At 66.3% G+C, this 57,413-nt stretch carries 49 protein-coding genes, 3 tRNA genes and 2 pseudogenes (1 of these 54 running past the window's edge); 26 read left to right on the top strand and 28 right to left on the bottom strand.

The window, feature by feature from the left end; translation table 11 throughout:
- Positions 1–81: the final stretch of a hypothetical protein gene (locus ACZ9YD_RS04375; RefSeq protein ID WP_465073927.1), read on the top strand. The gene continues 459 nt to the left of window position 1, outside the view; 81 of the gene's 540 nt are visible here — the last part of the coding sequence; the start codon falls outside the window, past its left edge; its stop codon occupies positions 79–81.
- A 92-nt stretch (positions 82–173) separates the two neighbouring features.
- On the opposite strand, the gene ACZ9YD_RS04370 is transcribed toward ACZ9YD_RS04375, so the two are convergent.
- Positions 174–638, bottom strand: coding sequence for a hypothetical protein (locus ACZ9YD_RS04370; protein WP_465073926.1), 465 nt, complete (start codon positions 636–638; stop codon positions 174–176).
- A 118-nt stretch (positions 639–756) separates the two neighbouring features.
- Between ACZ9YD_RS04370 and ACZ9YD_RS04365 the strand changes: the two genes are divergently transcribed.
- Positions 757–1,080: a helix-turn-helix domain-containing protein gene (locus ACZ9YD_RS04365; protein WP_465073925.1), complete on the top strand. Its 324-nt coding sequence runs from the start codon at positions 757–759 to the stop codon at positions 1,078–1,080.
- Positions 1,081–1,214: 134 nt separating this feature from the next.
- Here ACZ9YD_RS04365 and ACZ9YD_RS04360 read toward each other — a convergent pair whose 3' ends face one another.
- The 8 genes from ACZ9YD_RS04360 to murJ form a co-directional block, all read right to left on the bottom strand.
- Positions 1,215–2,396: a tyrosine-type recombinase/integrase gene (locus tag ACZ9YD_RS04360; RefSeq protein WP_465073924.1), complete on the bottom strand. Its 1,182-nt coding sequence runs from the start codon at positions 2,394–2,396 to the stop codon at positions 1,215–1,217.
- A gap of 140 nt (positions 2,397–2,536) precedes the next feature.
- Entirely contained in the window at positions 2,537–3,760 is a 1,224-nt protein-coding gene (locus tag ACZ9YD_RS04355) for a hypothetical protein (protein ID WP_465073923.1), read from the bottom strand.
- 191 nt (positions 3,761–3,951) lie between these two features.
- Positions 3,952–4,013 (bottom strand) — tRNA-Thr (locus tag ACZ9YD_RS04350).
- Positions 4,014–4,049: 36 nt separating this feature from the next.
- Positions 4,050–5,000 carry a 4-hydroxy-3-methylbut-2-enyl diphosphate reductase gene (gene ispH, locus ACZ9YD_RS04345; RefSeq protein WP_465073922.1) on the bottom strand — a complete coding sequence of 317 codons (951 nt, stop codon included), beginning with the start codon at positions 4,998–5,000 and terminating at the stop codon, positions 4,050–4,052.
- Positions 5,001–5,286: 286 nt separating this feature from the next.
- Positions 5,287–5,778 (bottom strand): signal peptidase II, encoded by a 492-nt coding sequence (lspA, locus tag ACZ9YD_RS04340; protein WP_465073921.1) that lies wholly within the window; start codon positions 5,776–5,778, stop codon positions 5,287–5,289.
- Positions 5,778–8,594 (bottom strand): isoleucine--tRNA ligase, encoded by a 2,817-nt coding sequence (ileS, locus tag ACZ9YD_RS04335; RefSeq protein ID WP_465074676.1) that lies wholly within the window; start codon positions 8,592–8,594, stop codon positions 5,778–5,780. Before ileS ends, lspA begins: the two co-directional genes overlap by 1 nt.
- A 65-nt stretch (positions 8,595–8,659) precedes the next feature.
- Positions 8,660–9,631: a bifunctional riboflavin kinase/FAD synthetase gene (locus ACZ9YD_RS04330; protein WP_465073920.1), complete on the bottom strand. Its 972-nt coding sequence runs from the start codon at positions 9,629–9,631 to the stop codon at positions 8,660–8,662.
- A 112-nt stretch (positions 9,632–9,743) separates the two neighbouring features.
- Positions 9,744–11,288, bottom strand: a complete 1,545-nt coding sequence (murJ, locus tag ACZ9YD_RS04325) for a murein biosynthesis integral membrane protein MurJ (RefSeq protein WP_465074674.1) — start codon at positions 11,286–11,288, stop codon at positions 9,744–9,746.
- Between the two features lie 179 nt (positions 11,289–11,467).
- On the opposite strand from murJ, the gene rpsT reads away from it, so the two are divergent.
- Positions 11,468–11,740 (top strand): 30S ribosomal protein S20, encoded by a 273-nt coding sequence (gene rpsT, locus ACZ9YD_RS04320; protein ID WP_232136107.1) that lies wholly within the window; start codon positions 11,468–11,470, stop codon positions 11,738–11,740.
- A 544-nt stretch (positions 11,741–12,284) separates the two neighbouring features.
- Here rpsT and cgtA read toward each other — a convergent pair.
- The 3 genes from cgtA to rplU all read right to left on the bottom strand — a co-directional run bounded on the left by cgtA (position 12,285) and on the right by rplU (position 14,134).
- The gene (gene cgtA, locus ACZ9YD_RS04315; RefSeq protein WP_465073919.1) at positions 12,285–13,325 is read right to left on the bottom strand and encodes an Obg family GTPase CgtA; all 1,041 of its coding nucleotides are present in this window, start codon (positions 13,323–13,325) and stop codon (positions 12,285–12,287) included.
- A gap of 215 nt (positions 13,326–13,540) precedes the next feature.
- Positions 13,541–13,801, bottom strand: a complete 261-nt coding sequence (gene rpmA / locus ACZ9YD_RS04310) for a 50S ribosomal protein L27 (protein ID WP_159679374.1) — start codon at positions 13,799–13,801, stop codon at positions 13,541–13,543.
- Positions 13,802–13,813: 12 nt separating this feature from the next.
- Positions 13,814–14,134, bottom strand: a complete 321-nt coding sequence (gene rplU, locus ACZ9YD_RS04305) for a 50S ribosomal protein L21 (RefSeq protein ID WP_232136109.1) — start codon at positions 14,132–14,134, stop codon at positions 13,814–13,816.
- A gap of 349 nt (positions 14,135–14,483) precedes the next feature.
- Here rplU and uvrA point away from each other — a divergent pair.
- The 3 genes and pseudogenes from uvrA to ACZ9YD_RS04290 all read left to right on the top strand — a co-directional run.
- Positions 14,484–17,343 (top strand): annotated as a pseudogene (gene uvrA, locus ACZ9YD_RS04300) (excinuclease ABC subunit UvrA); the annotation flags it as partial.
- 217 nt (positions 17,344–17,560) lie between these two features.
- A complete protein-coding gene (locus tag ACZ9YD_RS04295) occupies positions 17,561–17,971 on the top strand; it encodes an acyl-CoA thioesterase (RefSeq protein WP_465073918.1) in 411 nt (136 codons plus the stop codon).
- Between the two features lie 109 nt (positions 17,972–18,080).
- A complete protein-coding gene (locus ACZ9YD_RS04290; RefSeq protein WP_465073917.1) occupies positions 18,081–18,839 on the top strand; it encodes an enoyl-CoA hydratase/isomerase family protein in 759 nt (252 codons plus the stop codon).
- Between the two features lie 285 nt (positions 18,840–19,124).
- Here ACZ9YD_RS04290 and ACZ9YD_RS04285 read toward each other — a convergent pair whose 3' ends face one another.
- The 3 genes and pseudogenes from ACZ9YD_RS04285 to ACZ9YD_RS04275 all read right to left on the bottom strand — a co-directional run bounded on the left by ACZ9YD_RS04285 (position 19,125) and on the right by ACZ9YD_RS04275 (position 21,632).
- Positions 19,125–19,991, bottom strand: coding sequence for a sulfurtransferase (locus tag ACZ9YD_RS04285; RefSeq protein WP_465073916.1), 867 nt, complete (start codon positions 19,989–19,991; stop codon positions 19,125–19,127).
- Positions 19,988–20,808, bottom strand: a pseudogene (locus tag ACZ9YD_RS04280) (NUDIX hydrolase). The gene ACZ9YD_RS04285 and the pseudogene ACZ9YD_RS04280 overlap by 4 nt, the downstream one beginning before the upstream one ends.
- 131 nt (positions 20,809–20,939) lie before the next feature.
- Positions 20,940–21,632: an FKBP-type peptidyl-prolyl cis-trans isomerase N-terminal domain-containing protein gene (locus ACZ9YD_RS04275; protein WP_465073915.1), complete on the bottom strand. Its 693-nt coding sequence runs from the start codon at positions 21,630–21,632 to the stop codon at positions 20,940–20,942.
- Between the two features lie 181 nt (positions 21,633–21,813).
- Here ACZ9YD_RS04275 and ACZ9YD_RS04270 point away from each other — a divergent pair, with 181 nt between their 5' ends.
- From ACZ9YD_RS04270 to nth, 3 genes are read left to right on the top strand one after another with little or no spacing between them, the layout of a single operon-like run.
- On the top strand, positions 21,814–22,596 hold the full coding sequence (locus ACZ9YD_RS04270; protein ID WP_465073914.1) for an enoyl-CoA hydratase-related protein: 783 nt from the start codon (positions 21,814–21,816) through the stop codon (positions 22,594–22,596).
- 14 nt (positions 22,597–22,610) lie between these two features.
- The gene (locus tag ACZ9YD_RS04265) at positions 22,611–23,003 is read left to right on the top strand and encodes a hypothetical protein (RefSeq protein ID WP_465073913.1); all 393 of its coding nucleotides are present in this window, start codon (positions 22,611–22,613) and stop codon (positions 23,001–23,003) included.
- A 44-nt stretch (positions 23,004–23,047) separates the two neighbouring features.
- On the top strand, positions 23,048–23,689 hold the full coding sequence (nth, locus tag ACZ9YD_RS04260) for an endonuclease III (protein ID WP_465073912.1): 642 nt from the start codon (positions 23,048–23,050) through the stop codon (positions 23,687–23,689).
- A 167-nt stretch (positions 23,690–23,856) separates the two neighbouring features.
- Here nth and ACZ9YD_RS04255 read toward each other — a convergent pair whose 3' ends face one another.
- Entirely contained in the window at positions 23,857–25,425 is a 1,569-nt protein-coding gene (locus ACZ9YD_RS04255; protein WP_465074673.1) for a M28 family metallopeptidase, read from the bottom strand.
- Positions 25,426–25,715: 290 nt separating this feature from the next.
- Between ACZ9YD_RS04255 and ACZ9YD_RS04250 the strand changes: the two genes are divergently transcribed.
- Positions 25,716–26,948 carry a dipeptidase gene (locus tag ACZ9YD_RS04250; RefSeq protein ID WP_465073911.1) on the top strand — a complete coding sequence of 411 codons (1,233 nt, stop codon included), beginning with the start codon at positions 25,716–25,718 and terminating at the stop codon, positions 26,946–26,948.
- Between the two features lie 291 nt (positions 26,949–27,239).
- Here the strand turns inward: ACZ9YD_RS04250 and ACZ9YD_RS04245 are convergent, their stop codons facing one another.
- Positions 27,240–28,544 carry a porin gene (locus ACZ9YD_RS04245; RefSeq protein ID WP_465073910.1) on the bottom strand — a complete coding sequence of 435 codons (1,305 nt, stop codon included), beginning with the start codon at positions 28,542–28,544 and terminating at the stop codon, positions 27,240–27,242.
- Positions 28,545–28,832: 288 nt separating this feature from the next.
- Here ACZ9YD_RS04245 and pstS (ACZ9YD_RS04240) point away from each other — a divergent pair, with 288 nt between their 5' ends.
- The 7 genes from pstS (ACZ9YD_RS04240) (at position 28,833) to rnt (ending at position 36,659) form a co-directional block, all read left to right on the top strand.
- Positions 28,833–29,867, top strand: a complete 1,035-nt coding sequence (gene pstS, locus ACZ9YD_RS04240) for a phosphate ABC transporter substrate-binding protein PstS (protein WP_465073909.1) — start codon at positions 28,833–28,835, stop codon at positions 29,865–29,867.
- A gap of 740 nt (positions 29,868–30,607) precedes the next feature.
- Positions 30,608–31,702, top strand: a complete 1,095-nt coding sequence (gene pstS / locus ACZ9YD_RS04235) for a phosphate ABC transporter substrate-binding protein PstS (protein ID WP_465073908.1) — start codon at positions 30,608–30,610, stop codon at positions 31,700–31,702.
- Between the two features lie 236 nt (positions 31,703–31,938).
- Positions 31,939–32,913: a phosphate ABC transporter permease subunit PstC gene (pstC, locus tag ACZ9YD_RS04230; RefSeq protein WP_232136122.1), complete on the top strand. Its 975-nt coding sequence runs from the start codon at positions 31,939–31,941 to the stop codon at positions 32,911–32,913.
- Positions 32,913–33,803, top strand: coding sequence for a phosphate ABC transporter permease PstA (pstA, locus tag ACZ9YD_RS04225; RefSeq protein ID WP_465073907.1), 891 nt, complete (start codon positions 32,913–32,915; stop codon positions 33,801–33,803). The genes pstC and pstA overlap by 1 nt, the downstream gene beginning before the upstream one ends.
- Positions 33,796–34,650, top strand: a complete 855-nt coding sequence (gene pstB / locus ACZ9YD_RS04220; protein ID WP_232136124.1) for a phosphate ABC transporter ATP-binding protein PstB — start codon at positions 33,796–33,798, stop codon at positions 34,648–34,650. The genes pstA and pstB overlap by 8 nt, the downstream gene beginning before the upstream one ends.
- 143 nt (positions 34,651–34,793) lie before the next feature.
- Entirely contained in the window at positions 34,794–35,498 is a 705-nt protein-coding gene (phoU, locus tag ACZ9YD_RS04215) for a phosphate signaling complex protein PhoU (RefSeq protein ID WP_465073906.1), read from the top strand.
- A gap of 549 nt (positions 35,499–36,047) precedes the next feature.
- A complete protein-coding gene (rnt, locus tag ACZ9YD_RS04210) occupies positions 36,048–36,659 on the top strand; it encodes a ribonuclease T (protein ID WP_465073905.1) in 612 nt (203 codons plus the stop codon).
- Positions 36,660–36,672: 13 nt separating this feature from the next.
- On the opposite strand, the gene ACZ9YD_RS04205 is transcribed toward rnt, so the two are convergent.
- The gene (locus ACZ9YD_RS04205; RefSeq protein ID WP_465073904.1) at positions 36,673–37,803 is read right to left on the bottom strand and encodes a metallophosphoesterase; all 1,131 of its coding nucleotides are present in this window, start codon (positions 37,801–37,803) and stop codon (positions 36,673–36,675) included.
- A 217-nt stretch (positions 37,804–38,020) separates the two neighbouring features.
- On the bottom strand, positions 38,021–38,335 hold the full coding sequence (gene sugE / locus ACZ9YD_RS04200; protein WP_465073903.1) for a quaternary ammonium compound efflux SMR transporter SugE: 315 nt from the start codon (positions 38,333–38,335) through the stop codon (positions 38,021–38,023).
- Between the two features lie 203 nt (positions 38,336–38,538).
- Between sugE and ACZ9YD_RS04195 the strand changes: the two genes are divergently transcribed.
- Complete coding sequence (locus tag ACZ9YD_RS04195) at positions 38,539–39,219, top strand: hypothetical protein (RefSeq protein WP_465073902.1); 681 nt, start codon at positions 38,539–38,541, stop codon at positions 39,217–39,219.
- A gap of 281 nt (positions 39,220–39,500) precedes the next feature.
- Here the strand turns inward: ACZ9YD_RS04195 and ACZ9YD_RS04190 are convergent, their stop codons facing one another.
- The 3 genes from ACZ9YD_RS04190 to rnr form a co-directional block, all read right to left on the bottom strand.
- Positions 39,501–39,776, bottom strand: coding sequence for a CBU_0592 family membrane protein (locus ACZ9YD_RS04190; RefSeq protein WP_465073901.1), 276 nt, complete (start codon positions 39,774–39,776; stop codon positions 39,501–39,503).
- A gap of 67 nt (positions 39,777–39,843) precedes the next feature.
- Positions 39,844–40,608 (bottom strand): 23S rRNA (guanosine(2251)-2'-O)-methyltransferase RlmB, encoded by a 765-nt coding sequence (rlmB, locus tag ACZ9YD_RS04185; RefSeq protein ID WP_465073900.1) that lies wholly within the window; start codon positions 40,606–40,608, stop codon positions 39,844–39,846.
- A gap of 107 nt (positions 40,609–40,715) precedes the next feature.
- Positions 40,716–43,181, bottom strand: a complete 2,466-nt coding sequence (gene rnr / locus ACZ9YD_RS04180; RefSeq protein WP_465073899.1) for a ribonuclease R — start codon at positions 43,179–43,181, stop codon at positions 40,716–40,718.
- Between the two features lie 112 nt (positions 43,182–43,293).
- Here rnr and ACZ9YD_RS04175 point away from each other — a divergent pair.
- The 3 genes from ACZ9YD_RS04175 to ACZ9YD_RS04165 all read left to right on the top strand — a co-directional run bounded on the left by ACZ9YD_RS04175 (position 43,294) and on the right by ACZ9YD_RS04165 (position 44,151).
- Positions 43,294–43,380, top strand: a tRNA-Leu gene (locus ACZ9YD_RS04175).
- A gap of 178 nt (positions 43,381–43,558) precedes the next feature.
- Entirely contained in the window at positions 43,559–43,981 is a 423-nt protein-coding gene (locus tag ACZ9YD_RS04170; protein ID WP_465073898.1) for a CopD family protein, read from the top strand.
- A gap of 83 nt (positions 43,982–44,064) precedes the next feature.
- Positions 44,065–44,151: transfer RNA gene (locus ACZ9YD_RS04165), tRNA-Leu, on the top strand.
- Positions 44,152–44,324: 173 nt separating this feature from the next.
- On the opposite strand, the gene ACZ9YD_RS04160 is transcribed toward ACZ9YD_RS04165, so the two are convergent.
- The 5 genes from ACZ9YD_RS04160 to ACZ9YD_RS04140 all read right to left on the bottom strand — a co-directional run bounded on the left by ACZ9YD_RS04160 (position 44,325) and on the right by ACZ9YD_RS04140 (position 48,653).
- Positions 44,325–44,537 (bottom strand): hypothetical protein, encoded by a 213-nt coding sequence (locus ACZ9YD_RS04160; RefSeq protein WP_465073897.1) that lies wholly within the window; start codon positions 44,535–44,537, stop codon positions 44,325–44,327.
- Between the two features lie 102 nt (positions 44,538–44,639).
- Complete coding sequence (gene cydX, locus ACZ9YD_RS04155) at positions 44,640–44,753, bottom strand: cytochrome bd-I oxidase subunit CydX (RefSeq protein ID WP_465073896.1); 114 nt, start codon at positions 44,751–44,753, stop codon at positions 44,640–44,642.
- Positions 44,754–44,776: 23 nt separating this feature from the next.
- Positions 44,777–45,925, bottom strand: coding sequence for a cytochrome d ubiquinol oxidase subunit II (gene cydB / locus ACZ9YD_RS04150; protein ID WP_465073895.1), 1,149 nt, complete (start codon positions 45,923–45,925; stop codon positions 44,777–44,779).
- Positions 45,926–45,952: 27 nt separating this feature from the next.
- Positions 45,953–47,578, bottom strand: a complete 1,626-nt coding sequence (locus ACZ9YD_RS04145; RefSeq protein WP_465073894.1) for a cytochrome ubiquinol oxidase subunit I — start codon at positions 47,576–47,578, stop codon at positions 45,953–45,955.
- Positions 47,579–47,882: 304 nt separating this feature from the next.
- On the bottom strand, positions 47,883–48,653 hold the full coding sequence (locus ACZ9YD_RS04140) for a Crp/Fnr family transcriptional regulator (RefSeq protein WP_465073893.1): 771 nt from the start codon (positions 48,651–48,653) through the stop codon (positions 47,883–47,885).
- Positions 48,654–48,814: 161 nt separating this feature from the next.
- On the opposite strand from ACZ9YD_RS04140, the gene parC reads away from it, so the two are divergent.
- On the top strand, positions 48,815–51,058 hold the full coding sequence (gene parC, locus ACZ9YD_RS04135) for a DNA topoisomerase IV subunit A (protein WP_465073892.1): 2,244 nt from the start codon (positions 48,815–48,817) through the stop codon (positions 51,056–51,058).
- Positions 51,059–51,143: 85 nt separating this feature from the next.
- Positions 51,144–51,803 (top strand): thiopurine S-methyltransferase, encoded by a 660-nt coding sequence (locus ACZ9YD_RS04130; RefSeq protein ID WP_465073891.1) that lies wholly within the window; start codon positions 51,144–51,146, stop codon positions 51,801–51,803.
- Positions 51,804–52,067: 264 nt separating this feature from the next.
- Here ACZ9YD_RS04130 and bfr read toward each other — a convergent pair whose 3' ends face one another.
- Positions 52,068–52,565: a bacterioferritin gene (gene bfr, locus ACZ9YD_RS04125; RefSeq protein WP_465073890.1), complete on the bottom strand. Its 498-nt coding sequence runs from the start codon at positions 52,563–52,565 to the stop codon at positions 52,068–52,070.
- Positions 52,566–52,753: 188 nt separating this feature from the next.
- On the opposite strand from bfr, the gene ACZ9YD_RS04120 reads away from it, so the two are divergent.
- The 3 genes from ACZ9YD_RS04120 to ACZ9YD_RS04110 all read left to right on the top strand — a co-directional run bounded on the left by ACZ9YD_RS04120 (position 52,754) and on the right by ACZ9YD_RS04110 (position 57,107).
- On the top strand, positions 52,754–54,112 hold the full coding sequence (locus ACZ9YD_RS04120) for an Hsp70 family protein (RefSeq protein WP_465073889.1): 1,359 nt from the start codon (positions 52,754–52,756) through the stop codon (positions 54,110–54,112).
- 86 nt (positions 54,113–54,198) lie between these two features.
- Positions 54,199–56,733 carry a penicillin acylase family protein gene (locus tag ACZ9YD_RS04115; protein ID WP_465073888.1) on the top strand — a complete coding sequence of 845 codons (2,535 nt, stop codon included), beginning with the start codon at positions 54,199–54,201 and terminating at the stop codon, positions 56,731–56,733.
- Positions 56,734–56,780: 47 nt separating this feature from the next.
- On the top strand, positions 56,781–57,107 hold the full coding sequence (locus tag ACZ9YD_RS04110; protein ID WP_465073887.1) for a DUF6966 domain-containing protein: 327 nt from the start codon (positions 56,781–56,783) through the stop codon (positions 57,105–57,107).
- The last annotated feature ends 306 nt before the right edge of the window (positions 57,108–57,413 follow it).

The following is a 57,413-nucleotide window of genomic DNA, read 5'->3' as shown; positions in this document are numbered from 1 at the left end:
CGTCAGGCATTAGAGGTCCGAAGGATCGACCACAGCGCCAGTGGGCTCTTCTACCGGCTATTTGTTCCCCGACCGAGCTGATCCAGCGACCCTACCGTCTTGTGCCTCTCGGAAGTGCCTCAGCTGCAACCGAGTAACGCTCAAGTTGTGAAGTAGAACGAGCGCGCGTGCTGTCACGCCCGCTCCGCTTGCTGCTGGGAGCGCTCGCCTTCTTCGGCAGCTTCGCGGAGCTCCTTGTAAGTGTAAGAGCGACCCGCCTCCTCATCACTGACCGCATCTTCGATGATCACGTCATCGAGAATCGTGTCGTCCGCCTCCTCGTCGGCTGCGAGGGAAGGAACGTCTCTACCGCAGTGCTTACAAAGCGTGGCCTCCCACCGAATCGCTTCTGCACAGTACGGACACATGCGATCGTCGGTTTCCTCATCGTGGCGCTCGCGCACTGCGCCGAAGCCGAAGAGAAGCACGCCTACTAGAACCGCACCACCCGTCAGCATCAGGTAGGTGTTGCGCTGTTCCATCAGAGAAAAGTTCTGAACCCTGCCGCCGCCGGGCACAGCAACACTGGTATCGACGTTGAGGGCAAACACGAGCAGGACCAACCCTGCCCAAATCAAAACTTGGCCAAACCCTTTCATATCGCCCCCTTGAGGATGGTCCGCAACCGTGCGAGCCTACTATCTACACCTAATGTAGAGCTGCCATGAACAGGTGCCAAGGGCCACCATTGGGGTCGAGCTCCTATGCCTGTCTACCTTGCCCAAGCCCCCTGCCAGCGCCATGTTTGTGGCGCGACTCAAGACCATCCGTGAGTTACGCGGAACGTCTCAGCGCGCGCTGGGGGCGCTCATAGGCTTGAGCAAGACAACGGGCTCCACGCGCATCAATCGCTACGAGCAGCTCGCGTCACGCCCCGATATCGACACTGCCGCCGCGATTGCCGAAGCGCTCGATGTACCGCTCGCGTACCTCGTGGCAGACAGCGATGATTTGGCTCGACTGATCTTGGCTTACAGCCAACTGGACGAAGAGCAGCGAGTTCAGCTGCTGAAGGCCGCAGAAGAGCGAGTCGCGACCTAGCTTCCATGGTTGGCTTAGTGAGCGGCGACATGTTGGCTACGTCGTCGCCTGTATGGAGTTGCTCCTGATGTGCATCCACACCCTATCCATGGGAATCGAGTTCCGGCGCTGGCTCTAGGACTTCGCACTCATACCTATGCAGGCATGTCGTTCTTGTTTGCGTCCAGCGTCGCGACTGCAGAAGCGAGACGCGTGGGACAAAGATGCGCGTAGCGGAGAGTCATCTTCAAGTCCGAGTGACCAAGCAGCTCCCGCACCACGTTCAGATCTACACCCGAACTGACAAGGCGGCTCGCGAAGTGATGTCGCAAATCATGAAAGCGGAAGTTCGTGATGGCTGCGGTGGTCAGCAGCGCGCCCCACCCCTTCTTAATATCCGACGGAGCGAACACATCCTCATCGTTCGGTGAGTCCGATTTCCAAGCTCTCAGCACGTCGATTGCCTCGTTGTTCAAAGGAATGTGGCGCTGCTTCCCGCTCTTCGCGTTACGCGCTTGCACCCGAATAGTGCGGGTCTCGAAGTCAACATCCGTCCAATCAAGCGAAAGGATTTCCCCGCGTCGCATTCCAGTGTTCATCGCGAGCATGACGATCGGGGTCAAGTGATCTTTGAAAGAACGCTGCGCGGTCGACTGGCTAGCTCCAGCATCCCTTGATGCCATCGCGACTCGTAGGCGAGACTCCTCCGCGTTCGATAGGAATCTGACGATCTCTCGCCCTTGAACGGATTTCTGGCGAAGACCGAGCAATGGGTTAGCTTCCAGAAGCTTCCAATCGACCGCCTTTGAGAGTGCGGCTCTGAGCGCAGCGAAGTCTCTGTGGGCTGTGACTCGCTCCACAGGCTTCTGACCACTCCCACTAGCAAGTCTGGCCATCCACCAGCTATTGAGCAGCTTGGCGTCCAGGTGCGAAATCGGCGTTTCCAGCATTCCCGCAAAACGCCCTTTGATGCGAAGCACGTAGCGATCGCCTCGACGTAGCTCCGTGGAGGCCCAGGGGGCGTAGTAGTCATCTAAGAACTCGCGAAGCGAGCAAGCCGGTGCCTTCTTCGCAGCAAGAGCCGGTAAGCGATTTTGAGTCGCCTCTGAAAGAGCCTGACGCGCGTGAGCTCTGGCGTCGTCCAGGCTCAGATTCTCGACTGACCCCAGCGTCTTTCGCTTGCCGTGAGCCCAGGTGACGATCCACGCTTTGTGACCACTGGGCTGTATGCGAAGGATCAACCCGCGCGTAGAGGCATCGCGGATCTCGTAGGGCTTACCCTTGGGACAAGCTTGAGTAACGAGCTTCTTCGTGAGGCTTACACGCACAGCAGACACCGCAGTAGGGAACGATGCCCACAATGTAGGACGTGCCGACTTACGGTGTTTGGATGCGGACCATCCGCAGTGCAAGTGAGCGCCGGCAGATTTAGGCTGCCGCGCTTGGACCTACGATGCAGAGGCGGGGAAGCGCCGTCCTAGAGGTCGGGAGCGTAGGCGGGGCTCAGTGCTACGCACACTGCATGCTGCTCCAAGCTCATCGATTCGATTCTGTTCGCGTTGTAGTCGACGTGTATGACCTGCGTCTCCTTCAACGTCGCTGGGACGCCACCGGGGAAATTCGCCAGCTTAAAGACCTCAGCGCCGCCCGCGTAAAGGGTCGCTGCCATCATGAGGGACTCCCTACCAGACTCATCCTGGGCGCTGAACAGCATGAAGACATGGCGCCCCGGAACCGAAGGGCCGAATTGGTTGGGCTGCGCGATATACCCTTTAACTTCACCCGTGCCATTTACCACGTAGGCTACGGCCTCGTCGAACTCCTCCGATCGAAGTGCATTCGCACCGTGTATGTGCGCGATCAGATTCAGTCCGATTTTTACAACGGCACGCCTCGTCTTCACGAGGTCGGTCTGAATGCTCAGGTGCAATGTCGGGCGGTGATCTTGCTGCGGCTTCGCATTGCTTGACTCGGAAATCAGAGAGTCACGTGCCTCAGCAAACAAGCCTAGTAGCTCGACAGCATCGCCGATACTCGCAGCTCGGCATATCAGCTCTCCTTTCGCTCGCCGGTGCAATGAAGGCGGGGGCAGGTCTTCTACTGAGGGTGCCTGTAACTGTGAAATTGCCTCGAACCAGACACCAGCCTTGGGAGGCTTACGTTCGACGCGCCACTCGCCCAATTCGGCCGCTTGCCCAGTAAGCGTGACGACCGCGACGTAGAACGTTTTCGGTCCCCTCTTCTGGATCAACTCGACAGACGTATCGGCGACTGGCAGGCGCTTTAGAAAGTCGTCTAGCTGTGCACCCGGAGTCCCAGTGACCGCTACTCCGCCAGCACTGGCATCGAACACCACCTGTGGTAGGACAATGGGCTCCCCACCGGCTCTCAGCTCAGATACGAGAAGAAAGCCCGAGATCGGATCACGGTAGTAGGACGACCTTGCCTGAAAGCTTGGTGCCTGGCCCTTGTCGCGTGTCGAATTCTGAAGGAAAAGGCGAGCCAGTGAAGCTGGCGATTGCTTCAGCAGGTGCGCCTCCAGCGGCGAAAAGCGCGTCGTATTGCACTCGCCGCATACGCAATCCCGCAACATCCATTTCTTGTCGTCACCACCTAGCCCAGCAGACACAATGTGCTCGTCGCTGAATGGCCCCGCGCTGCCGCAATAAACGCAGCCGCCTTCACGCCGTGCGTTTTTCACGCCCAACCCCCTTTTGTAAAAGTCACGCCGAGGCGAGCAGGACGCCACGGGCACGGTACGTAAGTTCTGAATAAGTCACCCTCTCGAACGTCCCCACGATCGAAAGGCCACTCCGAGCGCTAAGCCGACGTATTTCTTGTGACCAAGTCCACAAAAAAAGCCCCGCCTAAGCGGGGCCTTATCGAACCGGGTGCTGGAAATAGGATCGAACCGCATTACGAATGCGCCGCTCTACCAACTGAGCTATTCCGGCTTGGGACGCGAATTCTAGGGAGCGCCGCGCCTGCGGTCAATCGACCAGTTGCAGGCGCAGTTCCTTGGGCAGGGCGAAGACCATGTTCTCCGGCTCACCCGACAGCTCGCGCAGGCCGTCTGCGCCGAGTTCGCGCAGGCGGTCGAGCACGCCCTGGACGAGTATGTCCGGGGCCGATGCACCGGCGGTCACACCGATATGGCGGCGGCCTTCCACCCAGCGCGGGTCGATCTCCTCGGCGCCGTCGATCAGATAGGCCTCGACCCCGTCGCGCTCGGCGAGTTCACGCAGGCGATTGGAGTTGGAACTGTTCGGCGAGCCGACGACGAGCACCAAATCGCATTCGCGCGCGAGATCGCGCACGGCGTCCTGGCGGTTCTGCGTGGCGTAACAGATGTCGTCCTTCTTCGGCCCCTCGAGCACCGGGAACTTGGCGCGCAACGCGGCGATGACGCCGCGGGTGTCGTCGACCGACAGCGTGGTCTGCGTGGTGTAAGCGAGATTCTCGGGCTGGCTGACGACCAGCGCGGCCACATCGGCCTCATCTTCAACGAGATAGATCGAACCTGCGCCCGCTTCCGCGCGCCACTGGCCCATCGTGCCTTCGACTTCCGGGTGCCCTTCGTGCCCGATCAGCACGACATCGCGGCCGGCGCGGCAGTGGCGGGCGACCTCGAAGTGGACCTTGGTCACCAGCGGGCACGTGGCGTCGAAGATTTTCAGTCCCCGACGCGTGGCTTCCTCGCGGACCGACTGCGGGACGCCGTGCGCACTGAAGATCACGGTCACGCCGTCGGGCACCTCGTCGAGTTCCTCGACGAAGATCGCGCCGCGACGCTTGAGGTCTTCGACGACGAAGCGGTTGTGCACGACTTCATGGCGCACGTAGATCGGCGCGCCGAGCGTCTCGATCGCACGCTTGACGATCTCGATCGCGCGGTCGACGCCGGCGCAGAAGCCGCGGGGATTGGCGAGGACGATGTCCATAGAACCGTAGTTTACCGGAGCCTGTGGCGCCGAAACGAAACGGAAGCACGACGGAGCGTCTCCCGCACGGCAATACGCCCCTCTCCCCTTAGAGGGAACGGGGTGAGGGCGACGCTGCAGAAATGCCGCTCTTTCCCGAAACAGCCGTCATGCTCGGGATATCACCCTCTGAAAGCCCTGCCCTCACCCAACGCGCTCTGCGCGTCGATTCCGGATCGAGTCCGAGGCAGGCTTTCTCCCGGAGGGAGAGGTGCCGGATCGCTCAGATTCACGCCGAAGCGACGATCTAAACCTTCTTCTTCGCCGGGAAAAACCCGAACAACGCGATCCCGATCGCGCCACCGACGATCGCGGCATCGGCCAGGTTGAACGCCGGCCAGTAATGCTCCTGCCAGTGCCACTGGATGAAATCGACGACGTGGCCGTGGATCTGGCGGTCGATGACATTGCCCAGCGCGCCGCCGATCACCAGCGCGAACGGCAATGCGGTACGCCAGTCGCGGCGCGGGGTCTTGGCCAGCCACCAGCCGAGCGTGCCGCAGATCACGACCGCGAGGATCGTGAAGAACCACTTCTGCCAGCCGCCCGCGTTCGCCAGGAAACTGAACGCCGCGCCGGTGTTGTAGGTGCGGTACCAGTTCCAGAAGCCGTCGATCACCGGGATCGCGGTGTACTCGGGCAGCGAGGTCAGCACCCAGTACTTGGTCAACTGGTCGAGCACGATCACCACGGCCGAGAGCACGAGCCACGGCAGTGCATTGGGCGTCGCCTTGGCCATCAGAACCACCTCCGCAGTTCGCCCTGTCCGTCGCGACCATCGGTCGCAATGTTCTCCACGCAGCGGCCGCACAGCTCGGCATGTTCGCCGTGCGCGCCGACATCGGCGCGACGCTGCCAGCAACGCACACACTTGGGCTTGGTCGTTGCACGCGCGGTGACGCCGATCGCGGTCGCGCTGGCGTCATCGACGATCGTCACGTCGCCGCTGATCAGCAGGAAGCGCAGTTCGTCGACCACCGGCGACAGCCAGTCCGTGACCACCACATTGCAGCGCAGTTCGATCTCGGCGTCGAGCGCCGCGCCGATCTCGCCGCTGGCGCGCATCGGTTCGAGCACCTTGGAGACACGCTCGCGCAGTTCAAGCACGCGGTCGAAATCCTGTGCCGACCAGTCGGCATCGCTGCCGAGTCCGGTCAGGCCGGTGTACCAGGTCGCGAACTGCACGTTGGCTTCGCGGGTGCCTTCCGCCGGTGCCGGCAGATGACTCCACAACTCTTCCGCGGTGAAGCTCAGCACCGGCGCGATCCAGCGCGTGAACGCTTCGGCGATGTGGTACATCGCGGTCTGCGCGCTGCGACGGCCGACCGAATGCTCGGGCATCGTGTACAGCCGGTCCTTGGTGACGTCGAGGTACAGCGAACCCAGATCGACGCTGCAGAAGTTCGACAGCGCCTGCACGATTTCGGCGAAGTCGTAGCGCGCGTAGGCATCTTCGATGCGCGTCTGCAGCTGGGCCGCGCGGTGCACGATCCAGCGATCCAGCGCGACCATGTCCTGCGGCGCGACGAGATCGCGTGCCGGCTCGAAACCCGCGAGATTGCCGAGCAGGAAACGCGCGGTGTTGCGGATGCGGCGATAGGCATCGGCGGTGCGCTTGAGGATCTCCTGCGACAGCGACATCTCGTTGCTGTAGTCGGCCGAGGCGATCCACAGGCGCAGGATGTCGGCGCCCAGCGTCTTCATGATGTCCTGCGGCTCGATGCCGTTGCCGAGCGACTTCGACATCTTGCGGCCGTGCTCGTCGACGGTGAAGCCATGCGTCAGGCACTGCCGGTACGGTGCGGCCTTGTCGATCGCGACGCCGGTCAGCAGCGAGGACTGGAACCAGCCGCGATGCTGGTCGGAGCCTTCGAGATACAGGTCGGCCGGCTTCTCATAACCACGCGCCAGCAGCACGCCTTCGTGGGTCACGCCGGAGTCGAACCAGACATCGAGGATGTCGGTGATGCGGTCGTAATCCGCGGCCTCGTCGCCGAGCAATTCGCTGGCGTCGAGCGTGTACCAGATGTCGACACCGTGTTCTTCGACGCGATCGGCGACCAGACGCATCAGCTCGGTGCTGCGCGGATGCGGCTCGCCGGTTTCGCGATGCACGAACAGCGCGATCGGCACGCCCCAGGTGCGCTGGCGCGAGATCGTCCAGTCCGGGCGTCCTTCGACCATGCCGGCGATGCGCGCCTGGCCCCACTCGGGATACCAGGTCACGTCCTTGATCGCGGCCAAAGCGTCGTTGCGCAGATTGGCCTGCGACATCGAGATGAACCACTGCGGCGTCGCGCGGAACGCGATCGGCGTCTTGTGGCGCCAGCAATGCGGATAGCTGTGCTCGATCTTCGCGAACGCGAGCAGGCTGCGCTGCGCACGCAACGCATCGACGATGACGTCGTTGGCCTTCCAGATGTGCAGGCCAGCGAGCACGGTGTCGCCGATCGGCGGCGTCGACGGCAGATAGACGCCGCGGCCATCGACCGGATTGAGCTGGGCCGCGGTGTAGAGGTCGAGCAGGCCGTAGGCCTTGCCGGCGACGTAGTCCTCCTGGCCGTGACCGGGCGCGGTATGCACGGCGCCGGTGCCGTCTTCAGCCGACACGTGGTCGCCGAGGATCACCGGGATGTCGCGCTCTGCATAAAACGGATGCGCGAGCACCAGGTGCTCGAGCGCGCTGCCGGCAACGCGGCCGTGCACGACGACATCGCCTTCGACGCCGTAGCGACGCAGCGCGCGTTCGCTCAGTGCATCGGCCAACACCAGCCAGCGACGACGGCCGTCCTGCGCAAGCGGGCCTTCGACCAGCGCGTATTCGAGATCGGCGCCCAGCGAAACGGCGAGCGATGCCGGCAACGTCCACGGCGTGGTGGTCCAGATCGGCAGCGCCACATCGACGTCAGCCGGCAGCGTCGCGCCGAACGCATGCGCGAACGCGGCGGAATCGCGCGCGACGTAGGCAACGTCGACCGCGGGCGAGACCTTGTCGGCATATTCGATCTCGGCTTCGGCCAGGGCCGAACCGCAGTCGAAGCACCAGTGCACCGGCTTCACGCCGCGGGTCAGATGGCCGTTGTCGACGACCTTGGCCAGCGCGCGCATCTCGTCGGCTTCGAAGCGGAAATCGAGCGTGCGATACGGGTTGTCCCAGTCACCGAGCACGCCGAGGCGCTTGAAGTCGCGGCGCTGGATGTCGATCTGCTCATTGGCGTATTCGCGGCACTTCTGCCGGAACTCCACCGCATCGAGCTTGACGCCGACCTTGCCCCACTTCTTCTCGATCGCGATCTCGATCGGCAGGCCGTGGCAATCCCAGCCCGGGATGTAGGGCGCATCGAAACCCGCCATGCCCTTCGACTTGACGATGATGTCCTTGAGGATCTTGTTGACCGCATGGCCGAGATGGATCGAGCCGTTCGCATACGGCGGGCCGTCGTGCAGCACGAACTGCGGGCGTCCCTGCGCGTGCGCGCGCAGCTGCGCGTACAGGCCCTCTTCTTCCCAGCGCGCCAGCATCGCCGGCTCGCGCTTGGGCAGATCGCCACGCATCGGAAAGTCGGTCGCCGGCAGGTGGATCGTCGACTTGTAGGGATTGGAGTTGCTGGCGTCTGCGCTCACGCGAAGTCCTGTCGTTGCGTTTCGTATCGTGGGGAATGCGGCGCGGCGAGGACGGCGCGCGCCTGTGCGGCGTCGAGATCCATCTGCGCGACCAGACTCGGCAGGTCGTCGAACTTTTCCTCGTCGCGCAGACGCGCGACGAATTCGACTTCGATGCGGCGGCCATAAAGATCACCGTCGAAATCGAACAGATGCGCTTCGAGCAGCGGTTCGACACCGCCGACCGTCGGCCGCGTGCCGAAGCTCGACACCGACGGCCAGGGTGCGTCGCCGATGCCGTGCACGCGCGTGGCGTAGATGCCGCGCAGCGCCGGCACCTTGCCGCCGAAGCGCAGGTTCGCGGTCGGATAACCCAGCGTGCGACCGAGCTGCTTGCCGCGCACCACGCGCCCGGACACCGCATACGGCCGTCCGAGCAGGCGCGCGGCGTGTTCGAAATCACCGGCCACCAGCGCGTTGCGGATGTGGGTGCTGGACACACGCTCGCCATCGACGACCAACGGCTCGATCGCGCCGGCGATGAAACCCGCATCGCGGCCCAGGGCCTGCAGTGTCGCCAGATCACCGGCACGCTTGTGGCCGAAGCGAAAGCCAGGGCCGACCCAGACTTCGCGCGCGCGCAGGCGCTGCACCAGCACCGCGTCGACGAAGGCTTCGGGCGACATCGCCGCCATGCGCGCATCGAAACGCAGCAGGCCGACGACGTCCGCGCCGAGACCGCGCAGGCCTTCGAACTTCGCGCGCACTGGCCCGAGACGCGGCGGCGGCGATGCAGCGGCGAAGAACTCGCGCGGCAGCGGCTCGAAACTCAGTGCAGCGGCGTCGACGCCCAGCACATGCGCGCGCGCGACGGCGTGTCGCACCAGCGCCTGGTGCCCGAGATGCAGCCCGTCGAACGCGCCGATGCAGACCACGCTGCCGTCGGCACAGAGGGGCCCGCCGGCGATGTCGCGGAACAGCCTGCTCATGTGGGTCCGTTGCGGCGGGCGCACCAGTGCACGCCCGCGGGGAAAAGTGACCGGCAAGTATAGCCGCCACCCGGCCTGCCCCGGGTTCAGCTGCCTCGCGCACGAGCGCGGGTCAGTGGCGCAGGTGTCGCGGCCGCAACCCCAGCGCGACCATCGCCACCGCATAGGTCGCCCCACCCGCGCCAATGACCAGCACCAGCCAGCCGATACGGTGGAGCGCACCGTGGATGTCGGTCCACGCACCGATCCAGAACCGCAGACCCAACACCACCACCGCCATCGCCACGCAGGCGCAGGTCAGGCGCAGCGCGTACGTCGCCCAGCCGGGCTCGGGGGTGAAAATGCCGCGCTGGCGGAGATACCGCCACAGCAGCGCCGCATTGACCACGCCCGCCAGCGCCGTGGCCAGCGCGATACCGCCATGCGCACCCGGAACGTCGTAGAGCCACAGCGGCGTGGTCAGCGCGATCGTCAGCAGCACGTTCGCTGCGACCGTCCAGATCGCCGCGCGCATGGGCGTTTTCGTGTCCTGCCGCGCGTAGAACGCGGGGGCCAGCACCTTGCTGAGCATGAAGGCCGGCACGCCGAGGCTCATCGCGGTGAGACTGATCGCCGCCATACGCGTGTCGGCGGCGCCGAATGCGCCGTAGTTGTAGACCGTTGCGGTGATCGGCTCGGCCAGCAGCAGCAGACCCAGACCCGCCGGCACACCCGCCAGCAGCGCCATACGCAGGCCCCAGTCCAGCGACTGGTTGTAGCCCGTCGCATCCTCGGCCGCATGCCGGCGCGACAGATGCGGCAGGATCACCGTGCCCAGCGCCACACCGAACAGGCCCAGCGGAAACTCGATCAGGCGATCGGAGTAATACAGCCAGTCCACGCTGCCGGCCGCCAGCAGCGATGCGAACGCGGTGCCGACGAGCAGATTGACCTGGGCCACCGATGAGGAGAACAGCGTCGGCAGCATCAGCCTGCCGACCTTGCGGACCTCCGGATGGCGAAAGCCTGGACGGAAATGCGGGCGCAATCCCAGGCGCCCAAGCGCCGGCCACAGCAGCGCGAGCTGCAGGAAACCCGCGATCAGCACGCCCCACGCCAGACCCTCCGGCGGCAGCGCGAACCGCGGCGCCAGCCACAGCATCGCGGCGATCATCGTCAGGTTGTGCAGCACGGGCGTAAACGCGGGCAGCGCGAACTTGCCGTGGCTGTTGAGGATCGAAGCCGACAGCGACATCAAGGAGATGAAGAGCAGATACGGAAACGTGATGCGCAGCATCTGCGCGGTCTGGCCCAGCAGCTCCGGCTGGTCCGTCCAGCCGGGTGCGAACAGCCGCGCGATGAACGGTGCCAGCAACATGCCCACTGCACAGACCACCAGCACGACCGCACACAGCGCGCCGGCCATGTGATCGATGAACGATTTCAGCGCGGCGCGGTCCCCACGCTCCTTGATCTCGTTGAGCACCGGCACGAAGGCCATCGCCATCGAGCCCTCGGCGAACACGCGGCGCAGGAAATTCGGGATGCGATAGGCGACAATGAACGCACTCATCGCGCCACCGGTGCCGAACAGCGTGGCCTGCAGCATGTCGCGGGCGAAGCCGGCGATCCGCGAGATCAGGGTCATCGCGCTGAACACCGCGCTCGAACGCAGCAGTCCGCCGCGCTTCTTCGGGGCCGGGCTGGCGGCCGCCGGATCGGGGGCCGTCACCAGATCGCGCCGTTCAGGCCGGGCCGGTTGACGCAAGTATCTGAAAGACCCATAATTTCCTGCTCAAATTTCCAGTTCGTCCGGCCAAGCCGGATTTTCACACGTCCAGCTTCCAGGAATCCATCGTGGCAAACATCAAGTCCGCCAAGAAGCGCGCCAAGCAGACCGTTGTGCGCAATGCGCGCAACTCCGCCCAGCGCTCGCAGCTCCGCACCGCCGTCAAGAAAGTGCTCAAGGCGCTCGAGTCCAACGACGCCACCGGCGCACAGGAGGCGTTCAACGTCGCCCAGCCGATCCTCGATCGTTTCAGCTCGCGCGGCCTGATCCACAAGAACAAGGCAGCTCGTCACAAGAGCCGTCTGACCGCACGCATCAAGGCGATCAAGGCCGCTGCCTGATCCCTGCCCGACCGCTTCGGCGGTCGATGCGAGAAAAGCCCGGCCGTCGGCCGGGTTTTTTGTTGGGTCCGATCGTGTGATCCGGCATTGCGTGGAACGCGAAAGCAGTCTCGCGTGATGTCGGGCGGGTATGCATTGCCGAGACGTGGCGAGAATCGCCGCCGCGCTCACGTGCGCCAGTGCGGCCGGATTCGGTGCGCGTGCGATCTGCCTCACTGCAGCGTCTACCCGAGTTCTGCGCAGATACGCGCGAACCCATGGCGCGCGCGCCTCCCTGACGCGTCAGCGCACGCGTGTGTCGGCCAGCAAAAAACGTCCTCAGCGACGACGTCGCGAAGTATTTAATCCAGACACCGAAGCGCAATCGCGCCCGCACGGCCGAACACGCCCTTTGCGGCGAGCGGATTGATCAGGAAATCCAAGGCGATCGAAGGCGCAGCGCGCTGACACTGTCTGCGCGCGCAGTGCGCCGCGCTCAGATGCGCGATGCAATCAGAATCGATGTCGTGAGACCGGGCAGCGCATTCTCGCTGCCCCACTCGCCTCAGACAGCGTCCGCCGCCTCGCGTTCTTCGCGATCCATGTCGTCGAGCGTGGCCTGCACTTTCAGCATGACCTCGCGGGTGCCGTCATGGGCGAGGCCAGAGATCAGGAACCAAGGCGCGGTCCAGCCGAGGGCTCCGATGATGCGCGCGGCTTCGGCCTCAGCCTCTTCCGGCAGCAGCGTGTCGGCCTTGTTGATCAGCAGCCAGCGCGGCTTGTCGAGCAGCGCGGCGTCGAACTTCTCGAGCTCGCGCTCGATCGCGCGCACCTGGTCCACGGCATCGGTGCCGTCGAGCGGCGCGATCTCCACCAGATGCAGCAGCACGCGCGTGCGCTGGATGTGGCGCAGGAACAGCGCGCCAAGGCCGGCGCCGTCGGCCGCGCCTTCGATCAGGCCGGGAATGTCGGCGATGACAAAGCTGCGCGCCGGCTCGACGCTGACCACGCCGAGATTCGGATACAGCGTGGTGAACGGATAGTCCGCCACCTTCGGCGTCGCCGCCGACACCGCGCGGATCAGCGTGCTCTTGCCGGCGTTCGGGAAGCCCAGCAGGCCGATGTCGGCCAGCAGCTTGAGCTCCAGGCGCAGCGTGCGTTCTTCGCCCGGCTCACCCGTCGTCGACTGCCGCGGCGAGCGGTTGGTCGAGCTCTTGAAATGCATGTTGCCCAGACCGCCCTGCCCGCCGCGTGCGACCAGCAGACTCTTGCCGTGTTCGGTCAGATCGCCGATCACTTCGTCGGTCATGACGTTGTGCACCACGGTGCCGACCGGCACGACGATGACCTTGTCGTCGCCACCCTTGCCGTACATCTGCCGGCCCATGCCGTTCTCGCCACGGCCGGCGCGGAACATCGTCTGGTGACGGAAGTCGACCAGCGTGTTGAGGTTCTCGTCGGTGACGATCAGCACGCTGCCGCCATTGCCGCCGTCGCCGCCGTCCGGGCCACCGAGCGGAATGAACTTCTCGCGCCGGAATCCGACGCAGCCATTGCCGCCATTGCCGGCGGTGACAGTGATTTCGACTTCGTCGACGAGCTTCATGACAGGCAACCGGAAAAGCGGAACGGAAAAAGGAATGCGGGCTCGGGACACGCGGCAGATACCACGCGCATCGCCGGCCAGCTTACCCGAGGCGCCGGATCGCGATGCATCGCATCACGGGCGCACGAGTGGAAAACAGATGGTCACCGCGTGGCGGCCATCAACGAAAAACCCCGCCGAAGCGGGGCTTTCCGGTGTCACGCGTCGCGGGAGGCTCAGGCCTCGGCGAGCACGCTGACGGTGCGGCGGTTCTTCGGACCCTTGGTCGCGAAGTTGACCTTGCCGTCGACCAGCGCGAACAGCGTGTGGTCACGACCGAGGCCGACGCCTGCGCCCGGATGGAACTGGGTGCCGCGCTGACGCACGATGATGTTGCCGGCTTCGATGGCCTGGCCACCGTAGATCTTGACGCCGAGATACTTCGGGTTGGAGTCGCGGCCGTTGCGCGAAGAACCTACGCCCTTTTTATGTGCCATGCCTGCTGCTCCTTACTTGCTACCACCGGCAATGCCGGTGATCTCGATTTCGGTGTAGTACTGACGGTGTCCCTGCTGCTTCATGGAGTGCTTGCGGCGACGGAACTTGATGATGCGGATCTTGTCGGCGCGGCCGTGCGACTTGATCGTCGCGGCAACCGTTGCGCCCTTCAGCGCGTCGCCCAGCTTCACGCCATCACCGTCGCCCAGCAGCAGGATGTTGTCGAACTTGATCTCGCTACCAACGTCGCCTTCGAGCTTCTCGACGCGAAGGGTTTCACCTGCCATCACGCGGTACTGCTTACCGCCCGTGACGAGGACTGCATAACTCATGACCAGACTTCCTCTGTAGTTATTGTGGTCTCACTGCCGCCATCGAGGGCGGACAGGGGCGGGATTTTAATGGGATCAGTGACTTGCGGTCAAGTCGACCCCGGCGTTGCCACGCAACCCACCCGCTGGCGCCCGGATGCGCCACTTCGCGCCCCCGATGCCGCCTGCCCCGATGAACAGACGCCATTCGCAGATCCTGCGACTGCCTGACTGCAGACTGGTCCATCCGGAGTTTGCCCCCATCTGTCGGGCTCGCTAGTCTGATCGATTGCCCCGCGCCGCGCGCCACAGGTGCCGCAGTGCGGGTCCGGACCGCCCTCCCCCGTTCCACAACCGGATTCCCAAGCCGATGGCGATGGATACCATCCGCATTCGCGGTGCACGTACCCACAACCTCAAGAACATCGACCTCGACCTGCCGCGCGACCAGCTGATCGTCATCACCGGTCTGTCGGGCTCTGGCAAGTCGTCGCTCGCGTTCGACACGATCTATGCCGAAGGCCAGCGCCGCTACGTCGAGTCGCTGTCGTCGTATGCACGCCAGTTCCTCAGCGTGATGGAAAAGCCCGACATCGACCACATCGAAGGTCTGTCGCCGGCGATTTCGATCGAGCAGAAGTCGACGTCGCACAACCCGCGTTCGACGGTCGGCACGATCACCGAGATCTACGACTACCTGCGCCTGCTCTACGCACGCGTCGGCAGTCCGCGCTGTCCGGACCATGGCTATCCGCTGGAAGCGCAGACGGTCAGCCAGATGGTCGACCACGTGCTGACCCTCGATCCCGAGCAGCGCTGGATGCTGCTCGCGCCGGTCGTGCGTGAACGCAAGGGCGAACATGCGCAGGTGTTCGAGCAGCTCCGCGCGCAGGGCTACGTGCGCGTGCGCGTCGACGGCGCGCTCTACGAGATCGACGGCCTGCCGACGCTCGCCCTGCGGCAGAAGCACACGATCGAGGCCGTGATCGACCGCTTCAAGGTGCGCGACGACATGAAGCAGCGCCTGGCCGAATCCTTCGAGACCGCGCTCAAGCTCGGCGAAGGCATGGTGTCGGTGCAGGCGATCGACGATGCCTCGATCGCACCGCATCTGTTCTCGTCCAAGTACAGCTGCCCGGTCTGCGATTACGCGCTGCCCGAACTCGAGCCGCGCCTGTTCTCGTTCAATTCGCCGATCGGCGCCTGCCAGACCTGCGACGGCCTGGGCGTCAGCGAATTCTTCGATCCCGACCGCGTGGTCGTGCATCCGGAGCTGTCGCTGGCCGCGGGCGCCGTGCGCGGCTGGGACCGTCGCAACGCGTACTACTTCCAGCTGCTGCAGTCGCTGGCAAAGCACTACGGCTTCGACGTCGACACGCCGTGGCAGGAACTGCCGCAGGCTTCGCGCGATGCGGTGCTGTTCGGCAGCGGCACCGAGACGATCAACTTCACCTACATCACCGATTCGGGCGCGCGCACGCAGCGCAAGCACCGCTTCGAAGGCATCGTGCCGAACCTCGAACGTCGCTATCGCGAAACCGAGTCCTCGGCGGTGCGCGAGGAACTGGGCAAGTACATCAGCGAGCGGCCGTGTCCCGATTGCGGCGGCGCGCGCCTCAACCGTTCGGCGCGCAACGTGTTCGTCGCCGACCGGCCGATGCAGTCGCTGGTCGTGCTGCCGATCGACGAAGCACTGACGTTCTTCAACACCATGGAACTGCCGGGCTGGCGCGGCGAGATCGCGGCCAAGATCGTCAAGGAAATCGGCGAACGCCTGAGCTTCCTCGTCGACGTGGGTCTCGATTACCTCACGCTGGAGCGCAAGGCCGACACGCTGTCGGGCGGCGAAGCGCAGCGCATCCGTCTGGCGTCGCAGATAGGCGCCGGCCTGGTCGGCGTGATGTACGTGCTCGATGAACCGTCGATCGGCCTGCACCAGCGCGACAACGAACGCCTGCTCGGCACGCTGACGCGGCTGCGCGACCTCGGCAATACGGTCATCGTCGTCGAGCACGACGAGGATGCGATCCGTCTCGCCGATCACATCGTCGACATCGGTCCCGGCGCCGGCGTGCATGGCGGCGAAGTCGTCGCGCAGGGCACATACGAAGACGTGCTCAAGGCACCGCGTTCGTTGACCGGCCAGTACCTCAGCGGCCGCAAGCGCATCGAGATTCCCGCAAAGCGCCACAAGCCGAATCCGAAGATGCAGCTCAGGCTGCTCGGCGCGTCCGGCCACAACCTCAAGAACGTCGACCTGACGATCCACTCGGGCCTGTTCACCGCCATCACCGGCGTATCCGGCTCGGGCAAGTCGACGCTGATCAACGACACCCTGCATTCGCTGGCGGCGAACGAGATCAACGGCGCCTCGCACAAGGCGGCGCAGTATCGCGAGATCGAAGGGCTGGACCTGTTCGACAAGGTGGTCGACATCGACCAGTCGCCGATCGGCCGCACGCCGCGTTCGAACCCGGCGACCTACACCGGTCTGTTCACGCCGTTGCGCGAATTGTTCGCACAGGTGCCGGAAGCGCGGTCGCGCGGTTACGCGGCCGGACGTTTCAGCTTCAATGTGCGCGGCGGCCGTTGCGAGGCCTGCCAGGGCGACGGCCTGCTGAAGGTGGAGATGCACTTCCTGCCCGACGTCTACGTGCCCTGCGACGTCTGCCACGGCAAGCGCTACAACCGCGAAACGCTGGAGATCCTCTACAAGGGCCACAGCATTCACGACGTGCTGGACATGACGGTCGAGGACGCGCTGGGCCTGTTCGAGAACCTCCCTCCGATCGCGCGCAAGCTTGAAACGCTGGTCGATGTGGGTCTGTCCTACGTCAAGCTCGGCCAGAGCGCGACCACACTGTCGGGTGGCGAGGCGCAGCGCGTCAAACTGTCGAAGGAACTCTCGCGTCGCGATACCGGGCGCACGCTCTACATCCTCGACGAACCGACGACCGGCCTGCATTTCCACGACATCGAGCATCTGCTCGCCGTGCTGCACAAGCTGCGCGACGACGGCAATACGGTGGTCGTGATCGAGCACAACCTCGACGTGATCAAGACCGCGGACTGGGTCATCGATCTCGGTCCGGAAGGCGGTCATCGCGGTGGCCAGATCATCGCCGAAGGCACGCCCGAACAGGTCGCGGCGATGCCGCAGTCGCACACCGGCCACTTCCTCGCGCGTCTGCTCGAGACGAAGCTGCCTGAGCCTGCGGCGCCGAAGCCGGAACGCAAGATGGCGCGTAAGTCGACGACGCACCTGCCCAAGCCGTTGCCGCGCAAGGGCGCGTCCACGAAGGCCGCCGAAGCCGATGCGAAAGTGCGCGCGGAACTGATGAAGGCGGGCTCGAAGCAGGCGGATCCTGAAGCGGTCGAGGCGACGCCGTCGAGTACGAAGAAGGCCGCCGCGACGCAGGCGCCGAAGAAGAAGAAGGGGGCTAAGGCATGAGAGAATCGAACGTGTTGATCCGGATGCCGATCGAGCTGCGCTGGCGCGATCTCGATGCGTTCAACCACGTCAACAATTCCAACTTCATGACCTATCTCGAAGAGGCGCGGATCCGCTGGTTCGATACGGTGGGCGAGCCCTGGGTCACCGACGAGACCGCGCCGCTGCTCGCCGCGGTGCAGATGAACTACAAGGTGCCGATTCCGTATCCGTCGAAGATCGTCGTCGAGCTGCTGGCCGATCGCCTCGGCAACTCCAGCGTGACCATCGGCCATCGCATCGTGTCCGACGACGGCACCACGCTGCACGCCGACGGCCACGTGGTGATGGTGTGGATCGACCGCGCGACCGGGCGTCCGGTCGCATTGCCGGAATCGGTGCGCGCGAAGGCGCTCGCGGCCGGCTGATTCAACGCGGCGCCTGTTACCTGCAGGCGCCACGTTTCCAGCGCCTGGCCACGGCCCGGACATCGCGCTGCCGCTACCATGCGGATTCTTCTCGCATGGACCCGACGCGATGACTGCATTGATCGAGACCCAGGACCACGGCCCGATCCGCGAGCTCAGGCTGGCACGCCCGCCCGCGAACGCGCTCGATCCGGCGCTGTGCCTCGCGCTCCGCGATGCGATCGGGACCGCGGCCGCGGATGGCGTCGGCGGCGTCGTGCTCGCCGGTGGCCCGAAGGTGTTTTCCGGCGGCCTCGACGTGCCGCATCTGCTGTCGCTGCCCGATACCGCATCGCTGCGCGACGCTTGGGATGCATTCTTCGCTGGCGCGCGTGCACTTGCCGGTGCGCCGATGCCGGTCGTCGCCGCGATCGCAGGCCACGCGCCCGCCGGTGGCTGCGTGCTCGCGTTGTGCTGCGACTACCGTGTCATGGCCTCGGGCGCCTACCGCATCGGCCTCAACGAGACGCAGGTGGGCCTGGTCGCACCGGACGGCATCCAGCGTCTGATGCGCCGAACGATCGGCGCACGCCAGGCCGAACGGTTGCTGGTCGGTGGTCTGCTCGTCGATGCGGACGAGGCGCTGCGTCTCGGTCTGGTGGACGAGCTCGCCGGCATCGATGAGGTGCCACTGCGCGCACGCCTCTGGCTCGAATCCCTGCTCGCCCTGCCCCGCGCCCCGATGCTCGAAACCCGCGCGATCGCGCGGGCGGACCTGGTGGAGGCGCTGTCGGCGCAGAACATCGAACTGGATCGCTTCGTCGATGCCTGGAATGCGCCGGATACGCAGGCGGGGTTGCGGGCGCTGGTGGCGCGGCTGGGACGTTGAGGGCCGGTCGGCCGGTTTGCCAAGAGCAGAATCAAGATGGGCCCCAGCGTGACCAGACATTCGTCTGTTGAAAGCCGCTGGGGCGACGGCTTCGAGTGTCGCGCGCGCAAGTAGGCGACTCGTGGCCCAACAACGCCAATCCATTGCGTCAGTGATCCGCCCGGGATCGTCATCCCAGCGCACGCTGGGATCCATTTGATCTGTTGGCGATATCGAGCTGGTCGTTCCGAACAGGCTGAACAACGCCCTCGGTCAAAGCGGCTCGTCGCCTACATCAGCGACGGCTCACTCCCCGGCCGCAATCTCACGCGCAGGATCATCCACCCACCCGCTCCACGACGGTGCATACAACTTTGCGCCATCGCGTCCCGCATGCGCCATCGCCAGCAGGTGATGGCACGCGGTGACGCCCGAGCCGCACATCACCGCCACATCGGTCGGCGCATGTCCGCCGAGCACGGCATCGAATTCCGCCGCGAGCACGCCGGCCAGCTTGAACCGCCCCGCTTCGAGATTGCCGGCATAAGGCCGGTTGCGCGCGCCCGGCACGTGACCGGCGCGTGGATCGAGCGGTTCGATTTCGCCGCGGAAGCGCGGCCCCGCACGGGCGTCGAGCAACAGGCCACCAACATCGAGATGACGCTGCACGGCATCGGCATCACGCAGCAGCCGCGTTTCGTCGAAGTCGCCGTCAATCAGTGGCGCCGCGTCGACCTGCGGCACCGCCGTTTCGACCGGCAGTTCGAGCGCACGCCACGCCGCCCAGCCGCCGTCGAGTACGGCGACGTGCGGGTGACCGAAGCTGCGCAACAGCCACCACAGGCGCGCGGCGAATGCGCCGTCGCTGTCGTCGTATGCGACGACCTGCATGCCCGGTGCGATGCCCAGACGCGACAGCGTCACAGCGAACGCATCGGCAGTCGGCCAGGGATGACGGCCGAGGCCTGGGCCTTTCTCACCCGACAGGTCGCGCTCGAGATGCGCGTACACCGCGCCCGGGATATGGCCCTCGCGCCACGCCGATTCGCCAACGCCATCCGAGGCGCCCGCGACTGCCAGCGTGAAGCGGCAATCGACGATGCGCAGCTCCGGATCGCCCAGCGATGCCGCCAGCGTCGGCGCGTCGACCAGCGTGGTCCAACGCGTGCTCATGCGCGCGCCAGCCGGTCGCGCAGGTTGAGCAGGATCGACGCGGTCGCGCCCCAGATGCGATGCGCGGGCGCGGCGGCGAGGGTTTCGTACTCGAGGACGTGCCGCACGCGGCCGCGGAATTCGATGTCGACGTGACGCAGACTGCCGGGCGCCATCAGGAACGCCAGCGGCGCCTCGAATACCTCGGCCACCTCGCCGGGTTCGGGCACGGGCTCGAAACCGGGATCGAGCAGCGCGACGACCGGCGTGACGCGGAAACCGGTGATCGTCGCCAGCGGATCGAGATAGCCGAGCGGCTGCGCCTGCGACGCAGTGAGACCGATCTCTTCGCAGGCTTCGCGCAACGCCGCCTGCAGCGGCCCGCCATCACCGGGCTCTTCACGACCGCCCGGAAAACTGACCTGTCCAGCGTGGTGACGCAATGTGTCGGTGCGCCGGGTCAGCATCGCGTGCAGCCCATCGGCGCGGCGCACCAGCCCCACCAGTACCGCGGCTTCGCGCAGCGCGATGTTGCCATCGAGCAAACCATCGAGTTCGTCGACGTTCCAGCCACGCGCGGGCGGCGGCATATCCAGCGGGTGCAGCGCGCGGGACAAGCTGTCGGTGTCGAAACCGGTATCGAAGAGGACGCTCATCCGCGCGCGGCCTCGCGCGCCGGCAGTTCGACATCCATCAACCACTGACGCTGGGCATCGCTCATCTGCAGCCAACCGCCGATCTCCGCCAGGCTGCGCAGGCAACCGTGACAGGTGCCGTGTTCGTCGAGGGTGCAGACACCGGTGCAGGGCGTGAGCACGGCGCGTGGGCGTTCGTCCATACGTCGATTCTACCGGCGCATCGGCGCAGGCGCCGCGTCTGTCGCACAGCATCGCCCGCATTCCATTCCACATACGACGACGCCGGCGTGCATGGCACGTCGGCGTCGGGTATCGCGTGTCGCAGTGCGGATCAGCGCGTGCTGAGCAGCTTCACCATCACGCCGACCGGCTGGCGTGCGATTTCCTGCGTGCCTTCACCGCTGACGAACTTGCCCGGCGGGAACACGACTTCGTACACCGCGTTGAGCGGCATCAGCGGCAGCACTTCGCGCAGACCGGCAATCGGGGCTTCCGACACGCGGAACGGCGGGGTCTTGTCTTCCTGGCTCAGACCGATGCCGGCCGGCACGATCAGCGCCTGGTAGGCAACTTCAACGGTGCTGCTGGTCGTCGGCTTGGCACCGGCGCCGGCTTCGACGACGCGATACATCACGCCGCTCGGCAGCGAGACCACGCCTTCGCGCGCTTTGTACTCATTGATGAACGTGGTGGCCTGACCCTCGTTCTGGGTCAGCGCCGCGCGACGCTCGGCGACGATCTTCGCCTGCATGCGCTGCTGGAACGCGTTGTAGGCGGTGCCCATCTGCTCAGGCGTATAGGTCGGGTCCTTGCGACCGTGACCGTCCTGCAGGCCCTTGATGATCGTGTTGACGTCCACCGACTCACCGGTCTCCGCCAGACGATTGCCAAGATCGAAACCCAACGCGTAGCTCAGCGTGGTCCTGTCGTTCGCGTTAGCCGCTGGGGCTGCCGCCTGCTGCGCGAACGCCGCGCCGCTGAACGTGATGGCCGCGACGGCGGCCGCAATAAAACGCAACTTCATTCCGTGGATCTCCGCTAGGTCAGATTTTGATATCGCCTGTCGCGCGAAGGGGCGGTCGAACCGCCCCCTATGGACGCGCTAGGATAACGGCCAAAGGGCTTAACCGCCACTGACGACCCCCAACTAGACCGCGGCCGCCCCGACAAGTGCCACGGGCGGCGCTTTTGCGCCTGGAGTCTCCATGTCCGAATCCCCGCTGCTGATCCAAGACGAAGGCGCCGTGCGCGTCATCACGGTAAACCGCCCCGACAAGCTGAACGCCTTGAATTCGGCCACGCTCGATGCGCTGCATCACGCGTTCGACGACGCCGCAGCGGACGATGCGGTGCGCGTCGTCGTGTTGACCGGCGCCGGCCCCAAAGCGTTCGTCGCCGGTGCGGACATCGCCGAGATGGCCGATCTACGCCCCGTCGAAGGCCGCGATTTCGCGTTGCGCGGCCAGGCGATGATGCGCCGGGTCGAAACCCTGCCCAAGCCGGTGATCGCGATGGTCAACGGCTTCGCGCTGGGCGGTGGGCTGGAACTGGCGATGTGCTGCCATCTGCGTATCGCCGCCGACACCGCCAAGGTCGGGCAGCCGGAGGTGAATCTCGGCCTGATTCCGGGCTTCGGCGGCACCCAGCGCCTGCTGCGTCTGGCCGGCCGCGCGGCCACGCTGGAACTGTGCCTGACCGGCGCGCCGGTCAACGCCGAGCGTGCGCTCGCGCTCGGGATCGTCAACCGCATCGCGCCTGCCGCCGAGCTGCAGGCGCAGACGATGGCGCTTGCAGAACAGCTGGCGAACGCCGCCCCGCTCGCATTGCGCGGCGTGCTCGACTGCATCAATACCGGTGGCGAAAGTGCGATCGGCGAAGGGCTCGCGTTCGAAGCGGCTCAGTTCGGCCTGATGTTCGCGACCGAGGACATGCGCGAAGGCACGCGCGCCTTCCTCGAACGCCGCAAGCCCGAGTTCAAGAACCGCTGAGTCGCCCGCACGCCATGCCGCACCGCCAGCCCGACGCCAGCACCCCATCCCCCGACACGCTCGAACGTCTTGTCGCGCTGCTGCGCGACGACGATGTCGATGCCGCAATCGATGTCGGCCTGATGGGGGCGTGGCCGGACGCCTGCGCCGACGTGCTCGATTCGCAAGCGCGCGCGTTGCTGCTTTCGACGCGTGCACGGCTGCGTGCCGCGTGGGACGCACGCGCGCGCTTCGACGCACGCAACGCGCGACTCGCCCGCCGCGCCGAGGAGCGCGAGGCCGCGCGACGTGTCCCCGCCCCGCCGCCGGCAATTGCCGACGCCGCACCGGCGCGTCCCGCGCTGCCGTCGAACGCCGCAGCGATTCTCGCCCGCGCCAAGGCACGCGCGGCAGGCGGCACGCCGTGAGCACCTCGACACATACTGCTGCGCCGAAACGGCGCGGCCCGACGATGACGCGCGCCGAGATCTACGAATTCCTGTCGCGCCTGCGCGAGATCGATCCCGAGCCGACGACCGAACTCGAATACACCTCGCCGTTCGAACTGCTGATCGCGGTGATCCTATCGGCGCAGGCGACCGACGTCGGCGTCAACAAGGCCACGCGCCGGCTGTATCCGGTCGCGAACACGCCGCAGGCGATTCTCGATCTCGGTGAGGACGCGCTCAAACGCCACATCTCGACGATCGGCCTGTTCAACGCGAAGGCGAAGAATGTCATCGCGGCTTGCCGCATCCTCGTCGAGCAGCACCGCGGCATGGTGCCGAACGACCGCGCTGCGCTCGAAGCCTTGCCGGGCGTCGGCCGCAAGACCGCGAACGTCGTGCTCAATACCGTCTTCGGCGAACCGGCGATCGCGGTGGACACGCATATCTTCCGCGTGTCGAATCGCACCGGTCTCGCACCGGGCAAGGACGTGCGCGTGGTCGAGGACCGGCTGATGCGCGTCGTGCCTAAAGAATTCCTGCTGGGCGCGCACCACTGGCTGATCCTGCATGGGCGCTACACGTGCAAGGCGCGCAAGCCGGATTGCCCGAGGTGCGTGGTGCGGGATCTCTGCCGGTTCAAGGACAAGACGGTGGGGAGCGCTTAGTCGCTCCCCCTGAAGCTTCATTCGTCATCCCAGCGGCTCAACAGACGAACGTCTGGTCAAGCTGGGATCCATCTTCGCTGTAATGCCCCAGATCAAAATGGGCCCCAGCCTTCGCTGGGGCGACGGAACAGAGTTTCCGGATAGGCGCATCAACCCGCTCTATCGAATCACTCATCCCGCTCGCTAAACGGCTTACGCGGCAGGCGCTCGTCGCGCATGGCGGCGTGGTACGCAAACGAGGCGATGATCGCCGCGGCCTGCTTCAGGTCGTCCGGCACCACGTGATCGTACGTGTCGAGATGCGTGTGGTGCACGTGGCTGAAGTAGTCGGCCGGATCCTGTACGAACTGGAAGCCCGGCAGACCGACGCGGTCGAACGAGATGTGGTCGGTGCTGCCGGTGTTGCGTGTGGTCACGACCGTCGCGCCGAGATCGGCAAACGGTTCGAGCCACGCGCGGAACACCGGGACTGCCGCGTGGTTTTCCTGCGCGTAGATGCCGCGGATGCGGCCGGTGCCGTTGTCGAAGTTGAAGTAGGTCGAAAAACGGTCGTAACCGGCACGGCGTTGCAGCGGGCCGGTGCCGCGCTGGAACGCACGCGGCAATGCGATCTGCTCGGGATCGGTCGGCGCCGGCCAGTCGGCCAGATACTTCGCGACATAGCCGGCTGAGCCATGCAGGCCCTGCTCTTCACCGCCCCACAGCGCGATGCGGATCGTGCGCTTCGGGCGCGCGTCGATCGCTTTCAGAATGCGCATGGCTTCCATCATCACGACCACGCCCGCGCCGTTGTCGGCCGCGCCGGTGCCGGTGTGCCAGGAATCGAGATGCGCGCCGATGATCACCGTCTCGTTCGCCTTCGAGCTGCCGCGCAGTTCGGCGAAGGTGTTGGTCGCCGGCAGATCGGTCTCGCTGGTGAAACGTGCCTGCACGTCCACGCGCAGACGCGGCGCCTGCTTGTTGTCGACAGCGCGCACCAGCTGGTTGTAGTGCTCGGCCGCGACGACGAGGTCCGGCACGCCTTCGGGATCGCCGGCCTTGCGGCCGCCGCCGCCCATCACGCGGACGATGCCGTTGTCCCAGGAGCTGATCGACAGCGTCGCCAGCACGCCTTCCTCGGCAAAGAACGTGTTGAGCGCGCGCACCAGCTCCTGGCGCTTGCGGTACTCGTCGAGGCGCTTGTTCTGCGCTTCGGGATCGCGGTCCTGCGGCACCGGGAAGGTCTGCAGCTCGCCGAGGTCTTCCTCGGTGTGGCGACGGAAGTCGGGCTTGTCGGCGGGCTTGTAGGCGCGCGCTTCGTCGAGCAGCACGATCTTGCCGGCGAGCTTGCCGCGCTGCTTCTCGATGTCTTCGACAGTCTTGAACGTCGCACGCACCAGCTCGCCTTCGACCGGGCCATCGGTCCCCGGCGTCCACGCCTTGGGCAGTGCGTGGATGGGCAGTTCACGCGGGGTCAGCAGTTCGACGCGCGAGGCGCGGAATTCCCAGCCGCGGCCGAAGGCCTCGTCGTAGACCTCGTCGCGCACTTCGGTCAGGCCGTAGCCGGTCAGCTTGCCGCGCGCCCACTCGCTGGAGCGCACGTAGGCCGGCGAGTTGGTCAGACGCGGACCGATGGTCTCGGTCAGTTCCTTGAGGTTGGCTGCAACCTGCGAGCGGTTGAAGGCTTCGTGGCGGATCTGCGCGACCACATCGAGATCGACCGGCTCGACCGCCTGCGCGAAGGTCAGGCACGGCACGAGGACGACGGTGGCCAGTGCCGCCTGCAGCAGGCGGATACGGTTGGATTGCGGCTTGCTCACGGAACTCCCCGGAAAAATCGGAACGATGGCCCGCGATGCACGGCGGACCGGTGGTCGGCACCGTCTCCCGCGGCGCGGCCGCCCATGCTACCCGCTGCCCGCGCCGCAGGAGCGGTGCACGACGGCACTTGACCGCGCGGCCCGGGCATGTCGCCAGTCCGTCGCTGCATGCACCGCGGTGGCGCGGGATGCGACCATCGGGGCGGACCCATCACCGACGCGCCCGCATGAAACCACTGCTGTCCGGTCTCGCCCTCGCCCTGTCGCTCTCCTGCGCGCCCGCGCTGGCCGACGACACCGTCTCCACCAAAGCACGCGCCCTGCACGAACGCATCCTCACCCTCGACAGCCATCTCGACACGCCGAGTTTCTTCGGCCGCGACGGCTGGGACATCCTGCAGCGCAACGACACGCCGCCGACCGCCAGCCAGGTCGATCTACCGAAGATGATCGAAGGCGGGCTCGACGGCGGCCTGTGGGTGATCTACACCGGCCAGCGCGGGCGAACACCCGAAGACGATCGCGCGGCGCGTGACGCGGGTCTGGTGCGGCTGGTCGAAATCCGCGAACTGCTGGCCGCGCATCCCGACATCTTCGAACTCGCGCTTACCGCCGACGCCGCCGCGCGCATCCGCGACGCCGGCAAGCGCGTGGTCTATATCAGCATCGAGAATGCGTCGCCGCTCAGCGCCGATCCCTCGCTGCTCGCGCTGTATCACCGCCTCGGCGTGCGCGTGCTCGGACTGGTGCACACGTCGAACAACGATTTCGCGGATTCAGCGAGTACGCCGCCGGAATGGAACGGGCTCAGCGACAAGGGCCGCGCGCTCGTCGCCGAGGCGAACCGGCTGGGCATCGTGCTCGATCATTCGCACGCGTCGGATGCCGTGTTCGACCAGCTGATCGCGCTGTCGAAGGCGCCGATCATCCTCAGCCATACCGGTGCGGACGCGGTCCACGAACACCCGCGCAATATCGACGATGCGCGCATCCGCACCCTGGCCGAACACGGCGGCGTGATCCTGGTGAACTCGCTGGGCAGCTATCTGATCGACACCGGCGCGACGCCGGCCTACCAGAGCGATCTGCGCGCGTTGTACGAGCGCTTCGGCGGCCGCGCGAATCTGAGCGAAGCCAACTACGCGCAGTTCGATCGCTTGCGCGGCGAACTGGATACGAAGCATGGTCTGAAGAAGGCCACGCTCGATGATTATTTCGCGCATATCCTGCACATCATCGAAGTCGCCGGACCCGAGCATGTCGGCTTCGGTGCGGACTGGGACGGTGGCGGTGGTGTGGTCGGTCTGGAGGATGTGTCGGATCTGCCGAAGATCACTGCGCGGCTGCTCGATGCCGGTTACACCGAGGCGCAGATCGAGGCGATGTGGAGCGGGAATCTGTTGCGCGTCATCCGGGAAGCGCAGGCAGTGGCAGACACTGGCGCGCAGACGGCGCGCTGAACTGCTCCTTCCCCCGCACGCGGGGCATTGGGCCCTTCACGGGTCGAAGGCGGGGATGGGGGCGAACGGTCGGATCTCGAAACATCAGGGCGTGGGCGGAATTCGCGCGCGATGCGCGATGACTCGAACTGACGTTTCGCCCCCACCCAACCCTCCCCCCGCCACGCGGGGGCGGGCTTTGAACATTCGTGGCGTCGCACACGTCCGCGGCGGTCACGAAGTTCGCGTCCGGCAACGAAAAAGCCCGCGGCTTGCGCCGCGGGCTTTCTTTCTTTCATCCAATCGCTTCGATCAGAACGAGAACTGCGTACGTAGCGCGTACTGGCCGGTCTCGTCGCCGGTGAAGGTGTTGTCACCCTTGATGTAGTTGAACATGAAGCGCAGGCTCGGATTGACGTAGTAGTTCATGCCGACGATCCAGCTGCTGACATCCATGTTGCTGATGTCCTTGTTCTCGACCGTGTCGTAGCGCGCGGTGAGTTCCCACAGACCCTTGTCGGCCACCTTGGGCGACGCGAAGATGCCGTTCGCCGGCTTGTAGGCCTTGTGGCCGCCGTTGAGCAGCCAGCTGCCCTGCACGTACCACGTGGCGACGTCCTGGTCGGGGCCGAGCGGCTGATTGAACGTGGCGTTGGCGTACTCGCCCTGGAAGAACAGCGGGCCGAACGAGCCGGCGGCTTCCACGCCCACCGCGGTGACCTGGTTGCTGCTGGCACCGGTGGTCGTGGCGATGGTCTGCGACGGGCCACGACGGCCGGCGTAGTTGGCGGCGAAGCTCAGGTCGGCCGAGCCCCGGTTCGCGTTCTCCTGGCTGGCCCAGCCACCGAAGTGCAGCGTGCTGTCTTCGGTATTGATCGGCGCGAACGTGAAGCGGCCGGCAGCGCCGACGCCCTCGTTGCGGCTGCCCGACGCACTGCGCAGGTTGAACACCGAAACGCCCGCGGTGTAGTTGCCGTCGGCACGCAGGTAGCCCACGCCCTGCTGGAACTGGCGGCCGCTGAACAGACCGGTCGCCGATGCGAACGGACGCTCCATCATCAGGATTTCGTTGGAGCTGGTCAGCTCTTCCATCGAGCGGTACGGCTTGAAGTGACCGATGGTGAACTTGCCGCCCAGCGCCGACTTGGCGATGTAGACGTCGCGGAACCCGTCGAGGCCGCTGCCGGCCGCGAAGTCCTGTTCGAACTTGTAATCCCAGCCGTAGGCCTTGCCCTGCAGCGTGATGCGCGCGCGGCGGAACTCGGTGGTGCCGGTGGTCGAGGCTTCGTCGCGGTCGAACGCGTAAGCGTCGAAGTGGATGCGGCCGCCGGCCGAGAATTCGAACTTCTTGTCGGCGGATGTGACCTTCAGGCCACCTTTGGTGTCGACGACCGGCATCGTCGTCGCCATCTTGTCCAGGCTTTCCTGCGTGCCGATGTTGATGTCGGACTGCGCATCGGTGCGGACTTCGAGTGCGTCGATCTTGGCCTGCATTTCGGCCAGCTGGGCGCGCAGCGCGGCGACCTCTGACTCCCGGTTTTGGCTCTGGGCGGCGGCGGAGAACGAGACGGACGCGACAGCGAGTGCGACGGACGCGGCCAGAATGGAATGACGCATGGTGGATTCCCGTGGAGAGTGAGGTGTGGATCGCCCGTCGCACGCAGGCCGCGCCGGCTCCGACCGTCGTGGCGTTAAGCGCTCGTTAGCGACGGTGGGCAGACTGCGCAGATTTGCTGACACTGCGATGGCATCTGGATGACAGTCCGGTGACAGCGTCTGCGACCCGTGTGCAGGTGCTGCACCGCACGTCATCGACCGGTCACGGCGCTGTCGCGGGAATGTCATGCGCGCTGCGTTGAATACGCCTCGCGGCGACACAGGCCGTCCAACACTCCAGGGAACCCCATGTACGCACTGCTCAAGAACCGTGTCGCGGCTGTCGCGCTGTCGACCACGCTGCTGGCGACCACGTTCGCCGCGCCCGCCATGGCCAACGACGTGACCGGCGCAGGCGCATCGTTCGTCTATCCGGCCATGACCCGCTGGTCGGCCGACTACAACGCTGCCACCAACAAGCAGATCAACTACCAGTCGATCGGCTCGGGTGGCGGCATCGCCCAGATCAAGGCCGGCACCGTTGACTTCGGCTCGTCCGACGCCCCGCTGCCGCCGGAAGACCTCGCCAAGTCCGGCCTGGTCCAGTTCCCGTCGGTCATCGGCGGTGTGGTGCCGATCCTCAACGTCGAAGGCGTGGCCGCCGGCGCGATGAAGCTCGATGGCACGACGCTGGCCAACATCTTCCTCGGCAAGATCACCCGCTGGAACGACCCGGCAATCGTCGCGCTCAACGGTGGCATCACCCTGCCCGACGCGCGCATCACCGTCGTGCATCGCTCGGACGGTTCGGGCACCACCTTCAACTTCGTCAACTATCTGTCCAAGGTGAGCCCGGACTGGAAGAACGGCGTCGGCGAAGGCACGACGGTCAAGTGGCCGGTCGGCATCGGCGGCAAGGGCAACGAAGGCGTCGCCGCCTACGTGAAGCAGATCAAGGGCGGCATCGGCTACGTCGAACTGTCGTACGCGGTGCAGAACCGCCTCGCCTATTCGCGTCTGCAGAACGCCGCCGGCAACTTCGTCAATCCGAGCGAAGAAACCTTCTCGGCCGCCGCCGCCAGCGCCAACTGGGGTGCGAGCCGCGATTTCTACCTGGTCATGACGAACGCACCGGGCGAGAACTCCTGGCCGATCACCGCGACCAACTTCATCCTGATGCACCGCCAGCCGCGCAACCGCGCCGGCGCCAAGAACGCCCAGGACTTCTTCCGCTGGGTGTACGCCAACGGCGGCGAGCAGGCACGCGCACTGGGCTACGTCCCGCTGCCCGCCCCGCTGGTGCAGCAGATCGAGCGCTACTGGGCCGAGAACGCCCGCTACTGATGCAGGCCGACCGGCGCGCCCAACGACGCGCCGGTCGGACGTGATGCCAGAACAGATCGCTCTCCCAGTTTTCCTCCGCGGGCCTTCGGGCCCGTTTTTTTTGTTTCTGGCGAAACGGGGGTTTGGGTGAGGGTGCGCTCGCGGAAAAGCGCAGGGGTGCGTTTCTGCGCCGGCCAGGTCGTACGTCCATCCGGCCCTCACCCAGCGCGCGATGCGCGTCGACCCCGGATCAAGTCGGGGGCAGGCTCTCAGGTGCCCACTTGCACATAGGTCGGCGCGCCCGGGTAAAGCCCCTCTCACTTGGGGAGAGGGGTTGGGCTGAGGGCCGACGCTCGCGCAGTGCCTGATCTCTTTGGACCGGACCTCGCGCAGCTGAAACGACGGAAGGCTTCGAGTGAAGGGCGGCGTCCGAGTCCACTTTCAGCGCGTCACCTCAACCCTCACCCGACGCGCATCGCGCGTCGACCTCTCCCAGAGGGAGAGGTGCTGGTCGTCTGCGCTCTTCGACCCGCCGCAATTCCCATCTCCATGAGGCTCGCGGATCGCACGCCCTCACCGTCAACCCCCCGTGAGCCATCGATGTCCTTCCCGCGACCTCCCGGCACCCCACCCCCATGACGCCCACCCGGTGCAGCTGTCATTCATCGAGATGGCACGCGTCATACGGCTGTAACAAAAACATCATTTCATGTGCGGACCGAGGCGACGCCCTGCGTTGCCGTACTCAATTGGAGCCACGCATGTCCCGTCAGACGATCCGGATCGGTGCCCTCGCGCTGTCCTCGCTCATCTTCCTCGCCGCCTGCGGTGGCAACAGCGCGGACGCGCCGGCCGGCCAGGCCGCCGACGGTGCTCCGGGCGCCGCACAGCCGGCTGGCGACCGCGTCGCTGCCGAGATCTCGGGCGCCGGTGCATCGTTCATTTTCCCGCTGGTGTCGAAGTGGTCGGCCGACTACAACGCCGCCACCGGCAACAAGGTCAATTACCAGTCGATCGGTTCGGGCGGCGGTATCGCGCAGATCAAGGCCGGCACGGTGGACTTCGGTTCGTCGGACAAGCCGCTCGACAGCGCCGAGCTGCAGGCCGCTGGCCTGGGTCAGTTCCCGTCGGCGATCGGCGGCGTGGTGCCGGTGCTCAACGTCGACGGCCTGCAGCCGGGCCAGCTGAAGCTGACCGGTTCGCTGCTGGCGGACATCTTCCTCGGCAAGGTCGCCACGTGGAACGACCCGGCGATCGCCGCGCTCAACCCCGGCGTGACCCTGCCGGCCGGCAAGATCAGCATCGTTCACCGCTCGGACGGTTCGGGCACCACGTTCAACTTCTCCAACTACCTGTCGAAGGTCAGCGAGTCGTGGAAGTCGACCGTCGGCGAAGGCACCTCGGTGCAGTGGCCGTCGGGCGTGGGTGGAAAGGGCAACGAAGGCGTCGCCTCGTACGTGCAGCAGATCAAGGGTTCGATCGGTTACGTCGAGCTGGCCTACGCACTGCAGAACAACATGCCGTACGCCTCGCTGCAGAACGCGGCCGGTAACTGGGTGCAGCCGAGCGAGGAAAGCTTCGCTGCCGCGGCCGCGACCGCTGACTGGGCGAGCGCGCAGGACTTCAACCTGGTCATCACCAATGCGCCCGGTCCGGACGCGTGGCCGATCACCGCGACCAACTTCATGCTGATGCACAAGCAGCCGAAGGACGCAGCACGCAGCCAGGCCGCGCGCGACTTCTTCAAGTGGGCGTTCGAGTCGGGGCAGGCGCAGGCCAGCGAGCTGCATTACGTGCCGCTGCCGGCCGAGCTGGTGCAGCAGATCGAGGCCTACTGGGCAGCCGAGTTCAAGTGATGTTCCGTCCGCGCCCGCGCAAGCGGGCGCGGATACGGATCGTCATCCCGGCGCCGGCCGGGATCCAGCGACTTCCGATCCGAGCGCGACGATCACGAACGTCCCTGGATGACCAGCCATTCGGCTGTTGAAAAGCGTCTCCCCGCCTACGCGGGAATGACGGAACAAGGTCATTCCGGTTTCCGCCGGAATGACGGATCCACACCGCTTCGCGGCTCTCCTCCTCCGGACTTCCCATGAACGCCGCCACCCTCCACGCCGCGCCACCGGCTCCGAGCAAACGCGATATCCGCGATGCGCGTGCCGATCGTCTGTTCAAGATCGTCCTGACCGCCACCGTCGTCTTCGTGATGCTGGCGCTCGCCGGCGCCGCGCTGTCGATGCTCTGGGGCGGCCGCGATGCCCTCTCGTCGCAGGGCCTGTCGTTCTTCACCACCGCCGACTGGAATCCGGTCGAGAACCGCTACGGCGCACTCGCACCGATCGTCGGCACCATCGTCACCGCGCTGATCGCGATGGTGATCGCCGTGCCGGTGAGCTTCGGCATCGCCTTCTTCCTGACCGAGGTCGCGCCGCGCTGGTTGCGCGGGCCGGTCGGCACCGCGATCGAACTGCTCGCGGGCATTCCCTCGATCATCTACGGCATGTGGGGCCTGTTTGTGCTCGTGCCGGTGATGACCACCTACATCACGCCGTGGCTCAACGACACGCTCGGCGAAGTGCCGTATCTGGGCGTGCTGTTCCGCGGCCCGCCGCTGGGCATCGGCACGCTGACCGCCGGCTTCGTGCTCGCGATCATGGTCATCCCCTTCATCTCGGCGGTCATGCGCGAAGTGTTCCTGACCGTGCCCACGCGCCTGAAGGAATCGGCCTACGCGCTCGGCGCGACGAAGTGGGAAGTCAGCTGGGACATCGTGTTGCCCTACACGCGCTCGGCCGTGATCGGTGGCGTGTTCCTCGGCCTCGGTCGTGCACTCGGCGAGACGATGGCGGTCGCCTTCGTGATCGGTAACTCGGTGCGCCTGACGCCGTCGCTGCTCGAACCCGGCACCACGATCGCCGCGCTGATCGCCAACGACTTCGGTGAAGCCACCGAGACCTACCGTTCAGCGCTGCTGCTGCTCGGCTTCGTGCTCTTCATCGTCACCTTCGTCGTGCTGGCCATCGCCCGCCTGATGCTGATGCAGCTGGCCCGCAAGGAGGGCAAGTAATGGCCGTCGCCACCGTCACCGAACGCGAGCGCCAGGTCGCCGACCGTCTCTATGCGCGTCGTCGCATCCAGAACGGCGTCGCCGTCGCGATGGGCTGCCTCACCGCCGCATTCGGTCTGTTCTTCCTCGGCTGGATTCTTTGGACGCTGATCTCCAAGGCCGCCGGCGGCGTCAATCCGGCGCTGTTCACCCAGATGACCCCGCCGCCGATGGTCGAGGGCGGTCTGCTCAACGCCTTCTTCGGCAGCGCGGTGATGTGCGGCCTGGCGATCGCGATCGGCACACCGCTCGGCGTGGCCGCCGGCACCTGGCTCTCCGAGTTCGGCCGCGCCCGCAAGGCCGGCGTGGTCGTGCGTTTCATCAACGACATCCTGCTGTCGGCGCCGTCGATCGTGCTGGGCCTGTTCGTCTACACCGCGTTCGTGATGACGACCGGCGGCCGCTTCTCGGCGCTGGCCGGCGCGATCGCACTGGCCTTCATCGTGTTGCCGGTGGTCGTGCGCACGACCGACGAAATGCTGCAGCTGGTGCCCACGCAGATGCGCGAGGCCGCGCTGTCGCTCGGCGTTCCGCTGTGGAAGGTCGTCGTGCAGGTGCTCTACCGCAGTGCTTCGGCCGGCATCGTCACCGGTGTGCTGCTCGCGCTGGCGCGCATCTCCGGCGAAACCGCACCGCTGCTGTTCACCGCGTTCGGCAACCAGTACTGGAACAACAACATCATGCAGCCGATGGCGAGCGTGCCGGTGGTGATGTACCAGTACGCCGGCAGCCCGTACGAGTCCTGGCAGCAGCTGGCCTGGGCCGGCGCGTTGGTGCTCACCTGTTTCGTGTTGCTGGTCAGCCTGGGCGCCCGCGCCATCCTGCTGCGCAACAAGATCTCCCATGACTAATCTCAGCCTGGACCCGTCCATGAACGATCTCCACACCGCTCCGTCGCAGCGCATCCAGCTCGCGACGCATGCGCGCACGCAACTGGCGCCGACGCCGGTCAAGATCGCCGCGCGCGGGCTGAACTTCCACTACGGCGATTTTCACGCGCTCAAGAACATCGAGCTCGAGATTCCCGAGAAGCGCGTGACCGCATTGATCGGCCCGTCGGGCTGCGGCAAGTCGACGCTGCTGCGCATCTTCAACCGCATCTACGCGCTGTATCCGAAGATGACCGCGAGCGGCGAACTGCTGCTCGACGGCGAGAACATCCTCGCGCCGAAGTACCCGATGAACCGTCTGCGTTCGAAGGTCGGCATGGTGTTCCAGAAGCCGGTGCCGTTCCCGATGACGATCTTCGAGAACGTCGCCTACGCGATCCGACACCACGAGAAGCTGTCGAAGGCCGAACTCAACGTGCGCGTCGAGCAGGCGCTGACCCAGGCCGCGCTGTGGACCGAGGTCAAGGACAAGCTCAACCAGAACGCACTGGGCCTGTCCGGTGGCCAGCAGCAGCGCCTGTGCATCGCACGCGCCGTCGCCCTGCGCCCGGACGTACTGCTGCTCGACGAGCCGACGTCGGCGCTCGATCCGATCTCCACCAGCCGCATCGAGCAGCTGGTCGAGGAGCTCAAGGTCGATTATACGATCGTCATCGTGACCCACAACATGCAGCAGGCGGCCCGCGTTTCGGACTTCACCGCCTTCATGTATCTGGGCGATCTGATCGAACACGACACCACCGAGACGATCTTCTCCAATCCCTCGAAGCAGCAGACCGAGGACTACATCACCGGTCGATTTGGGTGAGGCAGGCCAGCTTGCGCGGCATTGCCGCGCGGCCTGCCGAACGCCACGCGCGCTGCGCGTGGCCGGACGGGCGCAATCTGCCGGTTCGCAGTTGACCCAAGCTCCCAATCGCACATCGTCGCCACTCTTCCAGGTTCCCCGCCATGCCCAACCAACTGAACGACCACATCGTCAAGAGCTACGATGAAGAGCGCAGCCGTCTGACCCACGAGATCCTGCGCATGGGCGAGATGGCCGCCGCGCAGCTGGAATCGGCACTGGACGTCGTGGAGCGGCGCGACGACAAGGCCGCCGAACGCATCATCGCCAACGACGAGGCGATCGACGCGCTCGAGCACGAGATCAGCCAGGACGTCATGAAGCTGGCGCTGCGCGGCCCGATGGCGCGCGACCTGCGCGAGATCCTCTCGGCCCTGCGCATCGCTGCCGATATCGAACGTGTCGGCGACTACGCCGCGAATGTCGCCAAGCGTTCGACCGCGCTGAACCTCGCGCCGCCCCTGCCCTACACTCGCGGCCTGACGGTGCTCGGCGAACTGGCGGTGCGGCAGATGCGCGAAGTGCTGGTCGCGTTCCGCGACAACGATCCGGTCGCCGCCCAGCGCGTGCGCGCGCAGGACGCCGAGATCGACACGGTCTACACCGGCCTGTTCCGCGAGCTGTTGACCTACATGATGGAAGACCCGCGCGCGATCACGCCCTGCACGCATTTGCTGTTCATGGCCAAGAACATCGAACGCATCGGCGACCACGCAACCAACATCGCCGAGAACATCTGGTTCATGGTCAAGGGCGACGAGCCCCTGCCGCCGCGCGACAAGCGGGATTTCACCAATACGGTGACCTGATCCGGATGGGTTGAACCGGCTCGTCTGCAAGCGGATAGATGGCGTGCGCCTTCTGGCGGATGGGTTCTAAAAGAGCGCATTTTGCTTGCATTTGGGAACGGATCCGACATGCCGCCTTTTTTGACGGCTGTGCAGATGCGTGCGCTGGTACCCTCACCCGACGCGCGGTGCGCGTCGACCCCGGATCAAGTCCGGGGCAGGCTCTCTCCCGGAGGGAGAGGTGCTGACCTCCACGACCGTCAGCCCCGAGCACGGAATCAGCCCGTCGTCCGCCCATACTACGCGCGGACCGAGCCCCTCTCCCTCTGGGAGAGGGGTTGGGGTGAGGGCAAACGCTCGCGTGGCTGCCCACCTCAAGCACGTTGCCGAGAGGTACCGCATAGGGCCCTGCCCAGGCTCTTCTCCATAGAAACGCGGCGCATCCCGCACGATCCAAGCGCACCGCCAAACCCAGCCACACCCCCCCGCTCTGCTAGGCTTGCACGCATGAGTGAAGCCGCAGTACCCGCCCCCGCATCGACCGACGATGCCGTGTCGCCCCATCTCCCCATGTCCCGCCGGTTCCGCGGCTTTCTGCCCGTGGTCGTCGACGTCGAAACCGGTGGTTTCGAGTCCCGCCGCCATGCGTTGCTGGAGATCGCGGCGATCCCTCTGAACATCGACGAGGACGGCAATCTCGTACCGGGCGCGTCCGCGCATACGCATGTCGAACCAGCCGACGGCACGCACATCGATCCGCAGTCGCTCGAAGTCACCGGCATCGACATCCACCATCCGTTCCGGTTCGCGAAACCCGAGCGCGAAGCGCTGGAGCACATCTTCAATCACGTGCGCAACGCGGTGCGTCACCACGAATGCCAGCGCGCGATCTTGGTCGGGCACAACGCGCATTTCGATCTGGGCTTCATCAATGCCGCAGTCGCGCGCACCCAGCACAAGCGCAACCCGTTCCATCCCTTCAGCGTCTTCGACACCGTGACGCTGGCCGGCGTCGCTTACGGGCAGACTGTGCTCGCGCGCGCGGTGCAGGCCGCGGGCCTGCAGTGGGACCAGACACAGGCACATTCCGCGCTCTACGACACCACGCTGACCGCGCAGCTGTTCTGCCGTATCGCCAACGCCTGGCCGAAGATGGCGGCGCCGGCAGCGACCGCCGAATGAATCCGCGCCGTGCTCAGCCGTCCGCGCGACGCAGCGTGAGCACCGTGATCTCGGACGGCACGCCGATTCGCGTCGCGAAGCCCGGCCACAGACCGGCGCCGTTGCTGACATAGAGCTGCATGCCGTCGACCGGATACAGACCGGACACGTAACCGCCATTCGCGCGCGCCACCAGCCGGTCCATGCCGACGATGTGGCCGCCGTGCGTGTGGCCCGACAGCTGCAGCACGACGCCACGCTTGGCGTTCTCGCGTGCCTCGACCGGGCGATGGTCGAGCAGGATGATCGGCGCCTGCGGATCGGCACCCGCGATCGCCGCATCGATGTCCGGCAGCGCCTGGCCGTAGCGCTCGGCGACCGGATCGGTGACACCGGCGATCGTCAACGCCGCGCCGTCGCGTTCGACACGGACGTGCGCGTTCTCCAGCACCGCAATGCCCATCGCGCGGAACGCGTCCATCCAGCCGCGGTACTCGCCGTAGTACTCGTGATTACCGGTGATCGCGATGACGCCATCGGGCGCACGCAGATCCGCAAGCGGGCGCACGTCGTTGGCGCGCGCGGTCACGCTGCCGTCGACGAGATCGCCGGTGATGACGATCAGGTCCGCCTGCTGCGCATTGGATGCGGCGACCACGCCGGCGACCCAGTCGCCGGTCAGCAGGCGGCTGGCATGGATGTCGGTCAGCTGCAGCACGCGGTAGCCGTCGAAGGCCTGCGGCAACCCTGCGATCGACACTTCGATCTGCCGCACCTGCGGCACCACCATCGCCTGCCACGTGCCGTAGGCCGACAGCAGCAACGCGAGTGCCGCAGCGCCAGGCCGCAGCCACGGGCCACGCATTGTCGCGAGCGCATTACGGCGACGCAGCGCCCAGACCAGCAGCGTCACCACGTCGAGCAGCAAGACGAACAGTGCGGTCAGCAGCAGCGCGATGAAGCCCGTGCCGAGCGCGGCGATGACCAGCTTCGGCAGTTCCGGCGACGCCATGCTGCCGGCGAAGCGCGCGACGATGCGGTGGTGCAGCGCCAGGCCATAGACCAGCAATGCGAGTCCCGCGCGCACCGGCCAGGGCAGACGCAATGGAAACACCACACGCAAGACCAGATAGGACGCAAGAACGATCGCAACGACACTCAGCACAGGCTTTCCCGGGACAGTGAGAAGCAGTCCGTGCGCGACGGACCGACGTGGGGTCGGCCATGGTCGGCGATGCCGATGACGCACGCCAGCGCTCTCCTGAACCGGCGTCCAGATTCGTCGCGGGATGGTGAGCGCCGGTGCGCGGAGTGAGGGCGCACACGCGCCCTCGCCCTTGATGCGCACTGCGCGCCGCTGTCGCAGCGCGCGCCTCGCAGCATCAGCTCGCGAGTTTCAGTCCGATGATGCCGGCGATGATCAAGCCGAGACTGATCAGCCGCCCCGGACTCGCTGCATCGCCCATCAGCACCATGCCGAGAATGACCGTACCGACCGCGCCGATCCCGACCCAGATCGCATAGGCCGTCCCGACCGGCAGATCGCGCATCGCGACGCCCAGCAACCCGACACTGATCACCATCGCGGCGACGGTGCCGACCGTGGCCCAGAGCTTCGTGAAGCCTTCGGTGTATTTCAGACCGATCGCCCAGCCGATTTCGAACAGGCCGGCGAGCACGAGAATGATCCAGGACATGGGAATGCCTCCATCTTTGCGATGGGGCCGTCCCCGGATGTGGAATGGAGTGGCGGGGTCGTCCCCGCTTCCTGGTGTGGGGGGATTATCGCTGGTGGGTGGGGGATTCGGATTACCGGGGTGTAACCCGCGATGTGCGGGCTTTGGTCGCGCATGCGGAACACAATGCGCAATGCTGTCTCGCGCTATCTACCCTTTATTCCGTGCTTCCCGTCCGTCAACGCAAGTGCAGGGCTTTCGCACGCTGCGCGCGCGAGTTCCTTTTTGACGGGCCAAAAAGAGAACCAAAAAACCCCTTCGCCGGACGCGATCCGCCGCGATACAGCCGCGGCGGTCCCCTGCGCTTCTCGGTCGACGGGGCACGCAGCCCAAACTCGCTACGCTCAGACATGGGCTGCTCTTCGACCCCGCCGCCCTGCGATGCTCGGCTCGCTTTACGGCTCGATTCGAGATCAAGAGCCACCGCAACAGCAACAGCAACAGCGACATCAACAGCAACAGCAACAGCAACAGCAACGGCAGCGGCAGCGGCAGCGGCAAGAGCGGGCAGAAAAGGAGCCGCAGCCGCAACAACCAAAGCGAGCAGCAACGTCCATGACGAGATCGGCTTTTCTTGGATGCGCTTCTGCGCGACAGCGCGCTTCTACGGAAACTCAACCGTGCGTGGCCGCAACACGCGACCACTGAAATGCGAGGTGTTCGCTCGCCTGCTGACCACCCTGCGTGATGGCGTGCCACTTGACCTCGACTTCTTCGCTTCGCTTCGCTTCGGCTCGGCTCGACGCTACAGGCTCGCTCTGCTTCTGCTTCTGCTTCTGCTTCTGCTCTGCTTTCGCTTCGGCTGCGGCTTCGGCTTCCCGCGTTTGACTTCAATCGAGCCGTAGAGCGAGCCGAGCACCCGAGCCTGGCGTGGCCGAAGAGCAGCACATGTCTGAGCGCAGCGAGTTTGGGCTGCGTGCCGCGTCAGGCGAGGAGCACAGGGGACCGATGCGGCTGTATCGCATCGGCTCGCGTCCGGCGAAGGGACCTTTTGGTTCCTTTTGGGTCCATCCAAAAGGGACTCGCACGCGCAGCGGGCGAAAGCCGTGCACTTCAGCGCATCTCGCGCCCCAGCGGAACGCGGAGATATTCCCCGCCGCGCCTCAGCGCCGGTCGACCGGAATAATTATCTGGATGAAAGACCGGAGCGCATCCGCCCCCGCGCGCCCAACGTCCTGACAATCCCGAACAAGCTGATCGCGATCCACGCCAACTGCATGATCAGCACCGGCATGCTGAAAGTGCCGTACAGCGACACCGCCATGCCGATCGCACCGAACAGGTTCAGCAGCAGATACGGCAGGCCCGCACCCGAGAACCGGGTGACCTGCAGCAGGAAGTACGCGAGCACCACGAGAAACGCACCGACGATGCCGCACCACTGATGCCATTGCAGATCCATCGCGTACTCCAAGGGACGAGGTTCGGCGCATCTTCCGCCGATGCCCTGCCCGCGGCAAGCCGCGGGCTCAGCCCAGGCGCTGGCGCACCGCTTCGAACAGCGTGACGCCGGCAGCGACCGAGACGTTGAGGCTCTCGACACCGCCCAGTGCATCACCGCCCGGCATCGGAATCGTCACCAGACCGTCGCAGTGCTCGCGGGTCAGGCGGCGCAGGCCATCGGCTTCGCCGCCCAGCACCAGCGCGACGTTGCCGCGCAGGTCAGTCGCATACAGCGTCGCGGTGGCTTCGCCGGCGAGGCCGTAGATCCACACTCCGAGCTTCTGCAGATCGCGCAGCGTGCGCGACAGGTTGGTCACGCGCACCACCGGGATGCTGTCCGCCGCACCGGCCGAGGTCTTGCGCACGGTCGCGTTGACCTGCACGGCCTTGTCCTTGGGGATCACCACGGCGGTGACACCTGCGGCGGCCGCACTGCGCAGGCAGGCGCCGAGATTGTGCGGATCCTGCACACCGTCGAGCACCAGCAGGAGTGCCTTGCCCTCCGCGGCCTCGACCAGGCCTTCGAGTTCGTTTTCGTCCCAGGTCTTCGCCGCGGCGTAGCGCGCGACCGCGCCCTGATGCCGCAGACCACCGGCGACGCCGTCGAGCGCCTGCTGGTTGACCCGGCGCACGTCGATGTCACGGCGGCGTGCAGCCGATTCGATCTCGACGACGCGCGGATTCTTCGCGCCCGCTTCCAGCAGCACCTCGCGCACGTTCTCGGCGTCGTGTTCGACGGCCGCGGCCACGGCATTGATGCCGACGATCCACTGGTTCTGCTTGTTGGTCATGGTGCTGGGAATTCGAAGAAAGGAATGCGGGTGTCTGGAAACATCGACGGGGTCGGCACCTGCGCGCCGGCCCCGCGAACGACGGCCATTCTAGCGAAACGGCCTGATCAGTAAGGCTTCTTCTCGCGCTTGGCCGGCTTGCCGCGCGGCGGCAGCGGCTTCGGGCCGCCCTGCACCGTCGAGTCCGGATCGACCAAACGGAAGTCGATCTTGCGGTCTTCCAGGCTGGCCTTGAGCACGATGATCCGCACCCGGTCGCCGAGGCGGTACTGGCGGCCGGCACGCTGGCCGTTGAGCATCCGGCGGATCGGATCGAAGCTGTAGAAGTCGTTCGGCAGCTGGGTCACGTGGACCAGACCGTTGACCTTCGACTGGTCGAGTTCTACGAACAGACCGAAGCTGGTCACACCACTGATCACGCCGTCGAACTGGCCGCCGACGTGCTGCTCCATCCACGCGGCGCGGTAGCGCTCGTCGACTTCGCGCTCGGCTTCATCGGCGCGTCGCGAACGCTCCGAACACTGCAGCGACAGGCTTTCCATCAGGCGCGGCGTGTACATGAACTTCGCCAGCGGCTGACCCGACAGCACGTGCTTGATCGCGCGGTGCACCAGCAGATCGGGGTAGCGGCGGATCGGCGAGGTGAAATGCGCGTACGACGCCAGCGCCAGACCGAAGTGGCCGATGTTCTCGGGCGTGTAGACCGCCTGGCTCTGGCTGCGCAACAGCACCGATTCGAGCAGCGTCGCGTCGGGCCGTTCGCGGATCTTCTTCAGCAGGACGGTGAAGTCCTTGGGCTGCACTTTCGCCCACGGCGGCAGACGCAGCGAGAATTCCTTGAGGAATTCCAGCAGGTCGGCGTACTTCGCTTCCGGCGGCTTGTCGTGCACGCGGTACGGCGCGGGGATGGCGGCCTCGAGCAGGAACCGTGCAGCCTCCACGTTCGCCGCGATCATGCATTCCTCGATCAGCTTGTGCGCGTCGTTGCGCTGGAGCATGCCGGCCTGGGTGACCTCACCGGTGTTGTCCAGGACGAACCGCACTTCGGACGATTCGAATTCGATCGCGCCACGCTTGGCGCGCGCCTTGGCCAGCACGGCGTACAGCTGGTGCAGACGTTCGACCTGCGGCAGCACCGGCTTGATCGCGTCGCGCGTGTCCTGGTCTAGTTCGCCGACCGCCTTCCACACCTGGGTGTAGGTCAGGCGCGCGTGCGAATGCATCACCGCTTCGTAGAACTTCGATTCCGACACCGTGCCGTCGCGCATCACCTGCATGTCGCAGACGAAGCACATGCGGTCGACCTTCGGCTTCAGCGAGCAGATTCCGTTCGACAGCGTCTCGGGCAGCATCGGCACGACGAAACCCGGGAAGTACACGCTGGTCGCGCGCAGCTGGGCTTCATCGTCGAGCGGCGTACCGGGACGCACGTAGTTCGACACGTCGGCGATCGCGACCACCAGGCGGAAGCCGTCGCGGTTGGGCTCGCAGTAGACGGCGTCGTCGAAATCCTTGGCGTCCTCGCCGTCGATCGTCACAAGGGGGAGCGTGCGCAGATCGACACGGCCGCCGACCATGCGCTCCTCCACATCCACCGGCACCGCGGCGGCTTCGTCGAGCACGTCCTGCGAGAACTCGTGCGGCAGGTTGTGGCCGTGGATCGCGGCCTCGACCACCAGCGACGGCTTGAGCACATCGCCGAGCACGGTCAGCACGCGGCCGATCGGCGGACGGTGCGAATCGCCCGGCGCGGTGATCTCGCAGACGACCAGCTGGCCGTGCTGCGCGTCCTGGCGCGCGTCCACCGGAATCTGGATGTTGCGCTGGATGCGGCGATCGTCCGGCACGACGTAGCTGATGCCGTGCTCGACCGAGAAGCGGCCCATCAGACGCGTCGTGCGGCGTTCGAGCACTTCGACGACGACGCCGGCGCGGCGGCCGCGCGCATCGACATTGGTCAGGCTGGCCAGCACGCGATCGCCGTGCATGACCTTGCGCATCTCGGTCGGTGGCAGGAAGAGGTCTTCGCCCGCGCCGGAATCCGGTCGCAGGAAGCCGAAGCCTTCCGGATTGGCGATCACCGTGCCCGGGATCAGGTCCATGCGCTTGGCCGGCACCAGGCCGCCGCGGCGGTTCTGCAGCAACTGGCCTTCGCGCAGCATCGCAGCGACGCGCTTGCCGAGCGCATCGGCGCGATCGGGTTCGGTGAGCGCGAGCTTGATCGCGAGCTCGTCGAACGTCATCGGGCCGTCGGCGTCGACGAGCGTCTGCAGGATCGCCTCACGGCTCGCGATCGGATTCGCGTAGCGCGCCGCCTCACGGTTGGCGTGCGGATCTTCGAAGCGCCCACCGCGCGCTGAGGGCGGACGATCCTGCGACGCGGACTTCGTTGGCCCGCCTGTCCGCAGCGCGCGCTGCAGGCCCGGATCGGGCATCCACGGCGGCAATGCGTCCTTGCGGTCGCTGTGCGATTTCGGGCGGGCCGGGCCGGAGGTGCCGCGCTTGCCGGCCCCCTGTGACGCGGGCCCGGGCGTTCCGCGGCTGCTGCCGCGCTTGCTGGGAGGTTTAGCCATTGCCGCGATGGTACAGGCTCGCCCGCGAGGCTGGCGTCGAAGCGCAGCAGACGGCCTTTCAAAATCCCGTTGACAAGCGCCGGAGGCATCGACAACATACGCGCCCTGACCTGCCCGGGTGGCGGAATTGGTAGACGCACTAGCTTCAGGTGCTAGCGGGGGCAACTCCGTGGAGGTTCGAGTCCTCTCCCGGGCACCAAGGTCATCACAGCCTTACCAGCCGTGAACATCAAACCCGCAATCGCGGGTTTTTTTGTGCCCGCTGTTTGCTGCCGGGCACCCCGGTCGCTGCACAGGCGCTTTCGGAGATCACATCCGACTACCCTGCGTGGGGGCCATCCAGCCGCAGTGGCCGGACCCGACCTCCGGAGCCTCGCGTGGACTACCTGACGCTCAAGCTGCTGCACTTCATGGCCGCGGCGACGTGGCTCACCGGCATGGTCGGCAGTGGCATCGCGATCGCTCTCCACGACTTGCTGGCGTCGCCCAACGGGCGCTCGCTGCTCGCGAACCTGCGCAGCTGGAACCGCTGGGTCACGTCGCCGGCAATGCTGGCGACACTGGGCGCCGGTCTAACCATCGCGCTGCAGGCCGGATGGCTGGTGATGCCCTGGCTGCGGATCAAACTCGCGCTCGTCTGTGCGCTGGTGATCCTGCACGGCTGGCTGAGTCGCACGCTGCGACAGATGGCACGCGTCGAACCGCCAGCGACGCCGCCTGCCCTGTTGCGGTTCTCCGCGTCACTGGTCTTCGTGATCGGCCTCGCCATCGTGTTGCTGGCGCTGACCAAACCGTTCTGACGCACACAGAGAAGCGGTGGCGGCATCGGCACGCATCGCATTGACAGCCGGCGGGCCGCACCCCAGAATTGTCGATCTGACCTGCCCGGGTGGCGGAATTGGTAGACGCACTAGCTTCAGGTGCTAGCGGGGGCAACTCCGTGGAGGTTCGAGTCCTCTTCCGGGCACCAAGGTCATCACAGCCTTACCAGCCGTGAACATCAAACCCGCAATCGCGGGTTTTTTTGTGCCTGTCGTTCCTGCGTCGAACTGACGGACTGTCGCTCCGCCGCGCCGGCATCGCCCGGTTTCTGCGCAACGGCGCGTCCGAACCGGGCACGCCACAGACGCAGCGAGCGCCGCGTCAGTCGCGCTTGCGGTTGCCGGGATTGTCCGGCGCGCCGTCGCCGCTGCGTCGTGTCGGGTTGCTTTCGAGCGCACCCGGCATCGATTCCGGATCGTTGCGCTGGTCCTGGTCGCGCTTCTCGGACGATTCGCCCGGCGTTTTCGGGCCATCGGGCGTCCGCGCGTTTTCCAGCGGGCCGTGCGTGGTGTCAGGCGTATCGTTCGGGGTCATCGTCGTCGCTCCGCGGGTGGTGGCGGCAGTGTGTGCAGACGATGCGCAGTCGCACGTGATGCTGCGTGTGCGGCCATCCGATGCTGCAGCGACCGGAAGCTGTCACGCCGCGCGCGCAGCCTCCCTGCGCTGCTCGCGCACTTCGAACCACATGCCGTTGAGGATCGCGAACGTCGCCGCGAGACCGATGCCGAGTATCCAGGCGAAGTACCACATGGTGTCGCTCCTTGGTTGTGTACTCAGTACGCGTTCGGAGTGTCGGCGATGCTGGCGTCAGTGACCTTGCCGCGCAGCACGCGGTAGACCCACGTGGTGTAGAGCAGCACCAGCGGCAGGAAAATGAGGGTGGCCAGCAACATGATCCACAGCGTCAGCCGGCTGCTCGATGCGTCCCATAACGTGAGACCGGAACCGGCGACCGTCGACGAGGGCAACAGGAACGGGAAGATCGCGAATCCCACGGTCAGGATCACGCTGGCGATCGACACGCCCGAGGCCACAAAGGCGAGACCACCGCGACGCCGCCGCAGCAACACCGACGATGCAAGCGCGCCCAGCACGCCGAGCAGCGGCGCGATCATCGTCAGTGGCATGTGGCGGTAGTTGTCCATCCACACACCGGGCGCCGTGCTGACGGTCTTGTGCAGCGGATTCGACGCGAGCGCGGTGTCGACCACGGACTCCACGCGGAAGCCCGCGATGCCCGTCGCGATCCACACGCCGGCAGCGACGAACAGCACCGCGGCGATCACGCCTGCAAGGCTGCCGTAACGCGCCGCGCGCGTGGCGATGGGACCGTCGGTCTTGATCACCAGCATGGCGGCGCCGTGGGCCACCAGCAGGCTCACGCTGACCAGCCCGGCCAGCAGTGCAAACGGCGTCAGCAGGTCGAAGAAGCCGCCGGTGTAGACCGCGCGCAGCTCCGGCGTGAAATGGAACGGCACGCCCAGCAGCACGTTGCCGACCGCGACGCCGAAGATCAGCGCCGGCACCGCGCCGCCGACGAACAGTGTCCAGTCCCAGGTCTCACGCCAGCGCGGGTCTTCCACCTTGCCGCGGAACTTGAAGCCGACCGGCCGCAGGATCAGCGCGAACAGGATCAGGAACATCGCCAGGTAGAAACCCGAGAAGCTCACCGCGTACAGCGGCGGAAACGCCGCGAAGATCGCGCCGCCGCCGAGGATCAACCACACCTGGTTGCCCTCCCAGACGGGGCCGATTGTGTTGACGACGATGCGACGTTCGGCATCGGTCCTGGCGACGAACGGCAGCAGCGCGCCGACGCCCAGATCGAAGCCGTCCATCACCGCGAAGCCGATCAGCAAGACGCCCAGTAGCAGCCACCAGATCAGCCGCAGCGTGGCGTAGTCGAGGGGAATGAAGTCCATGGGAGATCCTCGGGAAACGTAGGTGCGTCAGGCGCGCGCGGCAGGTGCGGGATCGAGCGCATCGCGCGCGCGACCATCGAGGTCCGGGGCGACGTCGTCGATCGCGGCCGGCGCGTCGTCGCCGGCCAGCGGTGCCAGCACGTCAGGCCCCTTGCCGATCGCCTTGAGCATCAGCTTCGCGGCGACGATCGCCAGGCCCGTGTAGATGATCACGAAGCCTGCCAGCGAGATCAGGATGTCCTTGAGCGCGATGCCGGAGGCGGCATAGAACGTAGGCAGCACACCTTCGACGGCCCAGGGCTGACGACCGTATTCGGCGACGAACCAGCCGCATTCGATCGCGATCCACGGCAGCGGCAGGCTCCACAGCGCGATCCACAGGAACCGCCGGCTCTCCTCGATGCGGCTGCGCGTGACCATCCAGAACGCGAACGCGAAGAACCCGATCAGGTAGAACCCGATGCCGGCCATGACGCGGAACGTCCAGAACAGCGGCGCGACCCGCGGCACGGTGTCGAGCGCGGCCTGCGAGATCTCCTGCTCGGTGGCGTTGACGATGTCGTCGCGATAGCGCTTGAGCAGCAGCGCGTGACCCAGGTCGCTCCAGTGCGCGTCGAAGGCCGCGCGCGCCGTCGCGTCGGTACGGTCCTCGCGCAGCCGCTCGAGCGCGGCGTAGGCGAGCTGGCCACCGCGGATGCGGTGCTCGGCGCGTTCGACCAGCTCGAGAATGCCGGGGATTTCGCCATCGAGCGAGCGCGTCGCAATCAGGCCCATCAGCCACGGAATCTTGATCTCGAAGCGGTTGTGCTGCCCCGCCTGGTTGGGCAGACCGATCACCGTAAAACCGGCCGGCGCCGGCTCTGTGTGCCACATGGCCTCGATCGCGGCGAGCTTCATCTTCTGGTGTTCGGTCGCCGCGTAGCCGCTCTCGTCGCCGAGCACGACGACGCTCAGCGCCGAGGCCAGACCGAAGCTCGCGGCGACCGCGATCGAACGGCGCGCAATGTCCCGGTGCTTGCCGCGCAGCAGATAGAGCGCGCTGACCGACATCACGAAGATCGCGCCGGTAACGTAGCCGGCCGACACCGTGTGCACGAACTTCGCCTGCGCGACCGGGTTGAAGATCACCGCCATGAAATCGGTGACCTCCATGCGCATCGTGTCGGGGTTGAACACCGCGCCGACAGGGTTCTGCATCCACCCGTTGGCGACCAGGATCCACAACGCCGAGAAATTCGCGCCCAACGCCACCAGCCAGGTGATCGCCAGATGCTGCAGCTTCGACAGGCGGTTCCATCCGAAGAAGAACAGGCCGATGAAGGTCGCTTCGAGGAAGAACGCCATCAGGCCTTCGATCGCGAGCGGCGCGCCGAAGATGTCGCCGACGTAGTGGCTGTAGTAGGCCCAGTTCATGCCGAACTGGAATTCCATGACGATGCCGGTCGCCACGCCCATCGCGAAGTTGATGCCGAACAGCACGCCCCAGAACAGCGTCATCCGCCGCCAGACATCGCGCCCGGTCATCACGTAGATGCTCTCCATGATCGCCATCAGGAACGACAGCCCGAGGGTCAGCGGCACGAACAGGAAGTGGTACATCGCGGTCAGCGCGAACTGCAGGCGGGACAGCTCGACGACGGTCATGTCGATCATGGAATGCGGCCGGAACGGATCATGCGCGCAGGTTGCGCCGCGGCGGGCGGGTCGGCATTGATCGAGATCAATGCGGATGACCGCGCCTTCTCCGTGAGCTGGGGGATGGCCCAGGCAGCCGCTGCGTCGTCAGGCTGCGGCTCACCGTCTGGGTTTGCAGAGCCCCTTCCCCTCTCCCTCTGGAGACGGCGTGGGCTGATGGCGCTTCTGCCGCAACGGGGTCAGCCCCTATCCCTCACCCGACACGCTTCGTATGGCGACCTCTCCCGGAGGGAGCGGTGCTCATCCCCGGCGAGCTGGGCGACTACAGCCCCGCCGCACGCCGCAGCGCCACCACGTCCACCAGATCGATCCGCCTGGGATCCTCGAACGCGATCGCCCCGCTCTGCCGAAGCTTGGTGAAGCTGCGGCTCACCGTCTCGATCGTCAGCCCCAGGTGGTCGGCAATATCGCCGCGGGTCATCGGCAGGTCGACATGGTCCGCCGCCCCGCCCCGCTGCTGCTGGCGTTCGCCGAGTTCGACCAGGAACCCGGCCAGCCGCTCACCCGGGCCCAATCGCGCCAGTAGCATCAGGCTGCCGCGTGTGGCGTCGAGCTCGCTGCAGGCCTGGGCGAGCATCCCGGATTCGAGGTCGGGATAGCGCTGGCACAGGCTGCGCATCGACTGCATCGGAAACACGCACAGCACGCAGTCGGTCACCGCTTCGAGGGTGTGCCGGTAGTGCGGCGCGCCGCTGAAGCCGATGAAATCGCCCGCCATCAGAAAGCCGGCGACGAGACGGCGGCCGTCCGGCAGCAGGCGCACGCGGCGCAGCATGCCTCGGGTGATGGTGTGGACCTCGCGGCGCGGATCGCCTTCGCTGGCGAGCGTGGCGCCGGCCGGCAGCCGCAACTCGCCGGCCACGGCTTCCAGCGCGTGGGTTTCCGCGGCGGGAATGGATGCGCAGATCGCGAGCGGCCGCGCCAGGCAACCGTCGCAGCCGCCGTGCGGTACGCGCTTGAGGCTGCCGGCCGCGGCGTGACGCGCGGCGCCGGCGGGCTCGGCGGAACTGCGCGATCTCGGCTTGGTGTCCATACGTCGATCATGATACGCGCGACGCCCCTGGCGACCGGCGATCCCCTGTCGGGGCTTCACGAGGCGCTTCGCCCCGTCCGCGTGCGTCGACAACGCATCGCAACACAGCACCTGCGACCACCACCCGCTAAAATCCCGGTTCCGCCGTAGATGCTGTCCCGATGACCGAGTCCGTCCGCACCCCCTTCCATGGCTTCGAGCAGTTGCCGCTGCGCGAATTCGCCGAGCGCGCCTACCTCGACTATTCGATGTACGTGGTGCTCGACCGTGCGCTGCCGTTCATCGGCGACGGCCTCAAGCCAGTGCAACGCCGCATCATCTACGCGATGAGCGAGCTGGGCCTGGGCGCGGCGGCGAAGCCGAAGAAGTCCGCGCGCACCGTGGGCGACGTGATCGGCAAATACCATCCGCACGGCGACAGCGCGTGCTACGAGGCGCTGGTGCTGATGGCGCAGCCGTTCTCGTACCGCTATCCGTTGATCGACGGCCAGGGCAACTTCGGCTCCAGCGACGACCCGAAGTCCTTCGCGGCGATGCGTTACACCGAATCAAAGATGACGCCGATCGCGGAGATGCTGCTGGCCGAACTCGGCCACGGCACCGTCGACTGGACCGACAACTTCGACGGCACGATGCAGGAGCCGACGTGGCTGCCGGCACGCCTGCCGCATCTGCTGCTCAACGGCACCACCGGCATCGCGGTCGGCATGGCCACCGACGTGCCGCCGCACAACGTCAATGAGATCGTCAGCGCCTGTCTGCGTCTGCTCGACGATCCCGATGCGAGCGTGCGCGACCTGTGCGAGCACGTGCGCGGCCCGGACTATCCGACCAGCGCCGAGATCATTACGCCGTCCGCCGATCTGCTGCACATGTACGAGACCGGCCACGGCAGCGTGCGCGCACGCGCGACGTTCGAGAAAGAACACACCAATATCGTCATCACCGCGCTGCCGCACCAGGTCAGCCCGAGCAAGGTGATCGAGCAGATTGCCGCGCAGATGCGCGCCAAGAAGCTGCCGTGGCTGGAAGACATCCGCGACGAGTCCGATCACGCCAACCCGGTGCGCGTGGTGCTGATTCCGCGCTCCAACCGCGTCGACGCCGAACAGCTGATGGGCCATCTGTTCGCGACCACCGATCTCGAGAAGAGCTATCGCGTCAATCTCAACGTGATCGGGCTCGACGGGCGTCCGCAGGTCAAGAACCTGAAGATGCTGCTGTCGGAGTGGCTGCAGTTCCGCACCACCACCGTGACCCGCCGCCTGACCCATCGTCTGGAGAAGGTCGAGCGTCGCCTGCACCTGCTCGATGGCCTGCTGGTCGCGTTCCTCAATCTCGACGAGGTGATCCACATCATCCGCACCGAGGACGAGCCGCGCGCCGTGCTGCAGGCGCGGTTCGAACTCAGCGACGACCAGGTCGACTACATCCTCGAAACGCGTCTGCGCCAGCTCGCGCGCCTCGAAGAGATGAAGATCCGCGGCGAACAGGCCGAACTGGAAAGCGAGCGCGATCGTCTGATGACCACGCTCGAGAGCAAGACCAAACTGAAGAAGCTGATCAAGGACGAGCTGCAGGCCGATGCGAAGAAGTACGGCGATGCGCGTCGCTCCCCGCTGGTCGCACGCGGCGCCGCGCAGGCGCTCGATGAGAGCGATCTGGTGCCGAGCGAGCCGGTGACGATCGTCGTCAGCGAGAAGGGCTGGGTGCGCGCGGGCAAGGGCCACGACGTGGATCCGGCGGGCATGAACTATCGCGACGGCGACAGTCTGCTTGCGTTCGCGCGCGGCCGCACGACGCAGCAGGTTGCGTTCCTCGATTCGACCGGCCGCAGCTACTCCACCGTCGCGCATTCGCTGCCATCGGCGCGCGGCAACGGCGAACCGCTGACCGGCCGTTTCTCGCCGGCTGCAGGCGCGTCGTTCCAGGCTGTGGTCGCCGGTGAATCGGACGCGCGCTTCGTCGTCGCGTCCTCGCATGGCTACGGCTTCGTGACCCGCTTCGAGAACCTCACCGGCCGGCAGAAGGCGGGCAAGGCGATGCTGTCGCTGTCGCCGGGTTCGACGGTGCTGCAGCCGGCCGCCGTGCGCGCTGTCGATGCCGACCGTCTGGTCGTGGTGACCAGCGCCGGTCATCTGCTGGTATTCCCGGTCGCCGAACTGCCTGAGCTCGACAAGGGCAAAGGCAACAAGATCATCGAGATCCCGAAGGCCAAGCGCGGCACCGAACAGGTCGTCGCGCTCGCCGTCGTCGCGCCGGGCAGCGCGCTGCTGGTGCGCTCGGGTGCACGCACGATGACGCTGTCGTTCAAGGAACTCGACGCCTATATCGGCGCGCGCGCATCGCGTGGTGGCCTGCTGCCGCGCGGCTGGCAGAAGGTCGAAGGGCTCGACGTCGAATGACGCCGGCACGGGTGCGCCGCGGCGATCCTTCGCCGCGCGCGCCTGATCGTCGCGATCGCCAAACTGGCTGAATCCTGGAGCCGCCATGCACCCCGAGTTCTGGCACGAACGCTGGTCCCACAACCGCATCGGCTTCCACCGCGACGCCCCGCTGCCGCTGCTGTTGAAGCACTGGCCGACGCTCGATCTCGCACCGGAGGCCCGCGTGTTCGTGCCGCTGTGCGGTAAATCGCTCGACATGGTGTGGCTGGCCGAACGTGGCCATCGCGTGCTCGGCGTCGAACTGTCGGAGCTGGCGGTGCGCCAGTTCTTCGAAGAACGCGGACTCGAACCCTTAATCCACGAAACGGATGCCGGCGCGCATTTCGTCGCCGTTGCGTACGAACTGATCGTCGGCGATGCGTTCGCGCTGGACGCCGACGTGCTCGCGGACTGCGCCGCTGTCTACGACCGTGCGGCGCTGATCGCACTGCCGCCCGAGCTGCGCCGCACGTACGCGGCCACGGCATGGCGACGACTGCCAGCGGAGTGCCGCGGGTTGCTGGTCACGCTGGAGTATCCGCAGGCGGAAAAAGCCGGGCCGCCGTTTTCGGTCGCGACGGACGAGGTGCACGCGTTGTTCGATGATGACTGGCAGGTCGATGCGGTCGAGCGGCGCGACATTCTGGCGGATGAGGCGGGTTTCGTGGCGGATGGGGTGACTGCGTTGTCGACAGCGTTGTATCGGATGGTGCGTCGGGGGTGATGCGGGTTCGGGGCGGCGCGCGGTTCGAAGTTTTCGGCGGCGTTTGCCCTCACCCCAACCCCTCTCCCAGAGGGAGAGGGGCTCGAATCCCGCGAGCGTCCGCTTTGAAGCCCCTCTCCCCCTGGGTGAGGGGTTGGGGTGAAGGTAAACGCCTCATTCGATTCGATCGAGCAGCGGCCTCTCACCCGCTGAAAACAGAAACGCCCACGACAAGCGCAGGCGTTTCCAGACTCCCGACAACGCGGCGAACCCGCCGCGCCGACTTTACCCCACGCCGGCGTGCGTGCCTTCCGCTTCGCCCATGCGGCTCTGCTGGTAGCGCTCCAGGCCGATCATCCCGATCAGGCGCAGCTGCTTCTCCAGCCAGTAGGTATGGTCTTCCTCGGTGTCGGCGAGCTGGGTCACCAGCACTTCGCGGGTGACGAAGTCGCTGTGCTGTTCGCACAGCACGATGCCCTTGGCGAGGTTGTCGCGCACAAGGTATTCGAGGTCGAGATCCTTGCGCAGCATTTCCTCGACGGTGACGCCGGGTTCGAACGCGTCGGGACGCATGTCGGGCGTGCCTTCCAGGAACAGGATGCGCTTGAGCAGCGCGTCGGCGTGCTGGGTCTCCTCTTCCATCTCGTGATTGATGCGCGTGTAGAGCTGGTGCAGGCCCAGATCCTCGTAACGACGCGAATGCAGGAAGTACTGGTCACGCGCTGCAAGCTCGCCGCGGAGCAGGAACTTCAGGTAATCGACGACTTCGGGATGTCCTTTCATGGCAGCACTCGCAACACGTGGAATGCGCGCAGTATGCCGGGCCGCCGCGCGGCATGATCGGATGGGAATGGATGCATTTCGCATTCTCAGCCGCGTCGCGCCGGCGTTGCGGAGACCGCACAGGCCGTTGCAAGCGGCATGACGCGCATCGGCGTAGACTCCCGCGCCTTCCGCCTGTCGCCCCCCTAATGAAGATCGGCATCGACTTCGGTACCAGCTATTCCGCCGCCGCTGCGCGCATCGGCGACAGGCTGGTGCACATCCAGTTCGACGGACAGCCGCAGTTCCGCACCGCGGTGTTCTTCCCGACCACCCTGCCCGATCTCGATGCGTTCGAGCTCGACGGGGCGATGGAGGCCGAAGTGGAATCGTTGATGCGCGGCCTGCGCAGCGACCAGACCCGCGCCGGCGGTACGCCGCGTCCGGCCGCGCTGCTGCGCCGCGATGCGATCCGCATCGTGCGTCGCCAGTGGCTGGAAGCGCGCATGCGCGATGCCGAATCTTCGGCCGCCGACCTGCAGCACGCGGTGTTCGGCGAGGCGGCGATCGAGAGTTACCTGCTCGAAGGCAGCGGCAATCTGGTGCAGTCGCCGAAATCCATGCTCGGCTTCAATCTGCATCCGCGCGCGAAGGAAACGATCACCGGCATCGCCGCGCACATCCTTGAACACATCCGCCTGACCGCGAGCCAGCAGCTCGGCAGTACGGTGCGCGCGGCGACGATCGGGCGACCGGTGCGCTTCCGCAGCTCGCTCGGCGAGGCCGGTGGCGAGCAGGCGCTGGCGCTGCTGCGCGACGCCGCCAGCCAGGCCGGCTTCGATTCGATCGAGTTCCTTGAAGAACCCGCGGCGGCGGCGTTGCACTACCACGCCGAAAGTCCGCAGCGGCACACCACACTGGTCGTCGACATCGGCGGCGGCACGACCGACATCGCGCTGGCGGAAGTCGGCGGCGATGGCGCGCCGCGCGTGCACCGCGCATGGGGCGTCGCCAACGGCGGCACTGACGTCGACCTCGCGCTGAGCATGGCCCAGGTCATGCCGGTGTTCGGCAAGGGCGCGAGCCGCATTCCCGTGCACCATTTCGTCGAAGCGGCGACGGTGCAGGACATGCCGCGGCAACGCGATTTCCACAAGCGTGACTTCGGCCATGTGGATGCGCCGTTCGGCGCGCGTCTGCAGGCCCTGCAACGCGACGGCGGCACCACGCGCCTGTACCGCGGCGTCGAGGGCATGAAGGTGCGGCTGAGCAGTCACGACGACGCCAGTCACGCGCTGGGCTACATCGAGCCGGGCCTGCGCGTGGACGCAACGCGTGCAGCATTGGAAACCGCAAGCGCACGCTTCCTCGACACCATCGGCGCCCTGCTCGACGACGTGCGCGGCGATCTCGACGCGCCGCCCGACAGCCTGTTCCTGACCGGCGGCATGTCCGGCGCGCCCTACGTGCAGGCGGCCGCGCAGGCGCGCTTCCCGGACGCGCGCATCGTCCGCGGCGATCCGTCACTGGGCGTGGTGTCCGGCCTGGCCGAGCACGCACGCAACTGAGCCACCGGTCCGGCTGCGCGCCGGCCCGCAACATGCCCATGGAATAATCGGGCCGCGCCGTATCAGTCGCGGCCGGGGAATTACGCATGCGCAAATGGATCCTGCGGGCGCTGCTCGCGCTCATCGTGCTGGTGGTCGCGGCCGGCATCTTCGTCTGGCTGTCGCTGCGCGCAAGCCTGCCGACACTCGACGGCGACCAGTCGCTGACCGGACTCGGGGCGCCCGCGACCATGGAACGCGACGCCGCCGGCGTGGTTACGATCACCGCCGCCAGTGAGACCGATGCGATGCGTGCGCTCGGCTTCGTGCACGCCCAGGAACGGTATTTCGAGATGGATCTGATGCGGCGCGTGCCGTCGGGCGAACTCTCGGCGCTGTTCGGCGAACGCGCGCTCGAGACCGACCGTCGCAATCGCGTCCACCGCATGCGCGCGCGGGTCGAATCGGATCTTGCCGCGGTGGCGGGCGAACGGATGCCGCAGCTGCAGGCCTATACCGATGGTGCCAATGCCGGCCTCACTTCGCTGGGTGCGCGACCCTGGGCGTATCTGCTGCTGCGACAGACGCCGCAGCCGTGGACACCGGCCGACTCCGCGCTGACGGGCTTTGCGATGTACTTCGATCTGCAGGACGCGACGAATGCGCGAGAGCTCGCGATGCATCGCCTGCGGCCCGCACTGCCGCCGGCGCTGTTCGATCTGTTCGCGCATGACGGCAGCCGCTGGGATGCGCCGCTGTTCGGAGAGGCGCGTGGCGATGCGGTGCTGCCGGGCGCGGAGGCTGTGGATCTGCGGATGCTGGATGTGGTGGAGATTGAGGGCGCGCGGAGTGAAGAATCGCCGTTCGCAGCTGTGGGGTCGGCACAAGCCGAGGCCTCACCCGCGGCATCTCGGCTGGCCCTCACTCCACCGTTTGTGCCGCCTGCGGCGGCGGATCTTTCGCCAGGCAGCAACAACTTCGCCGTTTCCGGCGCGTTGACGGCCGACGGCCGTGCACTGATCGCCGACGATATGCACCTGGGCCTGCGTGCGCCCAACATCTGGTTCCGCGCGCGCCTGCGCTATCCCGATCCGCGCGCACCAAGCGGCCAGGTCGACGTCACCGGCTTCACCCTGCCCGGCCTGCCGGCGATCATCGTCGGCAGCAACACGCACGTCGCCTGGGGCTTCACCAACAGCTACGGCGATTACCTCGACTGGCAGCGCGTGGTGCCCTGCAACGACGGCGCGCCTGCGGGTTGCACGCCACTGACGCGACATGAAGAGCGCATCGAGGTCGCCGGCGGCGCGCCGGTGACGCTGGTCGTGGAAGACAGCGACTGGGGCCCGCTGGTCCATCGCGAAGACGACGGCAGCGCCCTCGCCTTGCGCTGGACCGCGCATCAGCCCGGCGCATTGAATTTCGGCCTGGCCGACTTCGCCCACGCGCGCGATCTCGACGACGCGCTGGCGATCGCCGACCGCACCGCGACGCCGACGCAGAACCTCGTGATCGGCGATCGGGGCGGCCGCATCGCCTGGCGCCTGCTCGGACCGATTCCGACGCGCGATGCCGGCTGCGACGGCCGCATCGTCTCCATGCCGCTGACGGCCGGCGCCGCGACCGACACGAACCGCTGCGCGCCGTGGTCCATCACGACCGGTGCCTCGCCGCTGCTGCGCTCGCCCGATACCGATCGACTGTGGACCGCGAACAGTCGCGTCGTCGATGGCGAAGATTTCGCCCGCATCGGCGATGGCGGCGCCGCCCTCGGCATGCGCGCCTGGCAGATCCGCGAAGGCCTGGAAGCACGCGAAGAGTTCGCCGAACGTGACCTGCTGGCGATCCAGCTCGACGATCGCGCCGTGCTGCTGTCGCGCTGGCACGCTTTGCTGGGCTCGATCGCGAACGAAGCGGGCGACGACAGCGCGTTGCGCGCCTTGAACGATGCCTCGCGCGACTGGAGCGCTCATGCCAGCGTCGACTCCGTCGGATACCGCCTGGTCCGCGCCTGGCGCCTTGCCGTGCACGAACGTCTCGCGCGCGGCCTCGCCGCGCCCGCGCGCGCCGCGCTGGGCGACACATTCGAAACGCCCGACCCAGCGAACTTTGAAGGCGTCGCGTGGCCACTGGTGGAACAGCGTCCCGCGCATCTGCTGCCCCGCCGCTTCGCCTGCACGCCTGATACCCAGCGCGGTGTTTGCGCACCGGTCGACGACGGCTGGCAGGCACTGTTCGAAGACGCAGCCCGCGACGTGCGCGAAAGCGTGGCCTGCGACGGCTCACTCGCCGAACGCACCTGGGGCGAACGCAACACCACCGCGATCTGCCACCCGCTCGCGTCGGCGATTCCTCTGCTCGGCAAGCGTGCCCTTTGCATGCCGGCCGAACCACTGCCCGGCGACGGCACCGTGCCGCGCGTGCAAGGTCCGTCCTTCGGCGCGTCCCAACGCATGGTCGTCGCGCCCGGCCACGAGGCCGACGGGATCACCCACATGCCTGGCGGCCAGAGCGGACATCCACTCTCGCCGTACTGGGGCGCCGGCCACGATGACTGGGCACAGGGTCGTGCTTCCCCATTCCTGCCGCAGACAACTGCGCATACGTTGCGGCTCGTTCCCGCGGCGTCTTCGTCGCGCTGACACGCCTCGCAGCCGCATCCGATCTTTCAATCCGGACCAGACTCTTCATGCCCGACCGCCGCGCGCAACTCGACACACTGCGGATCGACCTTGGTGCGCTAGTCGCGATGCTGCGACTTGACTGGGACTGCCCGTGGACGCGCCACTTCGAGTCGTGCCTGTCCCGCGCCGAACTACTCGCGAAGAACGCCCCGGATCAGGACGCACTCAACGCGCTGTCCGGCGCGGTGATGCATGTCTTCGGCGGCATGGGCAGCTTCAACGACTACGCGCCGTGGCGGAACGGACAGGTCATTCGTGGCATGGAGGGGCTGGATGCGGCCAGTGGCGCTGTGTATGACGCCGCTCTCGAATTGCGGCGTATCGACGTCTGAGATGTCGCGCCTGCTGGCGCCGTGTTTCGACCGATGGGAATCGAGCGGCGGCGCGCTTATCGGCCAGCGGTGTTCGGCTTCTGGCTCTCGGCTTTTCGCTTTTCGCTTTTCGCTTTTGGCTTTTGGCTTTTGGCTTTTGGCTTTTGGCTTTCGCTCTGGCTCTACGCTCTTGATCTGAATCGAGCCGTAAAGCGAGCCGAGCATCGCAGGGCGACGGGGTCGAAGAGCCGCCCATGTCTGAGCGCAGCGAGTTTGGGCTGCGTGCCCCGTCGTCCGAGAAGCGCAGGGGACCGCCGCGGCTGTATC

Source organism: Luteimonas sp. AC640a (assembly GCF_979256585.1).
Note: the sequence above shows the minus strand (reverse complement) of the source record. Positions and strands in the feature narration are given on the sequence as shown.

Coding starts and splice junctions, on each gene's coding strand:
- ACZ9YD_RS04370 (WP_465073926.1), bottom strand. CDS start 638: ATGAAAGGGTTTGGCCAAGTTTTGATTTGGGCAGGGTTGGTCCTGCTC.
- ispH (WP_465073922.1), bottom strand. CDS start 5,000: ATGGACATCGTCCTCGCCAATCCCCGCGGCTTCTGCGCCGGCGTCGAC.
- lspA (WP_465073921.1), bottom strand. CDS start 5,778: ATGGCCAAGGCGACGCCCAATGCACTGCCGTGGCTCGTGCTCTCGGCC.
- ileS (WP_465074676.1), bottom strand. CDS start 8,594: ATGCGTGGCGATCTGCCCAAGCGCGAGCCGGCGATGCTGGCGCGCTGG.
- ACZ9YD_RS04330 (WP_465073920.1), bottom strand. CDS start 9,631: ATGAGCAGGCTGTTCCGCGACATCGCCGGCGGGCCCCTCTGTGCCGAC.
- cgtA (WP_465073919.1), bottom strand. CDS start 13,325: ATGAAGCTCGTCGACGAAGTCGAAATCACTGTCACCGCCGGCAATGGC.
- rpmA (WP_159679374.1), bottom strand. CDS start 13,801: ATGGCACATAAAAAGGGCGTAGGTTCTTCGCGCAACGGCCGCGACTCC.
- rplU (WP_232136109.1), bottom strand. CDS start 14,134: ATGAGTTATGCAGTCCTCGTCACGGGCGGTAAGCAGTACCGCGTGATG.
- ACZ9YD_RS04295 (WP_465073918.1), top strand. CDS start 17,561: ATGAGAGAATCGAACGTGTTGATCCGGATGCCGATCGAGCTGCGCTGG.
- ACZ9YD_RS04290 (WP_465073917.1), top strand. CDS start 18,081: ATGACTGCATTGATCGAGACCCAGGACCACGGCCCGATCCGCGAGCTC.
- ACZ9YD_RS04285 (WP_465073916.1), bottom strand. CDS start 19,991: ATGAGCACGCGTTGGACCACGCTGGTCGACGCGCCGACGCTGGCGGCA.
- ACZ9YD_RS04275 (WP_465073915.1), bottom strand. CDS start 21,632: ATGAAGTTGCGTTTTATTGCGGCCGCCGTCGCGGCCATCACGTTCAGC.
- ACZ9YD_RS04270 (WP_465073914.1), top strand. CDS start 21,814: ATGTCCGAATCCCCGCTGCTGATCCAAGACGAAGGCGCCGTGCGCGTC.
- ACZ9YD_RS04265 (WP_465073913.1), top strand. CDS start 22,611: ATGCCGCACCGCCAGCCCGACGCCAGCACCCCATCCCCCGACACGCTC.
- nth (WP_465073912.1), top strand. CDS start 23,048: ATGACGCGCGCCGAGATCTACGAATTCCTGTCGCGCCTGCGCGAGATC.
- ACZ9YD_RS04250 (WP_465073911.1), top strand. CDS start 25,716: ATGAAACCACTGCTGTCCGGTCTCGCCCTCGCCCTGTCGCTCTCCTGC.
- ACZ9YD_RS04245 (WP_465073910.1), bottom strand. CDS start 28,544: ATGCGTCATTCCATTCTGGCCGCGTCCGTCGCACTCGCTGTCGCGTCC.
- pstS (WP_465073909.1), top strand. CDS start 28,833: ATGTACGCACTGCTCAAGAACCGTGTCGCGGCTGTCGCGCTGTCGACC.
- pstS (WP_465073908.1), top strand. CDS start 30,608: ATGTCCCGTCAGACGATCCGGATCGGTGCCCTCGCGCTGTCCTCGCTC.
- pstC (WP_232136122.1), top strand. CDS start 31,939: ATGAACGCCGCCACCCTCCACGCCGCGCCACCGGCTCCGAGCAAACGC.
- pstA (WP_465073907.1), top strand. CDS start 32,913: ATGGCCGTCGCCACCGTCACCGAACGCGAGCGCCAGGTCGCCGACCGT.
- pstB (WP_232136124.1), top strand. CDS start 33,796: ATGACTAATCTCAGCCTGGACCCGTCCATGAACGATCTCCACACCGCT.
- phoU (WP_465073906.1), top strand. CDS start 34,794: ATGCCCAACCAACTGAACGACCACATCGTCAAGAGCTACGATGAAGAG.
- rnt (WP_465073905.1), top strand. CDS start 36,048: ATGTCCCGCCGGTTCCGCGGCTTTCTGCCCGTGGTCGTCGACGTCGAA.
- sugE (WP_465073903.1), bottom strand. CDS start 38,335: ATGTCCTGGATCATTCTCGTGCTCGCCGGCCTGTTCGAAATCGGCTGG.
- ACZ9YD_RS04190 (WP_465073901.1), bottom strand. CDS start 39,776: ATGGATCTGCAATGGCATCAGTGGTGCGGCATCGTCGGTGCGTTTCTC.
- rlmB (WP_465073900.1), bottom strand. CDS start 40,608: ATGACCAACAAGCAGAACCAGTGGATCGTCGGCATCAATGCCGTGGCC.
- rnr (WP_465073899.1), bottom strand. CDS start 43,181: ATGGCTAAACCTCCCAGCAAGCGCGGCAGCAGCCGCGGAACGCCCGGG.
- ACZ9YD_RS04160 (WP_465073897.1), bottom strand. CDS start 44,537: ATGACCCCGAACGATACGCCTGACACCACGCACGGCCCGCTGGAAAAC.
- cydX (WP_465073896.1), bottom strand. CDS start 44,753: ATGTGGTACTTCGCCTGGATACTCGGCATCGGTCTCGCGGCGACGTTC.
- cydB (WP_465073895.1), bottom strand. CDS start 45,925: ATGGACTTCATTCCCCTCGACTACGCCACGCTGCGGCTGATCTGGTGG.
- ACZ9YD_RS04145 (WP_465073894.1), bottom strand. CDS start 47,578: ATGATCGACATGACCGTCGTCGAGCTGTCCCGCCTGCAGTTCGCGCTG.
- ACZ9YD_RS04140 (WP_465073893.1), bottom strand. CDS start 48,653: ATGGACACCAAGCCGAGATCGCGCAGTTCCGCCGAGCCCGCCGGCGCC.
- parC (WP_465073892.1), top strand. CDS start 48,815: ATGACCGAGTCCGTCCGCACCCCCTTCCATGGCTTCGAGCAGTTGCCG.
- ACZ9YD_RS04130 (WP_465073891.1), top strand. CDS start 51,144: ATGCACCCCGAGTTCTGGCACGAACGCTGGTCCCACAACCGCATCGGC.
- bfr (WP_465073890.1), bottom strand. CDS start 52,565: ATGAAAGGACATCCCGAAGTCGTCGATTACCTGAAGTTCCTGCTCCGC.
- ACZ9YD_RS04120 (WP_465073889.1), top strand. CDS start 52,754: ATGAAGATCGGCATCGACTTCGGTACCAGCTATTCCGCCGCCGCTGCG.
- ACZ9YD_RS04115 (WP_465073888.1), top strand. CDS start 54,199: ATGCGCAAATGGATCCTGCGGGCGCTGCTCGCGCTCATCGTGCTGGTG.
- ACZ9YD_RS04110 (WP_465073887.1), top strand. CDS start 56,781: ATGCCCGACCGCCGCGCGCAACTCGACACACTGCGGATCGACCTTGGT.